Origin of the sequence: Pseudonocardia sp. N23 (assembly GCF_002583555.1) — a bacterium.
In the GTDB taxonomy this organism is placed as follows: Bacteria; Actinomycetota; Actinomycetes; order Mycobacteriales; family Pseudonocardiaceae; genus Pseudonocardia.
The window spans coordinates 111,949-167,915 of the sequence record NZ_BEGX01000128.1 but is presented as its reverse complement, the minus strand read 5'-3'; the positions used below and the strand labels follow the sequence as shown (position 1 = coordinate 167,915).

Genomic DNA, 55,967 nt, shown 5'->3' with positions numbered 1-55,967 from the left:
GAACGGCCCGGACAGCCCGAACGCGATCGCCGAGGCGACGGCGAACCCGAGTCCGGAGGAGGTGCGCGTGGTCACGGGGTCGGCCCGGCCGGTGCAGCAAGAAATTTCATGACCCGACGAGCTTGCCATCCGGGACCGACGATGTCCCTCGGACTCGTCGGACGTCTCAGCGTTCTCCGGTCAGCACGGGCTTGACGTCGAGGACCGGGGTGCCGTCGACGGCTTCGAGGTCGCCGACCCGGATGCGGCCCGGCTCGACGGCGGTGACCGTGACGCGGTGCAGGCCGATGGGGTTGGGGCGGTCCGCGGACCGGGTGGCGAAGACACCGCGCAGGGGCGCGGCGGGGTCGTCGCGCGGGTGGACGACGAGGGTGTCGCGGTCGGCGCGGTGCAGCCAGGTGAGCAGCAGGACCTCGGTGTCGGTGGACAGGTCGCGGGTGGCCTCGCGGTACTCGTCGCCGAACACGATCCACGCCTCGGCGCCGCCCTCGTCGCCCTGCTTGGGGGCTGTGGCCGGGTCGATGATCGTCGACGACACGTACCCGACGACGACGAGGTGCGGGTCCGCGGTCATGTGGCGACCGTAGGGCAGCGGTGCGGCGGGAGGGGACCGGCTCGATCGGGTGGGTGTCGCGACACGCCACACGATCGAGGGGTGGGCGGTGACGCGCGAGCCGCTGACCTCGTTGAACCGTCATGGGTGAACCGGAGGACATGCGGGGGAGCGTCGCCGGTGGCGCGCACATCCCGATCAACTCGAGGCCCGGCACGGGGGCGGCGGTCGATCTCGGCTGTCGCTGCCCGGTGCTCGTCAACGGCCCGGCGACGCCGTCCGCGGAGCTGCTCGTCGCGCCCGACTGCGGGATCCACGCCGTCGGCTGACCCCGGCGCGGGAGGTGACCGGACCGGCGGGAGGTCGCCGGGGCCGGCCGCGCAGACCCCCCCGACCGCCCACCGGCCCCGGCGTGCGGTGATCCTCCCGGGGGTGCGGCGGGTCCGCGACCCGAGCCGGGAGGCGGCTGCCGGACCGGCCGGCGAACGGCAAGTGAACGCCCGGTCCAACGGGGGGTCTGCGGAGTCGGCGCCGACCGCGTTGTCCCACCCCGCGGCGGCGGCACGCAGCAGCCGGCGGTGGACGCGGCGCGCCAGCGGGTCGGGGTCGCGCCGGCGCAGGTCGGCGACGAGCACGTCGTGGACCAGGTCGTGCGGCACGAGCCCGCGAACGGCGGTTCGACGCCTGCGGGCAGCTCGACGGCCTGGCGGAACAGCTCCAGCTCGCGCCGTCTGCCGACGAACGCACCCCGGCCGCGCGGTGGCCACCCGTCCGGCGACCGTCGCGCGGCTCGGGGTCGCACGCCGTTCCGGCACCGGTCGGGCGCTGGCGACGGGCCGGTGGGTCGGAGAGAGCCGAATGGTCCGGGTGGGGGCTGCCCCCGTCGGAGACGGGGGACCGCTCCGCGGGGTGGGGGGCCGGCACGGTCGCTCCGACCTGCGCAAACGGGCAAAGTTCTGTTCACCGGAGCAACGGCCCGGACAGCGGGAACAACCCGAGACAACCGGAACGACCCGAGACAACCGGAACGACCCGAGACGGAAACGAGGCCCGAAATGTTCAAGAGCCAGTGTCACAGCAAGGACAGCAAGTGGGATCGCGACGACAGCGACTGGGGTGGCTATGGCCACAAGGAGGAGAAGAACTGCTGGGAGCCTCGTGAGAAGTACGAGGAGTGCTACGACAAGAAGAACGACTGCGACGACTACGACAAGTGGGACTGCGACGACAAGTACTCGAAGTGCGACGACGACAAGTACGGCTGCGACGACAGCTACGACTACTCCAGCTGACCGGTCCGCACGGCCCGAGAGCGCGCACAAGCGGTGATCCGCCGGTGCGCGCTCTCGTCCGTTCGGGGGCGACCTGCTGCACACGTGCCAGCCGATCGGGTTACAGTGCCCAACGATGGCCACGGGATCGCACAGTGGCGCGTCACTGCAGGTGGCGCCGCCTCTGCAGCCGACCCGGAGCTTCGACACGGCGTGTGCACGGGTGATCGACTATCTGTGTGCGGCGATCCCGATGGGTGCATGGGCCGTCACACGTGTGGTGGATGGCCGGCAGCTCGTCCTCACTGTGCGTGGCGACTCCTACGATGTGACTGACGGCACGTCGCTGCCGTTCAGCGAGTCGATGTGCCGCACGATGGTCGCGGGCCACGCCCCCCGGATCGCGCCGGACGTCGGTGACGTCCCCGCCTACGCGAGCATCGCGGCGGCGCTCCCGTTCGACATCAGCGCCTACGTCGGCACCCCCATCGTCTGGCCCGACGGGTCGCTGTTCGGCACGGTGTGCGGGTTCGACCCGGCCACGCAGCCCGACAGCCTGCGCGCCCACATACCGCTGCTCGACCTGCTGTCGAGCCTGCTGTCGTCGGTCCTCGAGGCCGACCTGGGGGCGACGTCGGCGGCGCGGGCCGCGGAGATCGCCCGACGGGAGGCCGACGTCGACCCGCTCACGGGCCTGCTCAACCGCCGCGGCTGGAACCGCTTCCTCACGCAGGAGGAGCACCGGTTCCGCCGGTTCGGCGACTCGGCGAGCGTCGTCTGCATCGACCTCGACAACCTCAAGGCCGTCAACGACACCTGGGGCCACGACGCCGGCGACGAGTACATCCTGCGGGCCGCGCGGGCGTTGGCGTCGACGGTGCGCTCCGGCGACGTCCTGGCCCGCCTCGGTGGCGACGAGTTCGGCGTGATCGCCGTGGGCTGCACCCCGGAGCAGGGGGCCGACCTGGTGGTGCGGGCCTCGCGGGCGCTCGCCGACGCGGGGGTGTCGGGCTCGTTCGGGCACGCCCCGTACGGCATCGTCGCCGGTTTCCCGGGTGCCTGGCGGGCCGCCGACGAGGCCATGTACGAGCAGAAACGTCGCCGCCGGGGTGGCCCGCCGCGGCCTCACCGGCCGATCTAGCGAACAGCGCTGCGCGCTGCCGCGCGCCAGACCGGGCTCAGCCGCAGCGCGCGCCGCACCCGGGCCGTCGTCCCCGTCGCTCCCGAGGCCGTCCCACGTCGGCCAGCGTGAGCCGGGCGCCCTCGGCCCGGGCCCGGTCGGCGTCCCCGCCGGACAGCGATGCCGCGGCCCGGTCGAGCAGCGGCCCGCTCCCGTCGACGGCGGGCCAGCGCAGCCCGTTGCGCAACGCGTGGGCGCGCGCCGCCGCGAACAGCCGGACGGCCTCGTGGTGGTCGCCGGCCATCGCGGCCAGCACCGCGCGGAGCTCCAGCGCGACGGGCCCGTCCGACGTGCCGAGGGCGAGCCTGTGCCCGATCATCCGGTCCGACCACTCCAGGCCGGTCGCGACGTCGCCCGCGCGGATCGCCGCGATCACCCCGATCCCCGAGACCAGCAGGGCGACGTGCAGGTTCCCGAGCATCACCGCCCGCTCGTGCAGCTCCCCGGGGTCCACCCCCGTGAGATCGCCCGCGCTGCCGGCGGCCATGGCGTCGCAGGTGTCGGCGAGCAGCCGCAGGTCGGGATCGTCGGCGGCAGCCGCCGCGGCGGCCACCCGGGCCCCGACCTCACGTCCCCGATCGGCGGCGTCGGCGACGAACAGCGAGTGCGCGAGCAACATGGCGGCCTCGGCGACGACACGGCTCGTCCCGGCTCCCGTGTCGTCGAGCAGCGCGAACGCGCGATCCAGGTGCGGCTCGGCGAGATCGACGCGGTCGGCCGCCGCGAGGTGGTGGGCGAGGGTGAGTCGCACCAGCGCCGCCGGGAGCGGATCGGCGACGTCCTCGAGGCCGAGCGCGCGCTCGGCCCAGGTCCGGCCCTCGATGCCCTTGCTCCGGAAGTACCAGTAGGGCCCGAGCCGGGCGACGAGCTCCACCCCGGCAGGGCCGGGAGAGTCGACGAGCAGGTGCTGCAGGGTCGCGCGCAACGTCGGCAGGTCGTCGTCGAGGGCGTCGAACCAGGCCGACTCGGCGGCGTGGCCCAGCCGCGGCTTCGTGCGGACCGCCTCGCAGACCCAGTCGTCGCGCCGTTCCCGCGCGGCGACGCCATCGCCGGCGGCGTGGGCGGCGTGCCCGCGGACGGTCGCGAGCTGGCTGAACCGTGACGGGCCCCCGGGCCGGTCCGGACCCAGCGGGACCAGCAGGGAGCGGTGCACGAGCCGGGCCATGACGTCGCGCACGTCGGCACGCGCACCACCGGTGACGGCGTGCGCCGCCGCCACGGTGAACGGCCCCGGCAGCACCGACACGGACCGGTGCACGGCGGCCTCGTCGGCCGGGAGCATCGCGTAGCTCTGCTCGATCGCGGCGCGGACCGTCCGGTGATGGTCGCTGCCGCGGCCGATGCGGGCCAGCGAGCTGGGGTCCGTTCTGACCTGGTGGGCGATCTCGTCGAGGCTGAACGCGCGCACCCGTGCGGCGGCCAGCTCGAGGGCGAGCGGCACCCCGTCGACGGCCCCCGCGATCGTGACGGCCTGGCCGATCACCCCGAGGTCGGCGACGTCCGCGCCCGCCGCCGCGAGCCGGTCCAGCAGCAACGACACCGCGGGAGAACCTGTGACGTCGTCGTCGCCGGTGGGCAGGGGCAGCGGCCCGACCGGGTGGACGTGCTCGCCCCAGATCTCCAGCGCCTCCCGGCTGGTGGCGAGGACCGCCGGGCCACCCGGGACGTCGAGCCAGTCCTCGACCAGCTCGGCGACCGGGTCGAGGACCTGCTCGCAGTTGTCGAGGACGAGCAGCAGCCGCCGCGCCCGCACGACCGCGGCCAGGGCGTCGCGCGGGTTGTCGGAGACCTCCGCGGCGAGGCCCAGCGTCGTCGAGACCGCGGAGAGGAGCTGGTCGGCGTCGGTCGCCGCGGTGAGGTCCACGAAGTAGACGCCGCCGTCGAAGGCCGGCGTGGCTGCCCGGGCCACCTCGATCGCCAGCCGTGTCTTGCCGCACCCCGCGGCGCCGACGAGCGTGACCAGCGGTGTCGTCGTGACCAGTGTGGACAGCGCCGCCAGCTCGTCGGTGCGGCCGACGATCGGCGACACCCGGTGCGGCAGCCGGACCTCGGCGGGTCCCGCCGCCGCCTCCGCCTCGGCCGCCCGCGGCGCCGGGAGCCGCGCCGGCCCGGCGCCGTCGCGCAGGATCCGGGTCTGCAGGTCGCGCAGCTGCGGCCCCGGCTCGATGCCGAGCTCCTCGGCGAGCAGGTCCCGGACCTGCCGGTACGTCGTGAGCGCCTCGTCGGCCCGGCCCAGCTGGTACTGCGCGAGCATCCGCAGCGCCCACAGCGGCTCCCGCAGCGGGTTGTCGGCGACGGCCGTCTCCAGCTCCAGCAGCGCCCGGTCGGGGGCCCCGGTCGTCAGCAGCGCCTCGACGTGCAGCTCCCGCACCTGGTCGCGCTGCTCCTGGAGGCGCGCGACGGCGGCGGCGGCCCACTCCTCGTCGGACAGCGGCGCGAACGGGCGGCCCCGCCACAGCGCGAGCGCCTCCTCGGCGCGGTCGCGGGCCTGCGCCGCCCGCCCGTCGGCGAGCAGGGCACGCGCGTCGTCGGCGAGCCGCGCGAACCGCAGTGAGTCGACCGACCCGGGATTGACGACGAGCCGGTACCCGCCGGTCTCGTGCAGCAGCACCTCCGACGGCGCCCCACGGCTGCGTCCCGGCTCGAGGGCCTTGCGCAGCCGCCAGACGTGCGAGTCCAGCGTCGACGGCGACCGCGGTACGTCGCCCCACATCGCCGCCATCAGCGCGGGGGATCCGACGTGCCGGCCGGCGTCGATGAGCAGCAACGACAGTGCAGCCATGAGCCGTCCACCGCCCAGCGGGACAGGCACACCCGCGTGCTCGACCTCCAGTGTGCCGAGGTCGCGGAACCGCAGATCTGCCGACGCCGACGCGTCGCTCGTCACCATCGCCCTCCCGAGCCGGACACCCGACACCAGCGAATCGGGCAGTCCTGCACTCGCACACCGCCGCCCGGGTGTTACGCACCGGCACCGCTGCAGCGCGAGCCGTCACCGGGGGCTTCCCAACCCGACGCGTTGGCGACATCGTTGAAGCGGGGGTGGAGTCGACGGTGCGAGCGTTCTCACAGCACCACTGCAGCGAGGAGGACCACCGATGTCCGCACCCGTCCCCGGCTCCGCCGCCCGACGCCATGGCTGGATCGCCGTGCTCGTCGTGGGCGCGGTCCTGTTCCTCGTGGTCGAACGGACCCTCGTCGCCACGCAGAACCCCAACTTCGTCCCGTCCGCGATCCTGCTGGGCGCGGCGATCGTTCCCGCGGCGTTCATCGCATTCGTCTACGGCCGCCGGCTGCCCTACGACGTCGGCGGTGCCGCCATCGGCCTGTCCGCGCTGTTCGGCGGCATCATCGGCACCGTCGTCGCCGGCACGCTGGAGTTCGACGTCCAAACCGATCTCGGGGTCCTGCCCATGGTCGGCGTCGGGCTCATCGAGGAGGCCAGCAAGCTGCTCGTCCCGCTGGCCGTGCTGCTGTTCGTCGCCCGCTTCCGCACCCGTGCCGACGGGCTGCTCCTCGGCGTGGCCGCAGGCGCCGGGTTCGCAGCCCTGGAGACGATGGGCTACGCGTTCACCACGCTGGTGCAGTCCAAGGGCAGCATCACCGACACCGTCGACGTCCTCATGCTGCGCGGGATCATGAGCCCCGCCGCCCACATGGCATGGACGGGTGTCACCGCCGCCGCGCTGTTCGCCGCCGCCGAGTCGGGCTGGGCGGCGCGCAAGGTCGGGATGTTCGGGGGCGCCTTCGTCGTCGCCGTCGGGCTGCACACCGCGTGGGACAGCTCGCCGAACCTGTTCTGGACCGCCGCGGTCGCCGTCGTCAGCCTCGGGCTGCTGGGTGCGACGGTGCACCGCACGGCCGCCGACACCAGGGCCAGGACCCGGCCCCACGGCGGGCGCGCCCGGATGGCCTGACAGGACCTCGTCGACACGCTGCAGCAGGCCGGTGACAGGGCGGTGCCGCGATGGTGCCGACACCTCCGCCCCCCGACCTCCTCGCCTCGATCCACCGCTACGCGCGGGCGCTCGACGGGATGGGCGTCGGCCGCGGTGACCTCGTCGCCCCGCTCGCGCCGAACCGTCGCGAGGTGCTCGCCGTGGGTAGCTCCCCGGTCCCGGTGGGTCAGCGGTCCTCGAGGTCGGCCACGCACAGCCCCGGTTCGACGAACGGGTGCAGCCCGGTGGCCCGCAGCGGCGCGCCGCAGTCGTCGAGCAGGCCGCGCAGGAGCCCGAGGTGCAGCCCGCACACCACGTCGGGATGCTCGACGGCCACCGCCCGGTAGGGGCAGTCGTGCAGCCGGATGTGGTGCCCGTCGGGGTCGATCTCGGGCTCGAAGCCGAGCTCGGTGAACAGGGCCCCGACGCGGTCGAGGGCCTCGGCGGCCGTCACCGGCCGGTCGCCGGGAGCGAGGGCGTGCGCCGCGGCCATCGCCCGGCCGGCGTCCTCGGCCCGCAGGCGGCCCTCCTCGCCGGTGGCCGCCCAGCTGCCGGCGAGCACCGAGGCGAGCGCCTCGTAGGGGCCGGGCACGGCGGCGACGTGCGCCGCGACGTAGACGGCCCGCGGCCTGCCCCGTCCCGCCGCGGGCGCCGTCTCCTTGCGGGCGAAGCCGGCGTCGCAGAGGACCCCGAGGTGGAAGCGGACGGTGCTCAGGTGCAGGCCGGCGACGTCGGCGAGCTCCCGGACGTCGAGCGGGCGGTCGGCGACGCGCAGCAGGTCGAGGACCCGTACGCGGCTGGGCACGGCCAGCGCCTCGTGCGTCCGGTGCCGCCCCGGGTTCGGGTTCGGCTGCGGGTTCGTCGGCGGGTTCGTCGGCGGGTTCGTCACTGTGGCCCTATCCCGATTTAGAGGACCGTCATAGTCTCAAACACGTGCACGGTCGGGCGGGCACCGGTCCCGTGGTACCGCTGCGGGGAGGTCGCCATGGCTCGCACCGCGCTCGACCACCCGGTCGACCGCTGGACGACGCGGGCGGCCTGGGAGCGGTTCGCCGCGGGCGAGGACGACGTCCGTGGAGTCGCCCCGGCGATCCTCGCGTCCTGGTACCGCTGCCGCGACGTGCACAACGTCGACCCGCGCCACCACCGGCCCACCGGCCCCGCCGACGGTGACACGCCCGGCGACGGCGGCGTCTTCGCCCGCCTCGGCGGGGTCGCAGCGGAGGTCGCCGAGTTCGACGACCGCTGGCTCGCGACCGTCACCGACGGCGCCGGGCGCATCGTCGCGTCCTGGGGTAGCAGTGCTGCCCGGCTGCGCGGTGAGCGTGCCCGGCTCACGCCCTCGTTCGGCTGGGACGAGTCCGCGTCGGGCACCAACGGGATGGGCACCGCCCTGGTGGAGCAGACGCCCGTCTCGGTGCAGGGACCCGAGCACTGGTGCGAGGCACTGCACAGCTGGAGCTGTGCGGGGGTGGCGGTCCGCGACCAGGTCAGCGGCGCTCCCGTCGCGTCGCTGAACGTGTCGGCGTGGTGCGGCGCGGTGCCGGTGCTGCCCGCCGCGGCGGTGGCGGAGCTCGCGGCCATCCGGGCGATCCTGCGTCGTCGTGCCGTGCGTGACGGCGCCGAGGTGGCGGACGCCTTCGCCGCTCGCCCCGGTGCGGACGGCCCGTTGCTCGCCGTCGACACGGCGGGCGGGGTCGTCGCGGCGGGCGAGGTGGCGCACCGCCGGTTCCCGGACGTCCCGGTCGGGGTGCACACCGACCCGTCCGAGCGGTGGCGGCCCGTCGGCGACGGTCTGCGCGCCGTCGTGACCAGGGCCGTCGCCGCGGCCGAGGCGCAGCCCGGGTGGACGGGGTCGGCCGATCTCGGCTCGGCGCTCGGCGGCGCCTCCGAGGTGCTCGGCCTCGTGCCGGTGAGGGTCGGGGGCCGGGTCGTCGGCCTGCTGCTCGGTGCCGGGCCCGGCGACGACACCGCGCCGCGCGTCGCCACCGGGAACGATGTCGCCAGGGTGCCCACACCCGACCGGGTCGCGGCGACCCGTGACGGCAGGATGCTGCTGCTCGCACCCGCCGAGATCCGGTTCGCCGAGGCCGACGGGCACACCGTCTGGCTGGCCACCGACGTCGGCCGGGTCCGGGCGGTCACCCGCGGGATCGACCGCGTCGCCGCCCAGCTCGCGCCCTTCGGGTTCGCCCGGATCCATCGCAGCTACCTCGTGAACGTCGCCCGGATCCGCGAGGTCAACGACAACGGACGCGGTGCATTGACCGTCAGCACGCAGCTGACCCGCAACGAGAGGATCCCGGTCTCCCGGCGCAACGCACTCGTGCTCCGGGAGACCTTCGGGTTCTGAGCGCCGGTCAGGCGACCGGGGCCGCGATCGTGTCGACCGTCTCCATGTCCTTGCCGAACGGCACGAACTCGTTGTCCATGAGCGCACGCGGGTCGAACGACGGGTGCGCCATGATCCCGTGCACGCGGCGGCGCTGCATGCCGAAGTTGCCGCCGTCGTAGATCGGCAGGATCGCCGCCTCACGCAGGTGCTTCTCGAACTCGTGCTTGCGGTCGGCGCTGTTGACCCCGACGACCTGCAGACACTTGTAGACGGCGTCGAAGAGCAGCTCGGTGCAGAACGTCTTGTTCATCGCGCCGATCAGCTCGCCGTGGTAGTCGTGCTGGTCGATGTAGTGCGCCGCCTTCCAGCAGAAGTACCGGCAGGCCTCGATCTTCGCCGCGACGTCGCCGAGCACGTAGCCGACGTACTGGTGGTGGATGATCGGGTGCGGGCCGCCCGCGGTGAAGGTCTTCGCCCACGACAGCGCCGCCTCGTAGGCTGCGCGCGCGACGCCGACGGCCGCGATCCCGGCGACCGGGCCGGACCAGGCGAAGTTGCGGTTGATCAGCAGGTCGCCGTTGCCCTTGGTGCCCTCGACGATGTTCTCGACCGGGACGCGGGCGTTGTCGAAGATGATCTCGGAGTTCGGGGTCAGCCGGTGGCCGAGGGTGTCGATCGTCGAGAACGAGACGCCAGGCGTCCCGCGGTCGACCATGATCGCCGACAGACCCTCGGTGCCGCCCTTCTCGGGGGCGGTGCGCACGACGTAGAGGCTGGTGTTCGCGCCCTGGCCGTCCCAGCCACCGACGTTGCACGGCCAGTACTTGCGGCCGTTGATGACGTAGGCATCGCCGTCGAGCCGGGCGGTGACGCCCATGCCGGCGGGGGCCGGGAGCGGGGTGTCGAAGTTGGCGGTCCCGCCGGGGGAACCGGGCGGCTCGCTCGCGCCGTAGCCGACGATGTACTCCCCGGTCGGGTCCGACGTCGCCGCGCCGAGGACCTCGGACTTCTGCTTCTCGGTGCCCCAGTACCAGATCGGCAGCAGCCCGAGGCCGTTGACGAGAACGGTGCAGGCGAAGCCGGGGTCGACCGCGCAGATCTCCTCCGCGGCGATGATCAGGTCGACGTTGGACAGTCCGCCGCCGCCGTACTCCTTGGGGATCATGCAGAACGCGATGCCCGCCTTGTACGCCTCGACGTAGGCGGGCTTCGTGTGCTGGAAGGCCTTCAGCGGGTCGGGCTCGCGGTCGGCCTCCCGCACGATCGGCGAGAGCACGCCCTCGGCGAAGTCACGCGCGCTGTGCTGGAGCTGCTTCTGGTCGCTGGTCAGGGTGAAGTCGATCGCCATGCCGGCCTCCTCGGGTGTCCGCCCCGGCAGTCTTCGACCGGGCGGACGTCCTCGGAAGCGGCCGCGCACGAGCGGCGCCCGGTCGCGCACGACTGGTCGCCGCCCGGGCACGAGCCGTCCCGCGTGACGGCGGGGTCAGCGGATGCCGACGATGACCCTGTCGTCGCCCTGCTGCCACACGGTGCCGGTCTCGGCGAACCCGGCGTCGCGCAGGAATGCCAGGTAGTCGTGGACGGTCGGCTTGTCGTCGACGACGTGGTCGAACCCGCCGGCGCGGGCCTCCACGAGCTCGGCGAGCTCGGGGGCCTCGTCGACGGCGCGCCACCACGCCTGCCAGTCCTCGGGCCGGTCGGCGCCGGTCCGGGCCGCCTGCCGTGCGGTGAGGACCTTGGCGAGCGCGTCGAGCCGCGGTCCCGCCTCCCCTTCGTAGAGGTGGTCGCCGTCGACGAACACCCCGCCGGGAGCGACCTCGGCACCGCAGCGGGAGATCAGGGCGCGCAACGGTTCCCGGTTCATCCAGTGCAGCGCCGTGGTGCTGACGAACGCGTCCGGCGCCCGGTCGAGGCCCAGCGTCTCGAACCAGCCGTCCTCGCGCAGGTCACCCGCGACGGTGCGCAGCCGGTCGGAGCCGTGGGCGAGGTCGGCGAGGCCACGGAGCAGGGGATCGGCGTCGACACCGACGACGCGCGCACCCGGGATGCGCTCGAGCAGCCGGACGGCGAGCGACCCGGGGCCGATGCCGAGGTCGACGACCAGCGGGTCGGGCCGTTCGACGATCTCCTCGACGACGTCGGCGATCACCGCGAACCGCTCCTCGCGGTCGGGCATGTAGTGCTCCTGCTGGCGGTCCCAGCGGTCGAGCCAGTACAGGGCCCGCTCACGGGTGAGCATCCGTGCGCCTCCTCGAATCTCCGGAGTGACCCGGACAACACTTGATCGGGTGTTCATGTGGGTGATCCTACGATTCGTCAGTTCTCGCCCCTGATGTCCGGAGGTTCCACCGATGTCCTTGTCCCGACGCTCCTTCCTCGCCGGCGTCGCCGGTGCGGGTGCCGTCGCCGCTCTCGCCGCCTGCTCGAGCGGCAGCGACGCAGGAGGTGGGGCCGGACAGCGCGGCGGCCGGCTGCGGGCCGCGTTCGTCGCGGGTGGGTCGACGGAGTCGCTCGACCCGGCCAAGCTGCCGCAGTTCGTCGACCAGTCCCGTGCCAAGGCCTGTTTCGACACGCTGGGCCGCTGGGAGCAGGACATGTCGTGCACGCCGCGGCTCGCGGAGTCGTGGGAGTCCGACGCGACCGGCACCCGGTGGAACATCAAGCTCAAGAAGGCCACCTTCCACGACGGCCGTCCGGTGCGCTCGGCCGACGTGCTCTACACCTACCGCCGCGTCGCCGACCCGGCCACGACCGCGAGCGCCGCGGCGCTGTTCAAGACCGTCGACTTCGCCGCGAGCCGCGCCGTGAGCGACACCGAGCTGGAGATCGTGCTCGGCGCGCCCAACTTCCTGTTCCCCGTCGCGCTCGGCGCCCTGGGCAGCGAGATCGTGCCCGAGGGCACGACAACCTTCACCGCGCCCATCGGGTCCGGGCCGTTCAAGTTCGTCTCGTTCACCCCCGGCGGCCCCGCGCTCTACGCGCGCAACGACGCCTACTGGGACGGCGCCCCCCTGCTCGACGAGCTCGAGTTCCTCCCGATCGCCGACGAGAGCGCCCGCGTGGGCGCCCTGCTGTCCGGGCAGATCGAGTACGCCCACGACATCCGCGCGACCAGCGCCCAGCAGCTGGAGTCCGACTCCCGCGCGAAGGTCCTCACCGCGCCGCTCGCGGCGTTCCAGTTCCTCTACGTCAAGCACGACCGGCCGCCGTTCAACGACCCGCGGCTGCGTCAGGCGCTCGTCCTCGGCATCGACCGTGAGGCGCTGGCCCGTGTCGCGCTGCTGGGCCGCGGCCGGCCGGGCAACGACATGTTCGGCAAGGGCCTGCAGTACTACCCGGACTCGGTGCCGCAGCGCACCCGCGACGTCGAGAAGGCGACGTCGCTCGTCCGGGAGTCCGGGGTCACCACCGTCGAGCTGTCCACCGGCGTCACCGACCCGTCGTGGGCCTCGGCGACCCAGCTGATCGTCGCCCAGCTCGCGGAGATCGGGCTGACCGTGCAGGTCAAGACCGTGCCGCCGGAGACCTACTTCGCCGACGTCCGCAAGAACGCGACCATGCACTTCGGCCGCACCGGAACGCTGCCGATCCAGAACTGGATCGCCACGACCCAGCTGTCGACGATGCTCGCCAACAGCTTCAGCAAGAACAACGACCCCGAGATCGACCGCCTCTACGACCAGGCCCTCGCGAGCCCCGACGAGGCCACCCGCACCACCGCGATCGGCGCCATCCTGACCCGCGTCCACGATTCCGTCGCCGCCCCGATCTGGGGCATCAGCGACTGGAACGTCGGCGTCAGCGCGAACGTGCAGGGCCTGCAGGGCTACCGGCCGAACACCTACGACTGGGCGAACTTCAGCAAGGCGTCGCTGGGGTGATCACACGGGCCGGGGTCCGGACCGGCTTCGCGGTGCTGCAGCTCGTCGCCGTGGCGGTGGGCGTCTTCGTGCTGACGACGTTCCTGCCCGGCGACACCGCCGACGTCGTTCTCGGACCCCTGGCCACCGTCGAGCAGATCGACACACTGCGCATCCAGCTCGGCCTCGACCGCCCTGTCGGGGAACGCTTCCTCGACTGGGCGGGCGGGCTGCTGCACGGCGACTTCGGCACCTCGCTCGCGACGGGGCAGCCCGTCGTGGACGACCTGGCGGCACGGCTCGGGGTGACCGTCGTGCCGGCCGTCCTCGCGGTCGTCGTGCTGGTCCCGCTCGCCGTCGCCCTGGGCAGCTACGGCGGCCGCCACCCCGGCTCGCCCGCCGACCGGATCATCACCGCGACGACGACCGTCGCCCAGGCCGTCCCCGACTTCGCGCTCGGCCTGCTGCTCGTCGCGCTGTTCGCGCTGCACCTCGGCTGGCTGCCGGCGACCGCGGCCGGCACCGTCGGACTCGCCGGGCTCACCGCCGCGATGCTGGTGCTGCCCGTCGCAATCCTGGTGTCCAACCAGCTCGGCCGCCTCGCCCGGCAGGTGCGGATCGGGGTCGTGGAGGCCGACGCCGCCGAGCACGTCGTGCACCTGCGCCGCCTCGGGCTCGACGAACGGACCGTCCTGCTGCGCCACGTCCTGCCCGGCGGTGTGGTGCCGTCGGTGCAGCAGTTCGCCCGGACCGTCGACGGCCTGCTCGGCGGGGTGATCGTCGTCGAGGCACTGTTCGCGCTGCCCGGCGTCGGGTCCGGGTTCGTGCAGGCGGTGCAGAACCGCGACCTGCCCGTCGTCCAGGGCTACGCGCTGCTGTTCGCGCTGACGACGGTCGTGGTCAACCTGGCCGCCGACCTCGTCTCGGCGCGGCTCGTCCCGCAGGCGGTGCGCCTGTGACCGCGCGGGGTCTCACCGTGGCTGCAACGGCGTCCCCGGCTGCAACGGCGTCCCTCGCTGTATCGGTGTCGCTGTGACGGTGCTGGGGATCGAGACGCCGCCCGTCGTCCGCCGGCGGGCCCGCCGCCGCGGCCGGGTCACCCGGCGCGTGCTGCGGGTGCTCGGGATCGTGCTCCTCGCGGTACCGCTGCTCGCGGCGGTCGCCGGCCCGCTGTTCGCCCCGTCCACCGCCGCGGGTGACGTCCCCCTGCAGGACCCCGGTCCCGGGCACCTGCTGGGCACCGACGTCCTCGGCCGCGACCTGCTCGGGCTGCTGCTGCAGGGCGGCACGACCGTCGTCACCCTCACCGTGGCCTCGCTGCTGCTCGCGTACCTGGTCGCGACGCCGATCGGGCTGGTCGTGGCCGCGCGCGGGCGGATCGTGGAGACGGTCACGATCGGCCTGCTCGACGTGCTCCTCGCGCTGCCGTCGCTGCTGGTCCTGATGGTCCTGGCGGCCACCGGGCGGCGCAGCGTCGTCTGGCTGGTGCTCGCGGTGGCGTTCGTGCAGCTGCCCTACGTCGTGCGGCTGGTCCGCGGCGCCGCAGCCGCACCCGCGTGTCTCGCGGCGCTGGAGACCATGACGATGACGGGCGAGCCGTGGTGGCGGGTGCGGATCGTCGAGACCGGCCGCCGGGTGCTGCCCCCGACGATCGTCGACGCCACGACCCGGGTGACCGGCGTCGTCGGGCTGCTGTCGTCGGCGAACTTCCTCGGCGTCGGGCTCGACCCGCTGGTCGTCGACTGGGCCGTGGTCGTCGACCAGAACATGACGGCGCTGTTCCTGCGCCCGTCGGTGGTGCTGCTGCCGGCCGCGCTGCTCGTCGCCCTGTGCGCGGGCACGAACCTGCTGGTCGACGACCTGTTGGAGCGCCGGTCGTGATGCTGCTGGAGGTCACCGGCCTGTGTGCCGACGCGGGCGGCAACCGCATTCTCGACGACGTCGACCTCGTCCTCGGACGCGGCGAGGTGCTGGCGGTCCTCGGCGACTCGGGCGCGGGCAAGAGCACCCTGGGCCTCGCGCTGCTGGGCGAGTCGGCCCCCGGCGTGGACCTGTCGGGCGAGGTCGGTCGCCCGGGTGCGGTCGCGCTCCTCCCACAGCACCCGGGCGCGGTGCTCGACCCCGTCCGTCGCGTCGGCCCGGTGCTGCGCGAGCTCGCCGCGCTGCGCCACCGCGACCGCGCCGCCCGCACCGCCGCCGTCGTCGAGGCGTGCGCGTCCGCCCGGTTCGACCCGGACCTGTTGCGCCGCTTCCCGCACCAGCTCTCCGGAGGGCAGGCCCAGCGCGCGGCGCTGGCACAGACCCTCGTCACCGGGCCCGCAGTCCTCGTCCTCGACGAACCCACCACCGGACTCGACCCGGCGACGTCCGCGGAGCTCGTCGAGCGCCTCCACGCGGTGCGCGCCGACGGGACCGCTCTGGTCCTGCTCACCCACGACGTCGACGTCGCACGGGCACTGGGCGGGCGCGCCATCCGCCTGGAACACGGCCGGGTCGTCGCCCGCGGGACCGTCGCCGAGCTTCTCGGGCCTCCTGTGCCGCACCAGGTTCCGGCAGGGCGGCCCGCCGGCGAGGTGCGGCTGGAGGTCCGCGGCCTCGCCATCGCCGACCGCACGGGACGCCCGATCCTGCACGGCGTCGACCTCGACGCGGGCGCCGGGGAGATGCTCGCCGTCGTCGGGCTCTCCGGCGCCGGCAAGACGACGCTCGGCCGCTGCGTCGCCGGGCTCGCCGGCGCCCGTGGCACCGTCCGCGTCGACGGCGAGCTGCTCCCCGCAAGGATCGGCCGCCGCACCCGCGCCCAGCGCCGGGCCGTCCAGTACGTCCACCAGGACCCGCGCGCCACGTTCCTCGCCCATCGGCCCGTCATCGACCAGGTCGCCCGGCCCGCGGTGCTGCTGCGCGGCGTGAACGCCGAGGCAGCGCGCGCCGAGGCCGGCTCCCTGCTCGCCCGCCTCGGCCTCGCCGCGGAGGTCGCCGCGCGGCTGCCGCGCACGCTCTCGGGTGGCCAGCTGCAGCGCGCCGCGGTCGCCCGCGCGCTGGTCGTGCACCCGAGCGTCCTGGTGTGCGACGAGGTCACCTCGGCCCTCGACGCGGCGCACCGCGACCATCTGCTGACCGCGATCGACGCGCTGCGCCACGACCACGACACGACGGTGCTGCTGATCAGCCACGACCTGCCGCTGGTCGAACGCGTCGCGGACCGGGTGGCCGTCGTCGAGGACGGGCGGGTGCGGAGCTAGACGGCGGTCCCGGGCGCCGCGACCAGCCCGCTCCCGCGCGACCGCCCGCCCCACCGACGCGATCAACGCCGGACAGCGCATCCGTGTCTTCGGCTCCAGCCGCGGCAGCGCCCGGTACAGCAGGACGTCACCCGACGATCGTGCGCCGTCCGCCATCGCAGCGCCTCGTGGGCTGCGGCACACACGCTCCGCGACCGGTTCGCGGTCGATCCTCGACCACCCGAGTTGTTCGCGTGGGGATCCCGTCCCGAGATCTTCCCGTCGCGGCGAACCGCACATACGCTCTGGCCGGGTCGGGGGGGCCCGCTCTGGAGGCATGGATGCCCGCTCGTCGCCGTCTGGCCCGTTCGCTCGCTGCGGTCCTCGTCGCTCCCGTCGTCCTCGCCGCGTGCTCCGGCGCGCCCACTGCCCCGCCCTCCGCGCCGCCGTCGGCCCCGCCCTCGGTCCCGGCGGGCGGGATCGACCCGTCGACGGCGTTCACCCCGGTCTCCGCGTCGACGCTCACCACCCCGGCGCCCGTCACCGGGACCGACGGCAGGACCCACCTCGCCTACGAGCTGTTGCTCACCAACGCCAGCCCGGCGCCGCTGAGGCTCGACAAGGTCGACGTCCTCGACGCGGGCAGCCAGGACGTCCTGCTGTCGCTCAGCGGCCCGACGCTCGTCGCGGCGAGCAACCTGCTCGGCGGCGACACCGGCGACGAGGGCACCGCCGAACCCACCGCCGTCGGCAGCCCGATCCCCGGCTCGGCCACGGCCGTCGTGTGGCTCGACGTCACCGTCGACGGCGCCCCGCCCGCCGCGCTCATCCACCGCGTCGCCGCCACCATGACGACCCCGGCCGGTGACCGGCCGCTGGAGTCCACTGTCGGCCGTGTCGACGTCAGCACCGCGACAGCGCCGGTCCTCGGCCCGGTCATGGCAGGCGGCCCCTGGTACGCCAGCGACGGCTGCTGCCTCGACGACACCCACCACCGTCGCGGCCTCGCCCCCCTCAACGGCAGGCTCCTCGTCCCGCAGCGCTACGCGATCGACTGGTACCTGCTCGACGACCAGCACCGCGCCTGGACCGGCGACCCCAGCAAGCTGACCAGCTTCTACGCCTACGACAAGCCCGCGCTCGCGGCGGCGGACGGCGTCGTCGTCGACGCGACCGACGGCTTCGCCGAGACGACGTCGCTGCCCGAGCCGCCGCCGCTGCCGCCGATCAAGGAGACTGTCGGCAACCACGTCACCGTCATGATCGCGCCCGGCGTCTACCTGCTCTACGCGCACTTCAAGACGAACACCGTCGCGGTGAAGACCGGTCAGGTTGTCGAGCGCGGTGACGTCCTCGGGCACATCGGCAGCTCCGGCAACTCCACGGCGCCGCACCTGCACTTCCAGGTCATGACGGAGCCGACGTTCTTCCCGACCGACAGCACCCCGTTCGCCTTCGACTGTTTCCGGGTCGACGGCCAGGTCACCGCACGCATCTGGGACGACGTGCTGGCCCTGCAACCGGACCCCGTGCTGCCGTACGCGGCGTCGAGCGACACCGGCCAGCGCCGGGCGCAGATGCCGCTGGACCGCAACGTCATCACGTTCTGCTGAGCCCGGCTGGGTAGTGTGGAGGTGTGGGGGAGGAGATCGCGCCGCGGGACCTGCGGGTCTCCCACGCCGAACGCGAACACGTCGCGGGCCTGCTGGCGGCGCACTTCGAGGCCGGCCGGCTGAGCCCCGACGAGTACGAGGCGCGCAGCTCGGCCGCCGCCGTCGCGGTCACGCGGGCCGACGTCAACCGGCTGCTGCTCGACCTCCCCGGCGCCGAGGCGGTGCGCTCGCGGGAGATCCTGGAATGGAGCAGCAACCACGGCGACCTCAAGCGCAGCGGCGACTGGCTCGTCCCCGCGCGGATCGTCGTGCGTTCCCATTTCGGCGACGTGAAGCTCGACTTCCGCACCGCCCGCTTCATGACCTCGGTCGTCACCGTCGAGGTGGACATGTGGGTCGGTGACGTCGACCTGCGGCTGCCCCCGGGCGGGACCGTCGACGTCGACGAGGTCCGTACCCACGTCGGGTCGGTCAAGGACAAGGTCGGCCCGACGGTGGTCCGCGGCGACCCGCACGTGGTCCTCCGCGGCCGGCTCTACGTCGGGGACGTCAAGACCCGCGCCTGATCAGCGGTCGACGGGCTCGGCGGTCGACCGGCTCAGCGGTCCATGGGCCAGCGGTCCATGGGCTCAGCGGTCGGTGGGGGCGGTGCCGGTGAACGACGGCGCCGGGACGAACCCGGCCTCGTCCAGCGGGCGCTTGCCCGTCCGGTGGTCGTGCATCCGGCTGTCCAGCATCCACAGGGCCCCGGCCAGCGTCAGCAGGCCCACCGCGAGGGCGACGTGCACCGTGGTGGCGCAGACGATCGCGATGCCGGCGCCGACGAGCAGGGCGGCCAACCGGACGGCGGGGTGCCGGCGAGCGGGCTGCGGGGCCTCGGGGGGTTCGGGCTGGGCGGTGGCGGTGACGGGCGGTGTGACGGTGGCGTTCATGATCCGGTCTCCGATCCGTGCTGGTGGGGGCTGTTCCCCGATGACCCGATGGTCGTCGCGATCGCGCCCCGGCACCGTCGGCCGGGCGCCTGGTGCGGGGGACGACTCCGGTGTCCGTCGATCGGAGGACAGGCGCGGAGCAGACCCGGGACATGCCTCGGGCCCGGCACGGAGGCCGGGCCCGGAGAGGCGTGCGGGGTCGTCGTGGGGTCAGCGCACGATCGGCAGGTTCCCCGCCATCGGGGCCGACGGGCGGAACTGCTCCAGCCGCAGCGGGCGACGCCCCGACCGGTGACCCTGCACGATCGCGCCGACGACGAAGAGCAGCGCGGCGAGCATCAGGAACAAGACGGCGGTCGCGGTGTGCGCGCTCGTGCCGAGAGCGATGGCGAGGCCGGCGCCGACCAGGAGCGCGACGCCGCGCGCGGCGTGCTGGCCGACCGTCCGAGTGGCGGACCCCGTGGCAGCCGCGGTGCGGTCGATGGGGGCGAAGGGGTTGGTGGGGGTGACGGGCGTGTCCATGATCCGGTCTCCGATGCTGTGACCCGGGGTGTTTCCCCGATGCCTCGAGGTTCGTCCGGAGTGGGCTCCGACGCCGTCGGGTCGTCGGCCGATGTTCCGGACGACGTCGGCATCCACCGATCGGTGGTCCCCTCCCGGGGAACGCCCCGGAGCCCTTCTCAGGGTCGGTCCCGGATGCCCGTGGTGTGCTGCGTCCCTAGCGTTTCTCCCATGACGGACGAGATCGCACCCCAGGACCTGCGTGTCTCCCACGAGGAGCGCGAGCACGTGACGAGGCTGCTCGCGGCCCACTTCTCGGAGGGCCGGCTCACCGTCGCGGAGTACGACGAGCGGACCGGCGCGGCGGCGTCCGCGGTGACGCGGGCCGACCTCAACCGGCTCCTGCTCGACCTCCCCGGCGCCGAGGGTGTCAGGGCCCGGGAGGTGCTGGAGCTGTCCACCACCGCGGGCGACCTGAAGCGTGACGGGGCGTGGACGGTGCCGCCGAAGGTGATGGTGCGCAGCAGGTTCGGCAACGCGAACCTCGACTTCCGCAACGCCCGGTTCACGACGCCGGTGGTCACGGTCGAGGCGGACCTCCTCGTCGGCGACCTCGAGATCCGGCTCCCGAAGGGCGCGACGGTCGACCTGGACGACGCGGGCACGACCGTCGGCAACGTCGTCGACAAGATCGGGCCGTCGGTGGAGCGCGGCATGCCGCACGTGGTGGTCCGCGGCGGGCCGTGGATGGGCAACGTCCGGGTCCGCTGACCCGGACCGGATCAGACGGCCGTCGCGGCGCCGAGCCTGCGGTCGAGCTCCGCGGCGAGGTGGTCGAGTGCGGCGGCGGCGCGACGGGAGAGGTGGCGGCCGACGGGGTGGATGGCGACGACGTCGGCGCGCGGAGTGGGGACCTCGCGCAGGACGCGGACGAGGACGCCGTCGCGCAGCAGGGGCCCGACGTGCCAGAGCGAGCGCATGAGCAGCCCGTGTCCGTCGACGCACCAGCGGGTGGCGACGTCGCCGTCGTTGCTGATCATGGTGCCGGGGACGCGGACGGTGGTCTCGTCGCCGTCGGTGCCGAAGCGCCACACGGTGTGGTCGGTGTCGATCTCGCGGATGACGATGCAGTGGTGGCCGGCGAGGTCGGTCAGGGTCTGCGGGGCGGCGTGCTCGGCGAGGTAGCGCGGCGAGGCGCAGACGACGCGCCGGTTGGGCAGCAACGTCCGGGTGCGGACGGCGGAGTCGTCGCGGCTGCCGACGCGGATCGCGAAGTCGAACGGGCTGCCGGCGACGTGCAGCGGCAGATGGGACAGCTCGAGCTCGAGGGAGACGCCCGGGTGCTCGGCGGCGAACGCGCCGAGCGCGGGTGCGACGTGGGAGCGGCCGAGGCCCATGGTGCAGTGCACGGCGACACGTCCGCGCAGGGCGCCGCGGCGATGGCCGACGTCCTCCTCCAGGTCGCTGATCAGGGGGAGCAGCCGCGCGGCGCCGGCGGCGTAGCGCTCGCCCTCGTCGGTGAGGCTGAGGCGCCGGGTGCTGCGCCGGACGAGCTGCGCGCCGAGGCGGCGTTCCAGGTGGGCGAGGCGTTTGCTGACCGCCGAGGTGGACACGCCCCAGCGCCGGGCGGCCTCGGTGAGCGTGCCTGCGGCGGCGATGCCGTCGAAGAACTGGAGGTCGTCGCGATCGGGGAGATCCACCTCGCCACCCCTTTCTTTCGAGCGACGCAAGGGTGTTGGGCCGGATCGCGCCTGGAACTGCTGTTTCGTGCCGCCTAGGCTACAGACGGCAGTGACGCCGACCCCTGAGAGGAACCGCTGTGACGACGCACCGCATCGCTGTGATCCCCGGTGACGGCATCGGCAAGGAGGTCGTGCCGGAGGGGGTGCGGGTGCTGCGCGCGGCGTCGGCGGCCTTCGGGTTCGACGTCGAGCTGGCCGACTTCGACTTCGCGTCCGCCGACCACTACCAGCAGCACGGCACGATGTTGCCCGACGACTGGTTCGACATCCTCCGTGGTTTCGACGCGATCTTCTTCGGGGCGGTGGGCTGGCCGGAGGTCGTCCCGGACCACGTGTCGCTGTGGGGGAGCCTGCTGCAGTTCCGCCGCCGGTTCGACCAGTACGTGAACCTGCGCCCGGTCAAGCTGCTCGACGGGGTGCGCAGCCCGCTGGCCGACCGCAGGCCCGGCGACGTCGACTTCCTCGTCGTCCGCGAGAACACCGAGGGCGAGTACTCCAGCGTCGGCGGCAAGATGTTCGAGGGCACCGACCGCGAGACCGTGCTGCAGGAGACGGTGATGACGCGCGTCGGCGTCGACCGGATCCTGAAGTACGCCTTCGAGCTCGCGCAGGCCCGCCCGGCGCGGCACCTCACGTCGGCGACCAAGAGCAACGGCATCTCGATCACCATGCCGTACTGGGACGAGCGGGTCGTCGAGGCGGCCGCCGGTTACCCGGACGTGCGCGTGGACAAGTACCACATCGACATCCTGACGGCGCAGTTCGTGATGAACCCCGACCGTTTCGACGTCGTCGTCGCCAGCAACCTGTTCGGCGACATCCTCTCCGACCTCGGCCCGGCCTGCACCGGCACGATCGGCATCGCGCCCAGCGGCAACATCAACCCCGAGCGCACCTACCCGAGCCTGTTCGAGCCCGTGCACGGGTCGGCCCCCGACATCGCGGGCAAGGGGATCGCCAACCCGGTCGGCCAGATCTGGTGCGTCTCGATGATGCTCGAGCACCTGGGCGAGACCGAGGCCGCTGTGGCGGTGATGGGCGCGATCGAGACGGTCCTGGCCCGCGGTGGCGACGCCCTCACCCCGGACATGGGTGGCAACGGGACGACGTCGGGGCTCGGTGCCGCGGTCGCGGCGGAGCTCGGCTGACCTCAGGCCGGGGATCACCCGGGCGATGATCGTGTGCACAGGCGACGGCCGGTCCGACACCCGGCGATGGGACCCCTTTCGCCCGGACGGACGCGGGTCAGCCGACGCGTGACCCGGCTGCGGCGAGGTGGGCGGCCGTCCAGGGGAAGGCGTCGGCCTTCGATCCGATGCCCTGCACCGTCCGGGACCGGTTGGGCTCGTCGAGCTCGGCGAGCAGGCCGGTCGACAGCGCGGCGACGCCGACCAGTGCGGCCGGATCCAGCCACGACGGGCGCAGCGCGAACAGCAGGTCCTCGGTGGCGGCGTTGCCGCTCGCGCCCGGGGCGAACGGGCAGCCGCCGAGGCCGCCGAGCGCACCGTCGACGACCTGCGCACCGGCCGCGACCGCGGCGAGTGTGTTGGCGACGCCCTGCCCCCACGTGTCGTGGCCGTGGAACACGATCCGCCGGTCGGGGCGCTCCCGGTGCACCCGGCCGACCAGCCCGGACACCTCGGCGGCCGCGGCCTGGCCGAGCGTGTCGCACAGGACGACGTCGGCGGCGCCCTCGGTGCGCTGGTCGTGCACGATCGCCAGCACCCGGTCGGGGTCGACGGGCCCGTCGAACGGGCAGGTGAACGCGGTCGCCAGGCACAGCTGGATGCGTCCACCCGCGGCGAGGGCCGTCTCGACGGCCTCCGGCATCGCGGCGAGGCTGGCGTCGGTGCCGCGGCCGATGTTGGCGCGGTTGTGGGCGTCGGACACCGACAGGCAGTACTGCACGTTGCGCGCGCCGGCGTCGACCGCGCGGGCGACGTGGCGCGGCGTGGCCACCCAGATCCAGCAGCGCTCCAGCTCCTCGGGCGTCAGCGCGGCGACGACCTCGAGCGTGTTGGCCAGCGGCGGCACGAGGTCGGGCCGGGCCAGCGAGCCGATCTCGAGGCTGGGCACACCGAGCGCGAGCAGCTCGCGGGCGATCTCGACCTTGCGCCCGGCCGGCAGCGTCTTGCCGGTGAGCTGCAGCCCGTCGCGCAGGGTCACGTCGCGCAGGATCACGTCGGTCATCGGGAACCTTCCGGCTGGTCGGCGGGGGTCATGCCGATCTCGGCGAGCACCTCTGCGGTGTGTGCCCCGAGGTCGGGGCCGAGATGATGCACCGGCAGCGACTCGTGACCGATGACCGGCACGATCCCCGGGAAGCCGACGCGGCGCGGGGCATCCTCGCCGGTGTCGACGTCGAAGTACTGGATCATGTTGCGCGCCTTGAACTGTGGGTCGTCGACGATGTCGGCGGCGGTGTAGATCGGGCCCGCAGGGACCCCGGCCTCGTCGAGTGCGGCGAGCGCGTCGGCGCGGGGGAGGGTCGACGTCCACGCCCCGATCGCGTCGTCCAGCTCGTCGCGGCGGGCCCAGCGCTCGGCATTCGTCTGCAGCGACGGGTCCTCCCCGAGGTCGGGACGTCCGGCCGCGGACATCAGCCGCCGGTAGATGCCGTCGCCGTTGCCCGCGACGACCACCGACGACCCGTCGGCGCACGGGTAGGCGTTGGACGGGGCGATGCCCTCCATCCGCCCGCCGACCCGCTGCCGGTCGACCCCGTACGCGAGGTGGTCGGGGACGAGGGACTCCATCACCGACAGGACGGCCTCGTTGAGTGCGACGTCGATGGTGCGCGAGACGAGAGCGGGCCGGGCGCCGCCGCGGCGGTTCTCCCGCTGGAACAGGGCCATCACGACACCGAACCCGGCATAGAGGCCGGCGATGGAGTCGCCGATCGACACGCCTGTGCGCGACGGCGGCCGGTCCGGCTCGCCGACGAGGTCGCGCAGCCCGCCCATCGCCTCGGCCACGGCCGCGAACCCGGGGCGCTCGGACATCGGCCCGGTCTGCCCGAACGCCGAGATGCGGGACACGATCACGTCGGGGTTGACGGCGTCGAGATCGGCCGGGCCGAGCCCCCACTTCTCCAGGGTGCCGGGCCGGAAGTTCTCCAGCACCACGTCGCAGCCGGCGACGAGCCGCAGCACCGCGTCCCGGCCCTCGGGGCTGCGCAGGTCCAGCACGATCGACTTCTTGCCGCGGTTGATCGTGCGGTACAGCATCGAGGTGTCGCCCGCGTAGAGCCGCCAGTTGCGCAGCTCGTCGCCGGTCCGTGGGCGCTCGACCTTGATCACCTCGGCGCCGAAGTCCGCGAGCAGCCGCCCAGCCGTGGGAGCCGCGATGTAGTTCCCCAGTTCGAGCACCCGGACCCCCTCGAGCGGGAGGGTGAGGCCTTCGGCGGCGGGCATCGGTCTCCTTCGGTGGTTCGGCGTCGCCCGGTCAGACGACGAGCGACAGCGTGGTGATCAGCGTGATACGGCCCGACCTGCGCCGTCGATCGCCATTCACATCGTGGAGCATAAACCCATGAAGTGGGTCGTGCGAAGCGTTGATGGGCAGGTCCGGTCGTCGTCGGCGCGGGCGGACCGTCGCGTCTGCTCCCGTCCTCCCACATCGAGGACGCCCGACCGAACCGCTCGTGGCCGCAGCAGCGAATGTCCCGCGTGGATCATCCGAGAACGGCGGCGCGCGCCCGACAGCTCGGCGTACCGGCGGGATCGGACGAGGCGTTGCTCGCCGACGTCGCCGCGGGTCTGCCGGACGCGCTCGGCGCGCTCTACGACCGGTACGGCAGGCGGGCATGGTCGTTGGCGCGCAGGATCTGCGGTGACGACGCGCTTGCCGAGGACGCCGTCCAGGAGGCGTTCCTCGGGGTGTGGCGGGGCGCGGCGCAGTTCGATCCCGCCCGCGGCCGGATGTCGACGTGGCTGCTCACCCTGGTGCACCACCGGGCGGTCGACCTGGTCCGCCGAGAGCAGTCGCAGCGCCGGCGCACACTCGACCTCGACGAGGCGGACCTGCCCGACGAGCCGGCAGCCGAGGAGACCGCGATCGACGCGGTCGTGGCCGGCTCCGTCCGGGACGCCCTGGGGGCGCTGCCCCGCGACCAGCGCGAGGTACTGGCCCTGGCCTACTTCGGCGGCTACACCCAGCGTGAGGTCGCGACCCTGACCCGGGTGCCGCTGGGCACCGTGAAGTCGCGGACGTTCGCGGCGCTGGCCCGGCTGCGCATCACGCTCGCGGGTACCCGGCTGTCGGGTGTCGACGGCGCCGGGGAGGACCGTTGAGCACGACGAGGCCACCCTGCGCGATGAGCCGGCACGTCGCGGGACATGCGTTGCACGCCCTGGAGCCCGTCGACGAGCTGGCGGTGCTCGCGCACCTGGAACGCTGCGCGGAGTGCGCCGGGGCGCTGCGCAGGCACCGCGAGGTGCTCGGGGTGCTGGGCGGTGCCGCGCCCGACATCGCGCCCCCCGCCGACCTGCGAGAACGCATCCTCCGGGCGGCGGGCGGGGAACCGGCCCCGCGGAGCATCCGGGAGGACCACGAGGTCGCGCGACCGACCCGCCCGCGGCCGAGCCGGGTCCGGTCCGCCGGATCGGGGCGTCGCCGGTTGGTCGCGGGGCTCGCCGCGGCGGCGGTGGCCATCACCGTCGCCGGCCTGGCGGGCCAGGCGACCGACCTCGCGGGGCAGCGCGACAGCGCGGCCGCGCAGGCCCGGGACCTTGGGCGCATCGTGACCGGGCTCGACAGCCCCGGGAGCGCCCGCGCCACCCTCACCGACGGCCACGGCACCCCCGTCGCGGCGGTCGTCGCCGGGCCCGGCTCCGTACAGGTCGTCTCCGTCGATCTGCCGACGAACGACGCCACCCACGACGTCTACGTGTTGTGGGGCCTCGACGCCGCCGGCGATCCGCGGGCGATCGGCACCTTCGACGTCGGGCCCACGGGCCCCGAGGTCGAGGGGTTCGCCGCGATGCCGTGGATGACGGGGTACGCGATCTCGGTGGAGCCGGGCCGCACCCCGCCGCGTACCCCCAGTCAGGTCGTGGCCAGCGGCCGGGTCGTCCTCTGACATTCGCAGAATCGAACCGGAAAGGCGTCGGGGACGAACCACTGAGGTGACCCTGACATCGTCCCCCGATACCGCCGCAGTGCCCGACCGTGCGCGAATTCCGTGGCTGTACGCGGTGGCACTCGGAATTCTCTCGGTGGGCGCCGCGCTGGGTTTCGGAAACCTCGTCGCGGGGGTCTTCCTCCCGTCGTCGTCACCATTCCTTGCGGTGGGTGACACGGTCATCCGGTTCTCGCCGGAGCCGCTGACCGAGTTCGCCAAGACCACCTTCGGCACCGCGGACAAGCCGATCCTGCTCAGCGGCATGGCGGTGGTGATCGCGGTCGTGGCGGCGGTGGCCGGGCTCGCCTCGCGGCGCCGCCCCGGACCGGGACTCACCGTGGTCGTGGTCCTGGGGCTCGCGGGGACCGCAGCGGTGGTGTTCGGGCCGGCGTTCCGCCCGGTCGCGCTGGTCGCTCCGGTCGTGGCGCTGCTCGTCGGGGTCGCGACGTTCCTGTTCCTGCACCGCGTGGCGCAGCGGCCCACGCCCCCTGCGGCCGCGCGGGCTCCGCGTAACGTCACTCCCGCCGTCGAGTCACCGCCGTCGCGGTCGATGAAGCGTGGGGTCGCCCTCGGCCGGCGCAGCGTGCTCTTCGGCGCCGTCGCGGTGGCCGCGCTCGCCGCGGGCGGCGCGAGCCTGCTGCTCGGTAGCGGTATCGCCGACGCCCGCCGGGTCGTGACGGAGCGGCTCGCCCGCGTCCGGCTCGTCGAGACGGCCCCGCCGATCCCGGCGAACGCGGACTTCGCCGCACTCGGCACGCCGACGTTCCTCACCCGCAACGCCGACTTCTACCGCATCGACACCGCGCTGCAGGTGCCGCAGCTGACCGCGGACGACTGGTCGCTGAACATCCACGGCATGGTCGGCCGCGAGACCGCGCTGACCTTCGACGATCTGATGAGCCGGCCGCTGGTCGAGCGGACGATCACGATGACCTGCGTGTCCAACCCGATCGGCGGCGAGCTGGTCTCGACGGCCAACTTCGTCGGGGTCGACCTGCGCGACCTGCTGCTCGACATCGGCGTCCGGCCCGGCGCCGACCAGATCTTCACCACCAGCAGCGACGGCTGGACCACCGGCACGCCGACCGACGTGGTGATGGAACCCGACCGTGGGGCGATGCTCGCGGTCGGCATGAACGGTGAGGCGCTGCCCCCGGAGCACGGCTTCCCCGTCCGGATGCTCGTGCCCGGCCTCTACGGCTACGTCTCGGCGTGCAAGTGGATCGTCGACATGGAGCTGACGACGTTCGGTGCCCGCCGCGGCTACTGGTACCAGCGTGGCTGGGCGCAGAAGGCGCCGATCAAGACCCAGTCCCGCGTCGACCGCCCCGCCGGCTTCGCCACGATGCCCGCCGGCACCGTGACGTGCGCCGGGATCGCCTGGTCGCAGTCCACCGGGGTGGGGCGCGTCGAGGTCCGCATGGACGGCGGCCCCTGGCGCGACGCCACCCTCACGACCGCGGTGAACGGGAGGACCTGGCGGATGTGGCGGATCGACTTCGAGCTCGCTGCCGGGAGCCACACCGTCCAGACCCGGGCCACCGACCTGGCCGGCCGCACCCAGGTCGAGACCCGTACCGATCCCATCCCGGACGGGGCATCGGGCTGGCCCGCAACAATTTTCAACGTCACCTGATCGGGGTCGAACCGACTCGGCCCGAATTTCGATGGCGAAATTTCTTCGAACCGTTGCGGCACCCGCCGCGAATGCTGTGTGAATGGCTCGGGAGAACCGGGCCGCGACTCCAGGAGAACCCCGTGAAGAAGCCTTTCAGGATTGCCGCGATCGGTGCTCTCGCCGCTCTGACGGTCACGCTCGCCGCTTGTGGCTCCAGCTCGACCGGCGCCGGCACGACGGCCTCCGCGCCGGCCTCCGCCTCGGCGCCCGCCTCCGCGTCGGCGTCTGCCGCCGCCTCCTCGGGCGTGACCACCAACGCCGACGTCTTCGGCCCGGCGTGCAACATGCTCCCGCAGGGTGACGCCCCCGGTTCGCTGAACAACATGGGCCCGCAGCCGGTCGCCACCGCCGCGAGCACCAACCCGCTGCTGACCACGCTCGTCACCGCCGTCGGCAAGGTCCCCGGCCTGGCCGACACCCTCAACAGCCAGAAGGCGATCACCGTCTTCGCGCCCTACAACGGCGCCTTCGACGCCGTGCAGACCGCGCTGGGAAGCCAGGCCTTCAACGACCTGCTCGCCAACCCGACCCAGCTCGGCGGCCTGCTCAGCTACCACGTCGTCCCGCAGCGTTACGACGCCAAGGGCCTCGTCGCCGCCGGTACGACCACCGAGCTCGCGGGTGGCACGCTGAAGATCGGCGGGACCCCCGAGGCCCCGACCGTGACCGATGGCAAGGGCAACACCGCGAACATCCTGTGCGGCAACATCCCGACCTCGAACGCCACCGTGTTCGTGATCGACAAGGTGCTCATGCCGGCCAGCTGATCGCCGACCGCTGAAGGGGCGGGCACCGGGGGAACCCGGCGCCCGCCCCTTCGTCGTCCGTCCGAACCGATGTCGTGGGTCCGCTCGAACACCGGGTGTACCGGCGGAGCCGGGCCGGGGGCCGCACGGACTCCGCCGGTACACCGACGGCCTCGTACGGGTCAGGGCCGGGGCCGGACGACGACGACCCCCGCGTCGTCACCGATTCCGCCACGGGCGTGGGCGTGGGCGGCGTCGAGCAGGCCGTGCACGGTGTCTTCGGCGCCGGACTCCGGGTCCGTCGCCCCGAGCACCCGTGCGATTCCGCCCTCGTCGAACTGGTCCGGGTCGCCGGCGCGGTGGGCCTCGGAGACGCCGTCGGTGTACAACACGAGGCGGTCCCCGACGTCGAGCTCCACCGACTCCGTCGCGACCTGCGCCTTGTCCAGGACACCGAGGACCTGACCGCCGCCCGCGAGCATCTCCACGGTGCCGTCGCCGCGGTGGACGAACGCCGGCGGATGCCCGGCACTCGCTACCGTCACGGCCCAGGGCCCGGACGACGCCGGGCGGGTGAACACGGCGTACACGACGGTGACGAACCCGATCCGGCCGCCGAACCAGACGTGCAGCACCTCGTCGAGCGTCCGCAGCACCGCCGCCGGCCCGGGCTCGGAGTGCGCGGCGGTGCGGACCGCGGACCGGGCCAGCGCCGTGGTCCGCGCGGCCTCCGCGCCCTTGCCCGACACGTCGCCGATGACGACGCCGAACCCGCCCGGCACCGGGAAGACGTCGTAGAAGTCGCCCATCACCCCGACGCCCGTGCCCCCGGGCCGGAACTGGGCGGCGATGTCGGCCCCCGCCTGCTGCGGCGGGAACTCCGGGCGCAGGCTCTGCTGCAGGATGTCCGCCAGCCGGTCCGCCTCGTGCAGCGCGAGCCGCAGGGTGATCTCGTTGCCGGCGGTCAGGGCGAGGTTGCGCAACGTCTCGCGGTGCAGGTCGCTCCATCTCCGCACGACGGAGTCCATCGCGCACAGGTTGGCCAGCACGTGGCCGCTGGGCCCCCGCACCGGCACCCCGATCCAGGACGCGGCGCTGAACTGGTTTATCTGGGGGAGGTCGCGCAGCCGGGCGTCGAGGCTGACGTCGTCGACGCAGACCACGTCGCCGCTGTCGACGACGAGGTGGCATGCTGCGTCCTCGACGGGACTCTCGTAGGTCCCGTCGGGGCCGACCAGCAGCTCCGGGGTCGGGGCGCCCTTGAGGAACGACCGGACGTCGTCGACGACGGTGAGGGCCACCATCGGGGTGTCGAGGACGATCGAGGCGAGCCTGGTGATCCGGTTGAACGCCTCCTCCGGGCCCGTCTCCAGCAGCCGGGTGAGGTGGACGGCTGCGACACGCTCGGGAGAGAGCACGCCGGTCTTCCCGCAGGTACGCGCACTGTCGGTCATCGGGGCCTTCGTTCCGCGGGGCCGTTCGTGTCGCCGGTCGCCGCGAACGTCGTCGACCGGCCGTCAGTGTGTCAGGGACGGCCGGGCACGGCGAGGCGACGCCGCAGGCAGCGCGGCGCAGGTCCCGGCTACCGCCGATGCGTCGCGTCGCTGCGGAAGTCGGTGTAGGTGTACGGGTTGTCGAGCACCTTCGTCTCCGGGACGTCGGGGTTCATGCCCTTCTCCCACGCCTCGTCGCCGAGCGTCGAACGCAGGTGATCGACGCTCTCCTCCGCGGTCCGCCGCAGCGCCGCCATGTCGACGTCGACGAGCCTGCCGTCGCGCTTCACGATCCGGCCGTCGACCAGCACGGTGTGGACATCGCCGCGCTGGGCCTGGAAGGCGACGTGGCCGTAGGGGTTGAGCAGTGGGAACGAGACCGGCGAGTGGTCGTTCCTGATCAGGACGAGGTCCGCCTTCTTCCCGACCTCGACGCTGCCGAGGTCCGCCTCGCGACCGAGGGCGCGGGCACCACCGAGGGTGGCCCACTCGACGACCTGCTCGGCACGCAGCGAGGAGTGCGTGACGGTGTCGCCGGTCGCGTGCGCCTCCAGGTGCTCGCGGGAGCGGTCGGCTCCGAGCGTGGAGCGCATGGCGGAGAACAGGTCGCCGCTCCACCAGACCGTGGTGTCCATCGACAGCGAGACCGGGATGCCGTGCGCCCGCAGCGCCCACGTGGGCGGGTAGCCCTGCCCGGCGCTCTGCTCGCTCTCGGTAGAGACCGAGACCGAACCGCCCGTGGCGGCGATGCGGTGGTAGCTGTCGGGGGACAGCGTGGCGCTGTGCACGTAGACGGTCTCCGGCGTCATGAACCCGTTGTCGTGCATGAGCTTGATGCCGTCGTCGCCGGTCGCGCCCCAGACGCCGGCGTGCGTGGTGACGGGGACGCCGAGGTCGCGTGCGACCTCGAAGGCGGGCTTCTCGGGGAACGCGGGGTCGCCGGTGACGTCGAAGGCCAGCTGGAAGCCGAGCGTGCCACCGGTGCCGCGGCGGGCGACGAAGTCGCGGAACTCGGGCGTGCCCGTCCAGTTCGCAGGCGCGTCCTGGATGTTGCCGTAGGCCAGGACGAACCGGCCGGGCAACGACTCCAGCGCGTCGGCGGCCGCGTCGGCGTGGGCGACGGTCTGCAGCCCGTGTGACCAGTCGACGGTCGTGGTCACGCCCGCCTCGAGCGCCTCGACGCCGCCCAGCAGGTTCCCGGCGTGGACGTCCTCCGGCCGGAAGACCTTGCCCCACTCCAGGTAGTACCAGACGAAGTACTGGGTGAGCGTCCAGTCGGCTCCGTAGCCGCGCATGACCGTCTGCCACATGTGCCGGTGGGTGTCGATCATGCCGGGCATGACGATGCCGCCCGCGGCGTCGATCTCCTCGGTCCCGGCGGGTACCTCGAGCCCGACGCCGATCGCCGCGATGCGGTCGTCCACGACCAGGACGTCGTGGCCGGTCAGGACGCGGTGGGCCGCGTCCATCGTCAGGACGGTGCCGTTGCGCAGCACCACCGGACGGGACCCGCCACCTTGTTCCTGCGTCATCGATTCCCCATCCCTTCATGGCGGACTAGTGTCCGCATCGCGGCGGCACTGCTCGTTCGCAGCTTCGACCCGAGCCGCCCGGGCGTCAAGGGTGTGTTCGGCAGTGACGGGGAGAATGTCCGCGTCGGTCCGTCCGTCAGGCGGGCCGGCGTACCGCACGTGCGAGAGGAGGGGGCCGACATGCCACGCGAGGGAACGGGACCGGACTTCATCGAGGCGTTGGCCCGGGGTCTGGAGGTCATCGCGGCCTTCCGTCCGGCACGGCCGGTGCTCTCGCTGGCCGAGGTGGCCACGGCGACCGACCTCGCGCGTCCGACGGCCCGCCGGATCCTGCTGACGCTCTCGGAGCTGGGGTACGTGCGAGCCCAGGAGGGCGGGTACGCCCTCACGCCGCGGGTTCTCGAGCTCGGCGTCGCCTACGTCCGGTCGATGGGGCTGTGGGACGTGGCGCGTCCCCACCTGGAGTGCCTGGTGGAGCGGACCGGTGAGTCCTGCTCGATCGCGCAGCTGGACGGCTCGGACATCGTCTACGTCGCGCGGGTGGCCGTCCCGAAGATCGTGTCGCTCGCGGTCCAGATCGGTACCCGGTTCCCGGCGCTGCCGACGTCGCTGGGCAAGGTGCAGCTCGCCGCGCTGCCCGTCGACGAGCTGGACCGGGTGCTCGCCGAGCCCACCCGCTCCGGGCTGACGCCCCGGTGGCAGCCGGACCGCGCGGAGCGCGAGGCGTCGCTGCGGGAGGTGCGCGCACGTGGCTGGGCACTCACCGACGAGCAGCTCGCCCTGGGCATCCGGTCCGTCGCCGCACCGCTGCGCGACGGGACGGGCCGGGTGATCGCCGGGATCAACGTCAACTGCCACGCGGCGGAGACGTCGGTCGAGTACCTCGTCGACCATCACCTGCCGCTGTTGCTGCAGGCCGCGGGCGACATCAGTGCCGACTTCGCCCGGCTCTCAGAGATCCCGCACGTCACGGTGCCTGCGGGTTGACGGCCTGGGGTGACCGCCCCAGACTGATTTGGCGGACATATGTCCGTTGAGCGGACAATGGAGGTTCGACATGACCGTCAGCACCGCGGAGACACCCCGCGGAGGCCCACTGCACGGGTTGCTGGTGGCCGACTTCTCGCGGATCCTCGCGGGCCCCTACGCCACGATGCTGCTGGCGGACATGGGCGCGGAGGTGGTCAAGGTCGAGGGCCCGCGCGGCGACGACACGCGGACCTGGATGCCGCCGGTCCGCGGTGAGGTCTCGACCTACTACCTCGGCATCAACCGCGGGAAGCGCTCGATCGCGCTGGACCTGCGCGAGGAGGCCGACGCCGAGGTCGCCCGTGAGCTCGCGCGCCGCGCCGACGTCGTGATCGAGAACTTCAAACCGGGCGGGATGGCCAAGTACGGCCTGGACTTCGAAGCGGTCCGCGCGTCCAACCCCAGTGTCGTCTACGCCTCGATCAGCGGCTTCGGGTCCGGCGCCGGCCGCAACGTCCCTGGCTACGACCTCATGGTGCAGGCCATGTCCGGGCTGATGAGCCTCACCGGCGACGCCGACGGTCCGCCCTACCGGGCCGGGATCTCGGTGTTCGACGTGATGGCCGGCAACCACGCGACCATCGGCATCCTGGCCGCGCTCCACCACCGCGACGTCACCGGGGAGGGGCAGCACGTCGAGGTCAACCTGCTGTCCTCGGCGCTGACCGGGCTGGTCAACCACAGCTCGGCGTGGGCCGCGGGCGGCGTCGTCCCGTTCCGCATGGGCAACGCGCACCCCAGCCTGTTCCCCTACGAGCCCTTGCCCACCGCCGACAACGACCTGATCGTCACCGCGGGCAACGACGGGCAGTTCCGCAAGCTCTGCGTCGTGCTGGGGATCCCCGAGGTCGCCGACGACCCCCGCTTCGCCGGCAACGCCGACCGCACCGAACGCCGCGAGGAGCTCCGCCCCCTGCTCACCGAGCAGCTCGCGAAGCGCGGCGCGCTCGAGTGGTTCGAGCTGCTCACCGAGGCCGGCGTGCCCAGCGGCCCGATCAACACCATCGACGGCGGGTTCGCCATGGCCGAGCACTTCGAGCTCGACCCGGTGGTCGAGGTCGGCGAGGGCGACCGGGCGGTGCCCACCACGCGGCACCCCATCCGCTTCTCCGAGACCCCCGCCGTCTACAAGCTGCCACCCCCGGAGCTCGACGAGCACGGCGCCGAGCTGCGCACCTGGCTGACCACACCGCAGGAGAACGCGTGACCGACCGGCCCGTCTACGAGACCGCACTGGGCGCCTCCAGCCTGGAGCGGATCACCCTGCTCGGCAGTGACCTGGCCGATGACGTCATGGGTACCGTCGGCTTCGGGGAGCTCGCCTTCTGGCTCGCCACCCAGCGCCGGCCCACCCCCGGCGAGACCAGGGTCTTCGAGGCCGTCCTCGCCGCACTGGCCGACCACGGGTTCACCCCGACTGCGATCGCCACCCGGCTCACCTACCTCTCCGCGCCCGACTCCGTCCAGGGCGCGCTCGCCGCCGGCCTGCTCGGTGGGGGCTCACGGTTCCTCGGGGTCACCGAGGACTGTGGCCGGTTCCTGCACGACGTCCTCGTCTCCGTCGACGGCCCCCTCCCGGCCGACGACGCCGGCTGGGACGACCTCGCGCTGGCGACCGTGACCGCGCAGCGGGAAGCGACGAGGTTCGTCCCCGGCCTCGGGCACCACGTCCACAAGCAGGGCGACCCGCGCACCCCGCGGCTCTTCGCGATCGCGACCGAGGAGAACCTCTACGGCCCGCACCTGTCACTGTTCGCCGCGATCGGTCGCGTCCATCCCCAGGTGCTCGGAAAGACGTTGCCGCTCAACGGGGCCGGCGTCTGCGGCGCGGCACTCGCCGACCTCGGGCTCCCGATGGAGCTGCTGCGCGGGTTCGCGCTGCTCGCCCGCACCGCAGGCCTGATCGGGCAGCTCGCCGAGGAGCTGCGCCACCCCGTCGCCAACGACATCTTCCTGTCCGTGGACCTCAACAACCGGTCCGTCCCGCCCGACCCCTACGGAGGCAACCGTGGCTGAGCTGGTCGCGGTCATCGCATCGACGCACCACCCCTTCTACCACCGGGCGAGCACGTCCGTGGGGGAGGACCGGCCACCGTTCGCCGACGAGTGGGTGCGCAAGATCGAGTCGTTCCGCGAGACCCTCACCCGGGCCCGTCCCGACGTGCTGGTGATGGTCGGGTCCGACCACTTCCACCAGCTGTGGCTGGACAACATGCCGCAGTTCCTCGTCGGCAAGGCCCCGGTCTACGACGCCAACTGGCACAACGAGGAGCGCGAGTTCGGGCTGCCCCGGATGCGGCTGAATGGCCAGGAGGACCTGTCCGCGTACGTGCTGCGCGAGGGCCTCGACGCCGGCTTCGACCTCGCGTTCTCCAACGAGCTGCGGATCGACCACTCGATCACCTGCCCGATCATCACGCTGCGCCCCGAGGCGGACCTGCCGATCGTCCCGATCTACACCAACATCTTCGCCCCGCCGCTGCCCCAGCCGAAACGGTTCGTCCAGCTCGGCCGCACCATCCGGCAGCTCGTCGAGTCGTGGCCGTCGGACAAGCGGGTCGCGGTGATCGGCACCGGACACCTGTCGCTGGAGCTCGGCGGGCCGCGCCAGTTCGGCCCGCACGGACCCGACCCGCAGTTCGACCAGAAGGCCGTCGGCTGGATCGCGGGCGGCGACGTCGAGGAGTGCCTCGCCGAGGTCAGCCTCGACAGCCTGCACCTGCCCGGTAACGCCACGCACGGGTTCATGGACTTCATGCTCATGATGGGCGTCGCGGGGGCGGGGCAGAAGGCCGACTACGTCGACACCTACGACCTCTTCCACACCATGGAGGCCTACTTCACCTGGTACCCGAACGGCAGCCCCTCATGAGCAAGTACCTGCTGAACAAGTTCCTCTTCACGGTCGACCGCGACCCCGCGCTCGTCGAGCGGTACCGGGAGCAGCCGCGGGAGACCGTCACCTGGTGGGAGGCGACCGAGGCGAACCGCCTGCTCAACTGCATCGACGACGAGCGCTCCACCTGGCTCGCCTTCGACGCCGCCGAGCGGGAGGCCCTGGCCACCCACGACTACCCGGCGCTGTTCGACATGGGCGCGCACCCGTTCCTGACCTTGACGCTGTTCATCGCCATGTTCGAACGTGATCACGAGCCGATGGGCTTCCAGACCGAGTACGCGCGGCGCCTCGCCGACCGCACCCTGCCCTACCCGGACATCGCGACCTGACCACCACCACGGAGGATCCTGTGCCCGACATCGCGGTCAGTGACGTCGACCTGTTCGGCGACGACGCGCGCATCGACCCGTACCCGATCTACGCGGAGCTCCGCGCCCTCGGCCCGGTCGTCCACATGACCCGCCACGGCCACTACGCGCTGCCGCGCTACGCCGACGTCCGGGCCGCCCTCATGGACTGGCGGACGTTCTCGTCGGCGAAGAGTGTGTTCGTCGACCCCCAGATGAACGCCGACCTCGAGGGCATCACGCTGTGCTCCGACCCGCCCGACCACACGATGATGCGCAACGTCCTCGGCCGGCCCCTGCGCCCCGACCGGATGCGGGAGATCACGCCGACCATCGAGGCCGAGGCCGACCTGGTCGTCGACCGCATCGTCGCCGCCGGCCGGTTCGACGCCGCCACCGAGCTCGCGCAGCACCTGCCGATGGCCGTCGTGTCCGAGCTCGTCGGGCTGAACGAGGCAGACCGCGGAAAGATGCTGGAGTGGGCCGAGGCGATCTGGGACGTCCAGGGGCCCGCGAACCAGCGCTTCCGCGACGCGATGCCGCAGGTCGAGGAGTTCCTCGCGTTCGCGCAGAACGACGCCGTCCCCGGCCGCATCGACCCCGACGGCTGGGCGGCGCACCTGTACCAGGCCGCCGACCGCGGTGAGCTGCCCCGCGAGAAGTGCCCGGTGATGATGCTCGACTACATCACCCCCAGCCTCGACACCACGATCCTCGGCATCACCTCGATGATCGCGCTCTTCGCCCGCCACCCCGACCAGTGGGACCTGCTCCGCGCCGACCGCTCGCTGATCCCGCACGCCATCAACGAGGCCCTGCGCATGGAGACCTCGGTGCCCCAGTTCACCCGCGTCCTCACCGACGACCATGTGATCGACGGTGTGGCACTGGAGAAGGGCAGCCGGGTGGCACTGTTGTACGGGTCGGCCAACCGCGACGAGCGCAAGTACCCCGACCCCGATCGCTTCGACATCACCCGCAAGCCCTCGGACCACCTGGCCTTCGGCCGCGGGGAGCACGTCTGCGTCGGGATGCACCTGGCGCGGCTGGAGATGTCGGCCTTGCTCGAGCGCCTCGCGGACAAGGTGAGCCGCTTCGAGATCCTCGCCGAGCGCCCGCTGATCAACAACGGCCTGCGCGGGCTCGCGCACCTCGAGGTGCGGGTGTCGTGACCGGGCCGCACCGGCGGTCCGTTCCCGTCTTCTGATCCGGGCGACGGGCCGAGACCCGCGATCGCGCTCGCCGACGCGGACGCCCACGCTCGCCCAACAGAGGTTAAGATCACGTTTCGCACCGGCGTCGCGGCCGCACAGCACCACCGCCGCGATCCGGCCGCGGTGCTGTGCGGTCGTCGCTCGACCCACCTCCGGACACGATTCGAACGGGTCCGCTGGGTCCGCCTCGACCACACCTGGAGCACCGTGAGCCACACTCTCCATCCGACGCGCGTCACCCGTCTCCATCGCAGCGAGCTGGCCGTCCCCGGCTCGAACATGGGGTTCATCGACAAGGCCGCCGTGAGCTCGGCGGACGTCGTGTTCCTCGACCTCGAGGACGCCGTCGCGCCGCCGGAGAAGGAGCAGGCGCGCAAGAACGTCGTCGCCGCGCTCAACGACATCGACTGGGCAGCCGCGGGCAAGACCGTCTCGGTGCGCATCAACGGTCTCGACACCGCGTACATGTACCGCGACGTCATCGACATCATGGAACAGGCGGGCGACCGGCTGCACACGATCCTCGTACCCAAGGTGGGCGTCCCGGCCGACCTCTACCTGGTGGAGGCACTCGTCTCCCAGGTGGAGCAGGCCCGCGGGTTCACCACGCGGGTCGGCCTCGAGGCGCTGATCGAGACCGCGCTGGGGATGGCCAACGTCGAGGCGATCGCGGCCCACGGCGGCCGGCTGGAGGCGCTGCACTTCGGCGTCGCGGACTACGCAGCCAGCAACCGGGCCCGGACCGTCAGCATCGGCGGCCTGAACCCCGACTACCCCGGCGACCAGTGGCACTTCGCCCTGTCGCGGATGATCGTGGCGTGCCGGGCCTATGGGCTGCGCGCCGTCGACGGGCCGTTCGGCGACTTCTCCGACCCCGACGGCTACCGCGACGCCGCGCGTCGCGCCGCGGCGCTGGGCGCCGAGGGCAAGTGGGCCATCCACCCCAGCCAGATCGCGCTCGCGAACGAGGTCTTCAGCCCGCCGGCCGCCGAGGTCGACCGGGCCCGGCGCATCATCGTGGCGCTGCGCGAGGCGCAGGAGCAGGGCAGGGGCGCAGCCGCGGTCGACGGGAAGATGATCGACGCGGCGTCCGAGCGGATGGCCGCGAACCTGATCGCGCTCGACGACGCGATCCGGGCGGCGGAGTCCGGCCCGGCCGATCGGGGCTGACCATGGACGTCCACGAGTACCAGGCGAAGGAGATCCTCGCCCGCTACGGGATCCCCGTGCCGCGAGGCGGGCTGGCCTACAGCCCGGAGCAGGCGTCGTACCGGTGTACCGAGCTGGGCGGCGACGCATGGGTCGTCAAGGCCCAGGTCCACTCGGGCGGGCGCGGCGAGGCCGGCGGCGTGAAGGTGTGCCGCAGCGACCGGGAGGTGCACGACGTCGCCAACGGGCTCTTCGGCACCCGGCTGGTGACCCGGCAGGCCCCTGGCGGCAAGCCGGTCTACCGCGTCTACGTCGAGGAGGCCAGCGACATCGCGCGCGAGCTGTACCTCGCGCTCGTGCTTGACCGCGCGTCGGAGAAGATCCTGGTCGTCGCGTCGTCGGAAGGCGGCATGGAGATCGAGGAGCTGGCGGAGCGGGACCCCGACGCGGTGATCCGGTCCGTCGTCGAGCCGGCCGTCGGGCTCACCTCGTTCCAGGCCCGCGAGATCGCGTTCGCGCTGGGCCTCGAGGCCGGCCAGATCGCGCAGGCCGCCAAGCTGTTCCAGAGCGCCTACCGGGCGTTCCGGGACCTCGACGCGACCATGCTGGAGATCAACCCGCTCGTCGTGACCGGCGAGGGGGAGCTGGTGGCCGTCGACGCGAAGATGTCGTTCGACGACAACGCGCTGTTCCGGCACCCGGAGATCACCGAGCTGCGCGACCGCAGCCAGGAGGACCCCCGCGAGAGGCACGCCTCCGACCGCGGGCTGGCCTATGTGGGCCTCGACGGCGACATCGGCTGCATGATCAACGGTGCCGGCCTGGCGATGGCCACCATGGACATGATCAAGCTCGCCGGTGGTGAGCCGGCGAACTTCCTCGACATCGGTGGTGGCGCGTCGCCGGAGCGGGTGCTCAAGGCGTTCCGCGCGGTGCTCAACGACAAGGCCGTGCGGGTCATGCTGATCAACATCTTCGCCGGCATCAACCGCTGCGACTGGGTGGCCGAGGGCGTCGTGGCCGCGTTCGGGCAGATCGACGTGACCATCCCGGTCGTCGTGCGGCTCGCCGGGACCAATGTGGAGGAGGGCAAGCGCATCCTGCGGGAGTCCGGCCTGCCGATCATCACCGCCGACAACCTCGCCGAGGCCGCCCAGGAGGCCGTCACCGCGGCTCGGGCCGCCGTCCCGGCCTGATCCCGAGGAGCACCAGCATGGCCATCCTGCTCACCGAGCACACCCCTGTCCTGGTACAGGGGATCACCGGCCGCATCGGCCGCTTCCACGCCCAGGAGATGATCGAGTACGGGACGAACGTCGTCGGCGGCGTGACCCCCGGCCGCGGCGGCAGCAGCGAGCTGGACCGGCCGGTGTTCAACACGGTCAAGGACGCGGTCCGGGCGACCGGTGCGGAGGCCTCGATCGTCTTCGTTCCCCCGCCCTTCGCGGCCGACGCGATCATGGAGGCGGCCGACGCCGGCATCCGGTACTGCGTCTGCATCACCGACGGCATCCCGACCCAGGACATGCTGCGCGTCAAGCGCTACATGTGGCGCTACCGCGCGGCCGACCGCATGGTGCTCACCGGACCCAACTGCGCGGGGACGATCTCGCCCGGGAAGGCGATGCTGGGGATCATGCCCGGGCACATCTACACGCCCGGCCGCGTCGGCATCATCGGCCGCTCCGGCACCCTCGGCTACGAGGCCGCCTCCCAGCTCAGTGCGCTGGGCATCGGGGTCTCCACGTCGGTCGGAATCGGCGGTGACCCCATCAACGGCTCATCGTTCCGCGACCACCTCGCGCGGTTCGAGGACGACGAGGACACCGACGCCGTCATCATGATCGGCGAGATCGGCGGCCCGCAGGAGGCCGACGGTGCGGCGTTCTTCCAGCAGCGGATGAGCAAGCCGGTCGTCGCCTACATCGCGGGCATCTCGGCGCCCAAGGGCCGCAAGATGGGCCACGCGGGCGCGATCGTGTCGGGCGTGGGCGAGTCGGCGCAGGAGAAGGTGGAGATCCTCCGGGCCGCGGGCGTGCGGGTGGCGCCGGACCCGTCGAGCATGGGCGCGACGATCGTGGCGGTGCTCGGTGAGCGCGGCCTGATCCCGGCCGCGGCCGACGCCTCGTGACCGGCCCGTCGACCGTCACCCGGCACCGGCCGCAGGAGCTCGAGGGGTGAGCTGGGTGCCGGGTCACCCCGGCCCGTCTCGACGAGTCCGGTCCTCCGCTCGGCGAGACGGGCTCGCTGCCGCCCTGGGCGAGGCGGACGCCGTCCTGCCCGACGGAGGTCCACCCGCCGCGTCACAGACGGTTGCGCGACACAGCTGGGAATGGTGCACTGATCTGGTGAGTGCTGCGGGCCAGTGGGGGCAGGAAGCGTTCTGCGTCTGCCTGCTGGCGACCGATCAGCTCTCCGTCGACGACCGGCTGTGTCGCCCGGGCTTCTAGCGCGCCCGGACGTCCCCCGTCGCCGCGAGGACGTCCCCATTCGGGTCAGCGCTGTGAGCGCCCGCTTGCCCGCACAGTTGTGAGGACATCCACGCATGAACACAACGTCGACCCCGACCGCCGCCGCGGCGGCGAGGTCCACCGTCACCGTTCCCGCCGCCGCACCTGTCGCCGCCGATCAGCCACCACGCGATGTCCCGTCATCGGGTAGATCTTCGCGGCTGCGGGAGCTGAAGTCCCGCATCGGAGCGGCTGCCCGCGCGGCCCACACGGCGACAGTGCCCTTCTGACGCCGCTCGGCCGACCCGTCCGAGATCGGTCAGCCGGTCGCCAGACCGGAGGCCACAGCGCTGGAGTAGTCGTCGTCGACCAGTACGACCGTACGACCCGCGCGTGCGAGGAGGCTGGCGCCGATGCCGGCGCGGAAGCCTGCTGCGCAGTGCACCCACAGTTCGCCGTCGGGCACCTCGGCCAGGCGCTCGAGCAGCTCGTTGATCGGGATGTGCGCGGAACCGGGGATGGACCCGTTCGCTCTTCGTCGTGGCGGCGCACGTCGAGGATCACCGGGTCGTCGCCGCGGTCGCGGGCCTCGGCGATCGCTGCGAACGTCGACTTCGGGTAGCTGCGCAGCTCGTCGGGCTCGGCGAGCTCGTCGGGTTTGCCCAGCGCGGACCCGGCGGGTCGGTCGATGCCGATCCGCACGAGTTGACGCTGGGCATCGGTGACCTGGCTGGCGGTCTCGCCGACCAGCGTCAACGGCGTGCCCCACGGGATCAGCCAGCCCAGATAGGTCGCGAACTGGGGCCCCAGGGCGATGCCGATGGTGCCGTGGACGTGTTCGGTGGCGTACGCGGTGCGATCACGCAGGTCGACCACCCATTCACCGGCTTTGATCCGCCGGCGGAGCTGCTCCGCGTCGACCCGCTCGGGTGCGGAGAGGTCTGCCGCGCCGGGCCCCTGCCGGTTGCGCGCCCCCATGTGGGCGTAATAGCTCGGGTAGGCTGTGAGGCCCGTGATGAGTCGCTCGACGAACGCGTCTTCGTCTGGTTCGAGCAGGGCATCGTTGCGAGACCGTTCAGTGCCGATGGTGCTGTGGTCCCCGGTGCTCGCGGGCCCGGTCGAGCAGAAGCTTCCGAACCCGTGCGTCGGGAACACGACTGTGTCGTCGTCGAGGATCTCGGCCAGCTTGCGTGCGGAGTGATACTGCGCGCGAGTGAGTTCATCGGTCCGTGCAGGGTCGACGAGATCAGTACGTCCGACACTCCCGAACAGCAACGACCCGCCGGTGAAGACTGCCGGGGGCCCTTCGCCGTCACCGACGACATAGGCGAGATGGGTGTCGGTGTGGCCCGGTGTCGCCACCACCCGCACGGTCAGTGAACCGACGGTGCGCTCGTCGCCGTCGGTCACGGCGTCGCGCGCGAACTCGACATGATCGGCGGCAGCGACCACGTAGCCCGCCCCGGTGCGGCGGGCCAGCTCGAATCCGCCGGTCACGTAGTCGTTGTGAATGTGGGTCTCGACGACGAGGCCGACCCGAACTCCGAGGTCGTCGAGGATCTTCTCGACCCGGTCCAGATCGCGCTGCGGATCAACGACCACCGCGACCTTGCCGTCGTGAGCGACGTAGCTGCGATCGCCCAACTCGCTGGTCTCGATCACTTCGACGGTCAGACCCACGGGACCCTCCCTTGCTGGTGACTGTCAATGACCGTACATTAATGCCAGTTGTCCCGAACAGTGGGAGTTGAGTGGTCGATGAGCGCCCAGCGCCTGGACCGTCGCAGCGACGGGTCCTGGGTCCAGGGCCCGGGCGATCTGCGGCGGTTGGCCGAGCGGGTACCCACTACCGGCGAGACCGAGCAGTCCTTCGGCGCCTTCTGCGTGCTCTCGACCGTCCTGCTCGCCGACGCAGGAATCGGCGTCCGCAACCTCGCCGGCGGCGTGAAGGCCTGGGCCGGAAGTGGTCGGACCGTCGCCCGTGATGGCGGCACCCCGGGTGCGGTCCCCTGATGCTCGCCCTCGCGGCTGCCCTCGGGCTGATCATGGGGGTCGTCATCGGCGGCCTCGGCGGCGGCGGTGGCGTCCTCACGGTGCCGGCCCTCGTCTATGTACTCGGCCAGGGCGCCCAGGCCGCCACGACGAGCAGTGTCATCATCGTCGGCATCACCGCCTCCGTCGGGGCAGTCGCGAGAATCCGAGGGGGCGGAGTCGACTGGCGCAACGGCGTCGCGCTCGGGGTCGTCGGGATTCCAGCCGCCTATCTCGGGACCGTGCTGAACCGAGACGTCAGTCAACCTGTGCTGCTCCTCGCCTTCGCCGGTCTCACCATCGTCGCTGCCGCCGCGATGCTCCTGAACTCACGCAACGACGGCGAGCGTTCCGACACCGAGGAACCCGACCGGCCCGAGCCCGACGCCCCATCCGGTAGCGGAAGTACAGCCGTCGACACCCGCACTGCGTCCGCCCGCTCCGAACTCGTCGTCACGGCGCTCAAGGTCGTTGCCTGTGGCGCCGTGGTCGGGTTCCTCACCGGGTTCCTCGGCGTCGGTGGCGGATTCCTCGTCGTTCCGGCGCTGGTCATCGTCCTGCGTATGTCGATGGCCCTCGCCGTCGGCACCTCGCTCCTGGTCATCGTGCTGAACTCGATCTCGTCGGTGGTCTCCCGATTCGGGGACATGCACCTCGACTGGCGCATCATCGCGCCCTTCGTCATCGCTGCAGTCATCGGCACCGTGGTCGGGAAGAGGGTCGCGGACAAGTTCTCCGGGCTCGCCCTCACCCGCGCTTTCGCCGTCCTCCTGGTCGCGGTCGGCGCCTTCGTCGCAGTCGAGAGCTTCGTCTCCCTCTGAGGATCGAGCACCGGCGCCTGATCCTGCAGCACAGGCGGCCGAGCCACCTTCACCAGGCCTCCGGCCTGCCGGATGCAACGTAGCTGAAAGGCCTCACGCGGCCGCGAACCTGCCTGCGCGAACCAATTGCTGCATGCAGTCATGTCCCTGTGCAACAAAATCCGGGAGTGGCTGCCGACGTGCTGGTGGACGCGGTGATGACGGCCAGCCGTGTGCTGGTGGCGGTCGCGGCGCGGTCGCTGGCAGCGGTGGACGAGGACGTGACGATCCCGCAGTACCGCGCACTGGTGGTGCTGGCGCAGCGTGGGCCGCAGCGGCCGGCCGACCTGGCTGACGCGCTGTCGGTCAACCGCTCGACCGCGACGCGGATGTGTGACCGGCTGGTGGTGCACGGTCTGGTGGAGCGCGCGCGGTCGTCGCCGGACCGTCGCGAGGTGAGCGTCATGCTCACCAGTCGGGGACGGGACCTCGTGGACGAGGTGACGCGTCGGCGGCGCGCAGAACTGGGCACCCTGGTCTCCTCGATGCCCGTCGAAGATCGTGACGGGCTGGTCCGCGCGTTGCGGGCCTTCACCGACGCCGCCGGGGAACCTGGTGAGCCCGACTGGACCACGAGCCTGTGAGCACTGCGGTGAGGGCTCGGAGTTGGCGGTTGAGGTCGGCGGGGCGGTGGGCGCACGGGTGGTTGACCGGGAGCCGGCCGGGTCTCGTCGGGCTCGCGCTGATCATCGGCGTCGGCGCCGGGCTCGGTGCGGTCGCGTTCCGGTTCCTGATCCTCGGCATCACCGAGCTGGTCACGGGCCGGCAGGACTTCAGCGATGCCGGCCGGGCCCCGAGCCTGCACCTCCCGGCGCTGGGGCCGTGGTTCCTGCTGATCACCCCGATCGTCGGCGGAGCGTTGTACGGCCCGCTGATGTACAGGTTCGCGCCGGAGGCGCGCGGGCACGGGGTGCCGGAGGTGATGCTTGCGGTCGCCCGCAACGGTGGACGCATCCCGGTCCGGGTGGCGGTGGTGAAGTCGCTGGCCTCGGCGTTGTGCATCGGCACCGGCGGGTCGGTGGGTCGTGAAGGTCCGATCGTGCAGATCGGGTCGGCGCTCGGGTCGTCGATCGGGCAGTGGTTGCGCGTCCCGGACCACCGGCTGCGGCTGATGGTCGCGTGTGGTGCGGCGGGTGGCATCTCGGCGACGTTCAACGCACCGATCGCCGGGGTGTTCTTCGCCCTCGAGATCATCCTGCGGCGGTTCACCGCCGAGTCGTTCGGGATCGTCGTGATCTCCTCGGTGACGGCCGACGCCGTCGCGCACGTCGTCGTGGGGGACGACCACATCCTGCGGCTGCCTGCGTACGCGCTCGGGTCGGCCGCCGAGTTCCCGCTGTACGCGGTGCTGGGGCTGGCCGCGGGAGTCACCGTGCTGCGGCGCGGGATCGACATCGACGCCGACGGCCGGGGCGACGACAGCGGGCTGTTGCGCCGGTTGACGGTGGCCGACGCGATGCGGCCCGCGCCGGATCCCGTGCTCGCCGACTCGGGGCTGGCCGAGCTCGCCGTGCGGTTGGGTTCGGGTCGCTACGGCGCCGTGCCGGTCGTCGACGCCGACGGAGCCCGGGTCGGGGCGGCTGTCGCCGAGGACCTGGTCGATGACGTGGGGGAGCGTCGCGACGAGCCGCGGGCCGGCGACATGGCCCGCAGGCTCCCGGAGCTGGACCCAGGAACGTCGCTGCACGACGCCCTACAGCTCCTGGCCGACCATGACGTGACCGGGTTGCCGGTGGTGTCGAGCCCCGGAGGAGCACCGGTCGGCTGGATCGACCACCGTGACGTGCTCACGACCTATCGCCTCGCGCCACCGGCGGGCGAACCCCCGCCGCGAGCTGACGATCTGCTGACGATGTCGCCGCAAGGACCGGGGTGGTGCTGCCCCGGTGGCGCGGGCAGGCTTCGATCGTGGCATGGCCCGAGAGGACCCAGACGTGACCGAGCCGGTGCAACGCATCGTCGACGGGGACCGGACGAGCGTGCTGCTCGTCGATGACGACACGCGTATCCGGCAGGCCCTCGGGCTCGCCCTCGACGACGAGGGCTTCGCCGTGGAAGCTGCTGCGTCCGGCGAGCAGGCCCTGGCGTACCTGCGTGAGGGCACCGCCGATGTGGTCCTCCTGGATCTGATGCTGCCCGGGATCGATGGCCTCGCCGTGTGCCGGACCCTGCGCGCGGGGGGCGACCTCCCGATCATCATCGTGTCCGCGCGCTCCGACTCGAGCGACGTCATCGAGGGTCTCGAGGCCGGCGCGGACGACTACGTCACCAAGCCGCTCGACGCCGGCGAGCTCGCCGCCCGGATCCGGGCACTGCTACGGCGCCGCCGGCCGGCCTCGGGCGAGGTGCACCGGCGATTCGTGCTGGGAGACGTCGAGGTCCTGCCGGAGGAAGGCGTGGTCCGCAAGTCCGGCGCGGAGGTGCACCTGACACGGACGGAGTTCCGGCTCTTCGTCGAGCTGATCTCCGCAGCCGGCCGGGTGGTGACGCGCGAAGCGCTGCTGCAGCGGGTCTGGGGGTACGACTACCTCGGTGACACGCGCCTGCTCGACGTGCATGTCCGGCGGCTGCGACGCAAGGTCGAGACCGATCCGGACGATCCCGTGCTCGTGCTGACCGTTCGGGGCGCCGGCTACAAGGTCACTCCCGGATGAGGACCTTCTCGGAACGGCTGCACGCCGTGTGGTCAAGACTGACGCTGCGCCGGCGGGTCGCGTTGGCGTTCGCGCTGGTCTCGGTGATCGTGACGGGGCTGCTGGCGACGGTGACCTGGAACCTTGCGTCGAACTATCTCGTCGCGCAGCGGGAGCAGAGCGCCACCCGGCAGGCCTCGGTCAACGCGCTGCTGGTGGGGGAGGCGCTCCGATCCGGCACCACGACCTCGCTCGACGATCTGCTCACCGGCCTCGCGGGAGGCCCCGACACGACCATCGCGCTGCGACGGGCCGGAACGTGGACGACGAGCGGGCGCCAGGTGGACCTCGACGCGCTGCCGGCACAGCTACGCAACCTCGCCCGCGACGGCGTTCCTGCGCGTCAGCGGACGGTGACCGGTGGCATCCCGGTCGTCGTGGTAGCCCTTCCGTTGAGCGACGGTCGGGCCGTCTACGTCGAGCTCTTCCCGCTGCTGGAACTCGACCGCACACTGCGGTTCCTGAGCGCCGTCCTGCTCGCCGGTGTCGCGGTGAGTGCGGTGCTCGGGTTCGGTCTGGGTGGTTGGGCAGGACGGCGGGCGCTGAGGCCCTTGAGCGAGCTCACCGCGGCCGCCGCCCGGGTCGCCGCGGGTGATCTGCGTGCCCGTCTCCCGCTGGGAGGCGACGCCGAGCTCGCACCGCTGGCGGCGACGTTCAACGACACGGTCGATGCGCTCGAGCGTCGGGTACAGCGTGACGTGCGGTTCGCGGGCGATGTGAGTCACGAGCTCCGATCACCGCTCACGACGATGATCAATGCGGTCGCCGTGCTGCGACGCCGTAGTGCCGACATGCCGCCGACGGCTGCGCAGGCCGTCGCGTTGCTCGACGGGGACGTGCGCCGCTTCCGGCGGATGGTGACCGACCTGCTCGAGATCTCACGGGGCGACGCGGCCATCGACGGTCACGATCTCGAACCCTGCAACGTCCACGACGTCGTCGCGCACTCCGTCGCCGAGCGGGGAATCCACCCGAAGGCCGAGGTGCTCGGCTGTCCGCGGCTGGTGCTGGCAGATCGCCGCCGGCTGGATCGCGTCGTGGGCAACCTGCTCGACAACGCCCGCAACCACGGGGGAGGGGTGACCAGGGTCGCCGTGGTCGGCCGGGACCGCTGGGTCCGCGTCGAGGTCGAGGACGCCGGCCCAGGAGTGCCGCTCCTGCAGCGGGAGCGGATCTTCGAGCGCTTCACCAGGGGTGACATGGCCGGCCGCCGCGACGAGGAAAGCGGTACCGGCCTCGGCCTCGCCCTGGTCGCGCAGCACGTCGAGCTCCACCACGGCCGGGTGTGGGTCGAGGACCGGCCCGGGGGTGGGGCGAGGTTCGTCGTCGAGCTGCCGGGGATCGACCCATGAGCGCCGTTCGGCACGGCCGTGCCCGTCATGTCCTCGCCGTGCTGGCGCTCGGCGGTGTCCTCGTGGCGACGTCGGGCTGCGGTGTCACCGTGCAGCGAGAGCCCGAGCGGCTCGACATGTCGGTCCTGGCCCCGGCCCCGACCCCGACGGTCACCGTCGTCCCGGAGTCACCGGATGTGCCGACGGTCGACGAACCGGCGCCGACTCCGACACTCGCGACGGCGCCGCTCCCGTCGTCGACGACATCCGTGGCGGCGCCCGGAGGCTGAGTCAGCTTCGGTGCACCACGGTGCGGACGGACTCGGCGATCGTCGCGAGTCCTTCGTCGAGCTCGGCGTCGCTGACCGTCAGCGGCGGCAGCACCTTCATGACCTCGCTGTCCGGGCCGGCGGTCTCCATCAGCAGACCACGCTCGAACGCCGCGGCACAGACCTTGGCGGCCTGCTCGGGCTGCTCGAACTGCAGGCCCCGCGCGAGACCACGACCCTTGACCGTGATCCCGGCCTCGCAGTCGTCGGCCGCGATCCGGTGGAAAGCGGCGTCGACGGCGGTGTGAGTGCTCGGACTGCCTGACGACTGTCTGACGATGGCCGCCGGGTCCTGTACCCCGCCCGGTCGGTGGGGTAGACCGGACAGAGGTGGTCGGCGGGGCCGAGAGCGTGTCTCGGAGGGTGTCCCGGCGGTCGTCGGTCCGTCAGCCTGCGGCGACTGGGGAGCTCGCCCGGGGCAGCCCGAATGGCGTCGTCCCACAACGACGCCTCGCGCAGGGCCGGGCGACCGCCCCGCGGGCCTCGCCGACCACCACCTTCCCCGTCGACCCCGCGCTCCGAGACAGCAGCAAGTCGCCTATCGATCACCGATACCCGAGGAGCCGTATGCCGATCGACGCCGACTTCTCCGCGACTGTTCGTGGACATGTCACCGCCGATCTTGCCCGGGAGTTTGGGGACGTCCTCTCCGAACATCGCGTGCGCGCGGAAGTGCTCGCTGCGACGCAGGACCTTGATGGTCAGATCGTCCCGGAAGCGCTCGGCGAGATGGCACATCGGCTGGCCCACTATCGACTGGCTGTACTCGCCGGCGTCGAGGTGTGAGCCGGTGGCCGGGTCGAGCACGAGTGCGGCGTCCGCGCCGGCATCCCGGGCGGCGGAGGTGATCTCCCGTGACACCCGGCGCAAGCAGGGCGCCACGCACAATTTCTTCGTCACCGCAATGGGGATCGTGCCGGTCCCGGCAGGCCGACAGCTGCGTGCGGCGACGGCTCCGGACGGCGGCGGAATCGCAGTCGCGCAGCACGAACGCCAGCTCCTCCGGGGTCAGCATCACGTTGACCGGGTCGATGACCGCGCCCGCCTTTAACGCCCCGTGGTAGGCGACGACCCACTCCCACCGGTTCTGCGCGTAGAGCGACACCGGCCGGCCCGGCCCGATGCCGCGGCCCGCGGGCCAGGCCGCGACGCGGTCGCTCAGTGCGTCCAGCTCACCGAACCCGAGGGTGCGGGTGGCCGTCACCAACGCCGTCTTGTCGCCGTACCGCGCCGCGCAGGCACGCAGGACCTCGCCCGGACCGTTCACTCGTCCTCTCCGTCGAAGTCGGGCAGAGCCGAGCTCGCGGCAAGCAGACCGCGCGGGGGCGGGCCGACGGCACACCCGACGGGCGGGGCCGGGGCGAACCCGTTCTGGGATGGGGTAGACCGCCGGCATCTCGAGATCGAGGCGCCTGTCCGTCGCGGGTAGCGCAAGCCGGTGTCGACGGAACCACATGTGGGGCCATGGGGCTGGGTGGGACCACGACGACGTAGAAGCTGGAGTCAGGTTCTGAGGACGAGTGGACGATCTTCCGTATGTAGCTGGTCGGAATCGGGGCGGTGTGTGCGGCGATGACCTGAGCCATGCGGGTTGCCCCGGCGCCGGCCACCTCGACACCGGGTGCGGCGGTGACGCGGCCTTGTGCGTCTTCCTCGAGGCCGATGACGAGTGCTCCGCGGCCGGTGTCGACCAGCGCGGCGACGTCCCCGGCCAGATCGCGCTTCGCACCGTCTCCCGTTCCGTAGGCCGCGACTTGTGAAGTCGGCCCAACAGGGTCGATCTAGTCGGCTCTACAGCAGGGGGCATCGCAGTCCGCGGCCCTTGACAACCCCATGTCAAGCCGAGGGTGGGTCGTCCCGGCGCGAGGCTGGGCACCCGTCCTCGGCGGTGTCCAGACCGAGCCCTGCGGGTGCCCTTCGGCCACCGCCTGCGGGCGGCGGTGGGGTAGCGGCTATCGGGGCGACGTCAGCCCTGGTCAGCAGAAGGGTGTCGCGCAGTGTTGCGGGTGGCGACATCTTCGAGGAGATCCGCGGCGCGAGTGGTGGCGTCGAGCTGCCGGATTTCCTCGCCTAGTGTCGCGGCCGCGTGCCGATGGGGACCGTCGGTGAGCATGCGTTCCACCACACGTCGCAGGTCCGCAGGGGCGACCTTCTTGGTGACCACCTGGGCGGCCCCGGCGTTGGCCACAGCCCGACCGACCATCGGCTGGTCGAGCAGTGGATGCATCGGCATGACAACGAGGGGTAGGTCGTGGGCCAGGGCGCGCATCGTCGTGGCGTGCCCGCCGTGCCCGACCACCAGCGAGACCTGTGGCATGAGGGTGTCGTGGGAGACGAATCGGTGCACCTCGTGGTTCGGCGCGGTGCGCAGTGACGCCGGGTCGATGACCGGTCCGGTCGTCACGATGACGCGGGCGTCCAGGTTGGCGGTCGCGTCGAGCATCCTTTGCAGTGCCGGCTGCATCCCCGGGTAGTGGAACGTGCTCAGGCTCACCAGGACCGCTGGGTCGTGGCTGTCGAGAGCGTGCCGAGGCGGCAAGTTGAGCAATGGGCCCACGAAGCGGACATTCGTCGGGGTCGGGCCGGCTGCAGCGGGATCGAGCGAGGCAGGGGCGCCGACGAGACAATGCGCGGCGCGGCTCCAGGTCGCGACGGGGCGCAGTCCCTTCAGGCGCGCGACGGTTCCGACGGGGCCCCGCAGCCAGCCTCGCCGCAGATAGGCGTCGAAGAGGTGTTCGAGCGAGACGTAGGGCTGCCCGGCGTCGGCGCACGCACGTTGGACGGGAACGAGCAGACAGTCCGCCAGCACCACGTCGACGGGTCGGGTCGCGAGCTCGGCCAGTACAGCCCGGCCCAACCTCGTGTCGGTCATCATCGACACCAGCCGCGGGACGCTGTTGGGTGTGGTGCCGTCGAAGGGCCGCACCCCCTGGTAGGGGGCGAAGGCGAAACCGGCGGCGGTGAAAGCCACTTGCTGGGATTCGTGGCCCAGGAATCGGACGGTGTGCCCACGGCGTCGCAGTTCAGCCGCGACCACCATCGCCGGCGCCACGTTGCCCCCACCGTGCCAGGTGGCGATCAGGAACTCAGACATCGGACTTCCCTTCCGATACCGTCCCGAGTCCGGCGAGGACGCTCCTCACCAGACGTTCCGTGCGGCGCGTGGTCTGCGCCCGGCTCAGGCCGCGGTCGAGGCGCAGCAGCTTCCAGGTGTAGACATCGCACGCCACCACCAGCAGATCCACGGCCTGCTCCCGCTCGCTGCGAGTTCGGGGCAGGAAGGGCGCGAAAACCTGCTCGACCCAAGAACGGTGCAACGCTCGACCCTGCGTGGTGATGCGGGCGGCGAACGGCTCGCGTTCTTCCTGGGCGAGGAACAACACGGCGGCGCGGCCGCGACGCTCGTAATGCTCGGCGAGCACCCGCACCGCGGCCGCCACGTCACCCACGGGGGCGCGACGTTCCTCGATGACCTGCTCACGGCCATGCTGGTGGGCCTGCTCGAACAGGCCGGCGCGTGAGCCGAACCGCCGCAGGACGGTCTGGACGCTCACGCCGGCCCGTTCGGCGACGTCGTCGAGCGCGATGTCGCTGAGCATCCGCTCACCGGCCAGCGTCACCACGGCGTCGAGGATCGCCAGCCGGGTCGCTTCGGCGGCCTCGGCCCGTGCGCCCATCGTGTAAGCACGTGCGATTTTCATGGTACTCATAGTTAACGCCAAAATGGAATTTCGTGTCAACAGTCGTTTACGCGAATGTCGACGACGTGGCCTCCGGCCGACCCTGGGGAAGCCTTTCAATGGGGGGTGGGTCGTTCCCGGCGCGGGCGTGTGCCGCCGTCCTCGGCGGGGTCAAGGCCGGGGCCCTGCGGGTGGCCTTCGGGCCAGCCTGGACACCGCCTGTGGGCGGCTGGTGCCGGCCGCTATCAGGAACGACGCGAGGGCTGGTCAGGACGCCATGTGGGTGGGTCCGGGGTTGTCGGTACGGGGGTGGCGGTTGGCGACCGCGGCGAGGTGGCGGGCCGGGTCGTAGGGGGCTGCGGTCTTGCCGGCATCGCCACATGATGCGGAGCCAGGCGGGGGCGAGGATCCGCACCGCGTGGGCGTGGTTGTGCCCGCGGGTTCAGGCTCGGGCGTAGACCTGCTGGGCCCAGAGGTCGGCCTGGCGGCTGGGGTCGGCGAAGCCGGTCAGGCCCTGGCGTAGGCGGTAGTTGCAGCCGCGGCGGAACACGACGTAGGCCCGCGCGGGTGCGTCCCGTGCACAGCTCGCGGCAGGCCTGGAGCCGGGCGTAGAAGCTCGAGCATCTCGGCGTCGAGCTGTGCGGCCTGCATCCTGCCGGGCACAGGGGACACGTAGAGGTGGACGAGGTCGTCGTACTGCTCTCGGGTCGTCGGCACCAGCTTGGCGACTTCGAGCCACTTCTCGATCGCCTGGTTCACGGTGATCGCAGACTTCGGGTGCCGGTTCTCGTCGACCTCGTGCTGAACCCACGTCAGAACGCGTTCCCCGTCGGAAGCGGTCGCAACGGTCTCGACGAGGTAGCGGCCCTTGCGGGTAAGCGGGTCTGTCCCTGCGTACACCTTGGCGCGAAAGCTGCCTGAGGCAGCTGCTCGATGCGCCCGCGAGGTCTGCTGCGTCGCGCCATGACGATGATCTTACGACGGGGGTGACTCCGCAAATGATTCCACGATCAGCGACAAGTCGCCTCTGTTCCAGAGAATCCGCTGGTCAAACCCAGTGCCCCCGGCAGGATTCGAACCTGCGACACCCGCTTTAGGAGAGCGGTGCTCTATCCCCTGAGCTACGAGGGCCTGCGAGGAGCCTACCTGGGGCTCCCCGTCCCGTCGTCGTCGCCGTCAGCGTCGTGGGGCACATCTGGGGCACATGCCGCGGAGTCCATGCGATCGGCCAGGTCGTCGAGCCGGTCAGGGAACAGGTGGCCGTAGAGGTCCAGCGTCATCGTGGCCGTCTTGTGCCCCAGCATCATCTGCACCACCTTCACGTCCGCCCCGGATGCGATCGCCAACGACGCCGCAGTGTGCCTCAGCTCGTGCGGGTGCAGCCCGGTGGGGCCCACACGCGAGACGGCTGCGTCGAAGACGCCACGCCGAAAGTTGCGGACCCGCAGCACGCCGCCGCGAGGTGCGGGGAACACGAGCGCGTCGGCGTCCTGGTCCTCGACGGCCGGCGCGATCGCCTGCGCGACGAACCGCGGGAGGAGCACCGTCCGCCGGGCGTGGGTCTTGGGCGAGCCCCATACGAGGTGCCCGTTCACCTCGGTCACGGAGGCGACCACCTGGACGCGACGTCGGTTGAGGTCGACCGAGCCGACGCGGAGCGCGGCAGCCTCACCCCAGCGCAGGCCTGTGTAGGAGAGGAAGCGGACGAGCGGGCTGTAGTCGCCGCACTCCTTCGCGAGCATCGCGACCTCGGAGTGATCGAGGTACCGGTGCGCATGCAGAGGGGGCCGGGGGAGCGGAACACCCACGGCGGGGTTCCGGGCGAGCCGACCGTCCTTGACGGCCCAGTCGAGCAGCTGCCGCAGGACGCCGTGAATCTTCGCGACCGACCGCGGCGACGAGCCCTCCCGACCTAGTTGTGTCACCCAGGTCTGCACGTCGGCATAGGTGACCGCCGCGAGCGGCGTGCGACCCCACCGCGGGATGACGTGGTTCTCGACGACGCCCCGCGTCCGCTCCCGGGTGGACTCCTTGAGGTGTCCCTGGGCGTCGAGCCAGCGGCGGGCCCATTCCTCGCCGAGCACCTTCCCGGCGTCCGGCGCGATGTAGGAGCCCGTGCGCAGGTCCTGGCGCACCGAACCGGCGAAGTCCTCGGCGTCGGCCTTGAGCCGGAACGACTTCTTGCGCTGGGCGCCGCCCGGGTCACGCCATCGGACGACCCACCGCGAGCCTTTGCCGTAGCGGTCGGTCCGGACCTGCTTGCCGTTCGCGCCCTTCCGGTACCAACGGTCGTCGATGTCGGCCATCAGGCTGCCCCGCTCCGGTCCGCAGTGCCGTCGAGCCAGGCGTGGAAGCGCTTGCGCGGCACGAGCCAGCGCCGACCGATGCGCGTCGCCGGAATCTCGCCGCTGCGGACGGACTCGTAGGCCACCCCACGCGCGATGCCGAGCAGCGCGGCAACCTCGTCGACTGTGTAGGTGAGCAGGGGCGTGGTCTCGTTGCGCTTCACGTCGTCCTCCTGGTGGTGCGCTGCTCTCGGATGCGTTCGGCGTGGGCTATCGCGAGTTCGCGGTCGGTCTCGTCGCGGTGACCGATTCCGACGAGATGCCAGTTGTTGACGACGATCACCGGGTCGGCGGCGGGGTCGTGGCCGAGCTCGTCGAGCTGCTCGGCGAGGCGCCAGATGCGCTGGTCGTGGTGGATCGCGCGGAAGGTCGTGGAGTAGCGGCGGGACTTGGTGAGGAAGTGCCCGCGGAACCCGAGCATGTGCGCCCACTTCCGCAGGTTCAGCTCCGCGTAGTCGTCGAGGCCCCCGAGGTGCCAGGCGGTTTCGATGATGCGGCGGTGGTGGGGGTGCAGGCGGAGGTGGTCGAGGTGGGCCAGGGATCGGATGGGGCGGTCGGGGTGCTGATCGGTCTTGCCGGTGCCCTTGGTGGCGTACTTGGCGATGTAGCCGGCCAACCGCTGGTCGGTGATCTCACCGCGCTCGTCGGTGACCTCAGCGGCAGTGGTGGCGCTGATGCGGCGGACGTCGACCTGCGCCCCCCAGGTCAGGGCGAGCGGTTCGGCGTCGGGTCGGGCGACCTCGAGCAGGACCGACCGGGCAGCCTGACGCGCCGCGTCGATAAGCAGTTCGTGGGTGGCGCCCGAGGGTGGCGGGTCGGTGGGTCCGTTGGGGCCGTCGAGGCGGATCGCGGCGTGGAAATGGACGAGTCCGCGACGCTGGTACTCGGCGACCTTGGCGTAGGAGAGCCGGGCACGGCTGGCGAACTCCCGGGCGGAGAGCCCGAGCCCGGCGGCCAAGGTCCTGCGCAGGGTGATGGTGAAGCGGTGCCAGAGCTTGCCTGCGTGGGCCTGCCAGAGCACCGACCCGGTGTAGTCGTAGGTGTCAGGGTCGAGCGGTGTTCCGACGTGGGGGTCGCCGTCGCGGTGGTGGGTGCCGCAGGGGCAGGGGATGACCCGTCCTCGGGTCGAGAGCCGTCGGGAGTGGACCGGGCCGAACGAGGGCGCGGTGAGGGTGAGGAACAGGCGGGGCCGCTGTGTGACGGTGGTGGGGACGCCTTTGTCGCCGCCTGCGAGTCCGGCGCGGATGAGGTGGAAGGCGTTGGCGGCGTAGCGGTCCGAGCAGGCGGGGCAGACGGTTTCGCGGCGGTTCCCGCACGGTGCCCAGACCTCGCCGGTGCGCTCGGCGAGGACGCGGCCGGATGTGGTGGAGATGGTGGAGGAGCCGCGCAGGCGGACGGGTTGGGCGCATCCGCCGGTGGCTTCGACGTGGGCGCGCCAGGTCGGGTAGTCGAACGAGCGGAGTCGGGTGGTCAGATCGAGATCGGTCATGCGTAGACCTCGCGTTCGTGTTCGATCTCGACGGGGTCGGCGCGGAAGCCGTGGTGACGGGCGAGGCGTTCGGCGCCCGCGCGGTAGGAACGGGCGCGGCCGATGACCTCGCCGCTCTCGGTCTCGACGAGGTAGGCGCCGTCCTCGCGGACGATCGAGCCGGAGAAGTCGGCGGCGCCGCAGGTGACCAGGCCCATCCCGGGGCGCACGACGTCGACGTGGACGAGGACCCGGCCACCCGGCGTGGGACCGGCGGCGGCGGCGGTTGCGGTGGCAGGGACGTCGACGAGGGTGGCGGGTTCGGGTTCGGGGCGGCCGTCGAGCTGGACCGGGACGCGGGCGCCGGGGATGAGCCGACCGGCCGCGAGCAGGTGGTGGACGGTGGCGGCTTCGTCGGGTCGGGC

55 protein-coding genes, 1 tRNA gene and 3 pseudogenes (1 of these 59 running past the window's edge) are annotated in these 55,967 nt (G+C 72.4%); 34 read left to right on the top strand and 25 right to left on the bottom strand.

The window, feature by feature from the left end; all coding sequences use genetic code 11:
• A protein-coding gene (locus TOK_RS28880) for a DMT family transporter (protein ID WP_098961147.1) crosses the window boundary here: on the bottom strand, positions 1-75 show its 5' end (the start). The gene continues 900 nt to the left of window position 1, outside the view; only the first 75 of its 975 coding nucleotides appear in the window; the start codon lies at positions 73-75; its stop codon lies off the left edge, out of view.
• A 91-nt stretch (positions 76-166) separates the two neighbouring features.
• A complete protein-coding gene (gene tsaA / locus TOK_RS28875; protein ID WP_098961146.1) occupies positions 167-574 on the bottom strand; it encodes a tRNA (N6-threonylcarbamoyladenosine(37)-N6)-methyltransferase TrmO in 408 nt (135 codons plus the stop codon).
• Positions 575-696: 122 nt separating this feature from the next.
• Here tsaA and TOK_RS28870 point away from each other — a divergent pair, with 122 nt between their 5' ends.
• The 3 genes from TOK_RS28870 to TOK_RS28860 all read left to right on the top strand — a co-directional run bounded on the left by TOK_RS28870 (position 697) and on the right by TOK_RS28860 (position 2,965).
• On the top strand, positions 697-882 hold the full coding sequence (locus TOK_RS28870) for a hypothetical protein (protein ID WP_098961145.1): 186 nt from the start codon (positions 697-699) through the stop codon (positions 880-882).
• 726 nt (positions 883-1,608) lie between these two features.
• A complete protein-coding gene (locus TOK_RS28865) occupies positions 1,609-1,845 on the top strand; it encodes a hypothetical protein (protein ID WP_098961144.1) in 237 nt (78 codons plus the stop codon).
• Positions 1,846-2,152: 307 nt separating this feature from the next.
• Positions 2,153-2,965, top strand: coding sequence for a diguanylate cyclase (locus TOK_RS28860; protein ID WP_253258707.1), 813 nt, complete (start codon positions 2,153-2,155; stop codon positions 2,963-2,965).
• Between the two features lie 37 nt (positions 2,966-3,002).
• On the opposite strand, the gene TOK_RS28855 is transcribed toward TOK_RS28860, so the two are convergent.
• On the bottom strand, positions 3,003-5,894 hold the full coding sequence (locus TOK_RS28855; RefSeq protein ID WP_098961142.1) for a BTAD domain-containing putative transcriptional regulator: 2,892 nt from the start codon (positions 5,892-5,894) through the stop codon (positions 3,003-3,005).
• A 208-nt stretch (positions 5,895-6,102) separates the two neighbouring features.
• On the opposite strand from TOK_RS28855, the gene TOK_RS28850 reads away from it, so the two are divergent.
• Complete coding sequence (locus tag TOK_RS28850) at positions 6,103-6,921, top strand: PrsW family intramembrane metalloprotease (RefSeq protein ID WP_098961141.1); 819 nt, start codon at positions 6,103-6,105, stop codon at positions 6,919-6,921.
• A gap of 208 nt (positions 6,922-7,129) precedes the next feature.
• Here TOK_RS28850 and TOK_RS28845 read toward each other — a convergent pair whose 3' ends face one another.
• Entirely contained in the window at positions 7,130-7,831 is a 702-nt protein-coding gene (locus tag TOK_RS28845; protein ID WP_253258706.1) for a metalloregulator ArsR/SmtB family transcription factor, read from the bottom strand.
• A 96-nt stretch (positions 7,832-7,927) separates the two neighbouring features.
• On the opposite strand from TOK_RS28845, the gene TOK_RS28840 reads away from it, so the two are divergent.
• On the top strand, positions 7,928-9,295 hold the full coding sequence (locus TOK_RS28840) for a DNA-binding protein (protein WP_098961140.1): 1,368 nt from the start codon (positions 7,928-7,930) through the stop codon (positions 9,293-9,295).
• 7 nt (positions 9,296-9,302) lie between these two features.
• On the opposite strand, the gene TOK_RS28835 is transcribed toward TOK_RS28840, so the two are convergent.
• Both TOK_RS28835 and TOK_RS28830 read right to left on the bottom strand, forming a co-directional pair.
• On the bottom strand, positions 9,303-10,625 hold the full coding sequence (locus TOK_RS28835) for an acyl-CoA dehydrogenase family protein (protein WP_098961139.1): 1,323 nt from the start codon (positions 10,623-10,625) through the stop codon (positions 9,303-9,305).
• A 135-nt stretch (positions 10,626-10,760) separates the two neighbouring features.
• The gene (locus TOK_RS28830; protein ID WP_098961138.1) at positions 10,761-11,516 is read right to left on the bottom strand and encodes a trans-aconitate 2-methyltransferase; all 756 of its coding nucleotides are present in this window, start codon (positions 11,514-11,516) and stop codon (positions 10,761-10,763) included.
• Positions 11,517-11,628: 112 nt separating this feature from the next.
• Here TOK_RS28830 and TOK_RS28825 point away from each other — a divergent pair, with 112 nt between their 5' ends.
• The 6 genes from TOK_RS28825 (at position 11,629) to TOK_RS28800 (ending at position 18,537) form a co-directional block, all read left to right on the top strand.
• Complete coding sequence (locus TOK_RS28825; RefSeq protein WP_098961137.1) at positions 11,629-13,158, top strand: ABC transporter substrate-binding protein; 1,530 nt, start codon at positions 11,629-11,631, stop codon at positions 13,156-13,158.
• Entirely contained in the window at positions 13,155-14,096 is a 942-nt protein-coding gene (locus TOK_RS28820; RefSeq protein WP_098961136.1) for an ABC transporter permease, read from the top strand. The genes TOK_RS28825 and TOK_RS28820 overlap by 4 nt, the downstream gene beginning before the upstream one ends.
• A 73-nt stretch (positions 14,097-14,169) precedes the next feature.
• Positions 14,170-15,018, top strand: a complete 849-nt coding sequence (locus tag TOK_RS28815; protein ID WP_253258705.1) for an ABC transporter permease subunit — start codon at positions 14,170-14,172, stop codon at positions 15,016-15,018.
• Positions 15,018-16,379, top strand: coding sequence for an ABC transporter ATP-binding protein (locus TOK_RS28810; protein WP_253258724.1), 1,362 nt, complete (start codon positions 15,018-15,020; stop codon positions 16,377-16,379). Before TOK_RS28815 ends, TOK_RS28810 begins: the two co-directional genes overlap by 1 nt.
• A 320-nt stretch (positions 16,380-16,699) precedes the next feature.
• Positions 16,700-17,971, top strand: coding sequence for a M23 family metallopeptidase (locus TOK_RS28805; RefSeq protein WP_098961133.1), 1,272 nt, complete (start codon positions 16,700-16,702; stop codon positions 17,969-17,971).
• Positions 17,972-17,994: 23 nt separating this feature from the next.
• Complete coding sequence (locus TOK_RS28800) at positions 17,995-18,537, top strand: DUF1707 domain-containing protein (protein ID WP_098961132.1); 543 nt, start codon at positions 17,995-17,997, stop codon at positions 18,535-18,537.
• Between the two features lie 63 nt (positions 18,538-18,600).
• On the opposite strand, the gene TOK_RS28795 is transcribed toward TOK_RS28800, so the two are convergent.
• Together TOK_RS28795 and TOK_RS28790 are read right to left on the bottom strand one after the other, a co-directional pair.
• The gene (locus tag TOK_RS28795) at positions 18,601-18,903 is read right to left on the bottom strand and encodes a hypothetical protein (protein ID WP_098961131.1); all 303 of its coding nucleotides are present in this window, start codon (positions 18,901-18,903) and stop codon (positions 18,601-18,603) included.
• A 210-nt stretch (positions 18,904-19,113) separates the two neighbouring features.
• Positions 19,114-19,425 carry a hypothetical protein gene (locus TOK_RS28790; RefSeq protein ID WP_098961130.1) on the bottom strand — a complete coding sequence of 104 codons (312 nt, stop codon included), beginning with the start codon at positions 19,423-19,425 and terminating at the stop codon, positions 19,114-19,116.
• A 210-nt stretch (positions 19,426-19,635) separates the two neighbouring features.
• Between TOK_RS28790 and TOK_RS28785 the strand changes: the two genes are divergently transcribed.
• The gene (locus TOK_RS28785) at positions 19,636-20,175 is read left to right on the top strand and encodes a DUF1707 domain-containing protein (RefSeq protein WP_098961129.1); all 540 of its coding nucleotides are present in this window, start codon (positions 19,636-19,638) and stop codon (positions 20,173-20,175) included.
• Positions 20,176-20,186: 11 nt separating this feature from the next.
• Here TOK_RS28785 and TOK_RS28780 read toward each other — a convergent pair whose 3' ends face one another.
• Complete coding sequence (locus TOK_RS28780; protein WP_098961128.1) at positions 20,187-21,104, bottom strand: LysR family transcriptional regulator; 918 nt, start codon at positions 21,102-21,104, stop codon at positions 20,187-20,189.
• Between the two features lie 119 nt (positions 21,105-21,223).
• Here TOK_RS28780 and TOK_RS28775 point away from each other — a divergent pair, with 119 nt between their 5' ends.
• Positions 21,224-22,294, top strand: coding sequence for a tartrate dehydrogenase (locus TOK_RS28775; RefSeq protein WP_098961127.1), 1,071 nt, complete (start codon positions 21,224-21,226; stop codon positions 22,292-22,294).
• A 97-nt stretch (positions 22,295-22,391) separates the two neighbouring features.
• On the opposite strand, the gene TOK_RS28770 is transcribed toward TOK_RS28775, so the two are convergent.
• Positions 22,392-23,336 carry a hydroxymethylglutaryl-CoA lyase gene (locus TOK_RS28770; RefSeq protein WP_172457843.1) on the bottom strand — a complete coding sequence of 315 codons (945 nt, stop codon included), beginning with the start codon at positions 23,334-23,336 and terminating at the stop codon, positions 22,392-22,394.
• On the bottom strand, positions 23,333-24,559 hold the full coding sequence (locus TOK_RS28765) for a CaiB/BaiF CoA-transferase family protein (protein ID WP_098961126.1): 1,227 nt from the start codon (positions 24,557-24,559) through the stop codon (positions 23,333-23,335). Before TOK_RS28765 ends, TOK_RS28770 begins: the two co-directional genes overlap by 4 nt.
• 246 nt (positions 24,560-24,805) lie before the next feature.
• On the opposite strand from TOK_RS28765, the gene TOK_RS28760 reads away from it, so the two are divergent.
• From TOK_RS28760 to TOK_RS28745, 4 genes are all read left to right on the top strand, one after another.
• Positions 24,806-25,438, top strand: a complete 633-nt coding sequence (locus TOK_RS28760; RefSeq protein ID WP_098961125.1) for an RNA polymerase sigma factor — start codon at positions 24,806-24,808, stop codon at positions 25,436-25,438.
• Complete coding sequence (locus tag TOK_RS28755; RefSeq protein WP_141566600.1) at positions 25,435-26,226, top strand: anti-sigma factor domain-containing protein; 792 nt, start codon at positions 25,435-25,437, stop codon at positions 26,224-26,226. The genes TOK_RS28760 and TOK_RS28755 overlap by 4 nt, the downstream gene beginning before the upstream one ends.
• Before the next feature lie 208 nt (positions 26,227-26,434).
• On the top strand, positions 26,435-27,904 hold the full coding sequence (locus tag TOK_RS28750; RefSeq protein ID WP_306305174.1) for a molybdopterin-dependent oxidoreductase: 1,470 nt from the start codon (positions 26,435-26,437) through the stop codon (positions 27,902-27,904).
• Positions 27,905-28,026: 122 nt separating this feature from the next.
• A complete protein-coding gene (locus TOK_RS28745) occupies positions 28,027-28,713 on the top strand; it encodes a fasciclin domain-containing protein (protein WP_253258704.1) in 687 nt (228 codons plus the stop codon).
• Positions 28,714-28,874: 161 nt separating this feature from the next.
• Here the strand turns inward: TOK_RS28745 and TOK_RS28740 are convergent, their stop codons facing one another.
• Complete coding sequence (locus TOK_RS28740) at positions 28,875-30,146, bottom strand: PP2C family protein-serine/threonine phosphatase (protein WP_098961122.1); 1,272 nt, start codon at positions 30,144-30,146, stop codon at positions 28,875-28,877.
• Between the two features lie 128 nt (positions 30,147-30,274).
• A complete protein-coding gene (locus TOK_RS28735) occupies positions 30,275-31,717 on the bottom strand; it encodes an amidohydrolase family protein (protein WP_098961121.1) in 1,443 nt (480 codons plus the stop codon).
• Between the two features lie 180 nt (positions 31,718-31,897).
• Between TOK_RS28735 and TOK_RS28730 the strand changes: the two genes are divergently transcribed.
• From TOK_RS28730 to sucD, 9 genes are all read left to right on the top strand, one after another.
• Complete coding sequence (locus TOK_RS28730) at positions 31,898-32,704, top strand: IclR family transcriptional regulator C-terminal domain-containing protein (protein WP_098961120.1); 807 nt, start codon at positions 31,898-31,900, stop codon at positions 32,702-32,704.
• A gap of 70 nt (positions 32,705-32,774) precedes the next feature.
• Positions 32,775-33,953 carry a CaiB/BaiF CoA-transferase family protein gene (locus TOK_RS28725; protein ID WP_098961119.1) on the top strand — a complete coding sequence of 393 codons (1,179 nt, stop codon included), beginning with the start codon at positions 32,775-32,777 and terminating at the stop codon, positions 33,951-33,953.
• The gene (locus TOK_RS28720) at positions 33,950-34,762 is read left to right on the top strand and encodes a citryl-CoA lyase (protein WP_098961118.1); all 813 of its coding nucleotides are present in this window, start codon (positions 33,950-33,952) and stop codon (positions 34,760-34,762) included. The genes TOK_RS28725 and TOK_RS28720 overlap by 4 nt, the downstream gene beginning before the upstream one ends.
• Entirely contained in the window at positions 34,755-35,618 is an 864-nt protein-coding gene (locus tag TOK_RS28715; protein WP_098961117.1) for an extradiol ring-cleavage dioxygenase, read from the top strand. The genes TOK_RS28720 and TOK_RS28715 overlap by 8 nt, the downstream gene beginning before the upstream one ends.
• The gene (locus tag TOK_RS28710; protein ID WP_098961116.1) at positions 35,615-35,974 is read left to right on the top strand and encodes a hypothetical protein; all 360 of its coding nucleotides are present in this window, start codon (positions 35,615-35,617) and stop codon (positions 35,972-35,974) included. Before TOK_RS28715 ends, TOK_RS28710 begins: the two co-directional genes overlap by 4 nt.
• A 20-nt stretch (positions 35,975-35,994) precedes the next feature.
• A complete protein-coding gene (locus TOK_RS28705; protein ID WP_098961115.1) occupies positions 35,995-37,164 on the top strand; it encodes a cytochrome P450 in 1,170 nt (389 codons plus the stop codon).
• A 249-nt stretch (positions 37,165-37,413) separates the two neighbouring features.
• The gene (locus TOK_RS28700) at positions 37,414-38,376 is read left to right on the top strand and encodes a CoA ester lyase (protein ID WP_098961255.1); all 963 of its coding nucleotides are present in this window, start codon (positions 37,414-37,416) and stop codon (positions 38,374-38,376) included.
• Between the two features lie 2 nt (positions 38,377-38,378).
• Complete coding sequence (locus TOK_RS28695; RefSeq protein WP_098961114.1) at positions 38,379-39,551, top strand: malate--CoA ligase subunit beta; 1,173 nt, start codon at positions 38,379-38,381, stop codon at positions 39,549-39,551.
• Positions 39,552-39,568: 17 nt separating this feature from the next.
• On the top strand, positions 39,569-40,486 hold the full coding sequence (gene sucD, locus TOK_RS28690) for a succinate--CoA ligase subunit alpha (RefSeq protein ID WP_098961113.1): 918 nt from the start codon (positions 39,569-39,571) through the stop codon (positions 40,484-40,486).
• Positions 40,487-41,124: 638 nt separating this feature from the next.
• Here the strand turns inward: sucD and TOK_RS35565 are convergent.
• Together TOK_RS35565 and TOK_RS35560 are read right to left on the bottom strand one after the other, a co-directional pair.
• Positions 41,125-41,574 (bottom strand): rhodanese-like domain-containing protein, encoded by a 450-nt coding sequence (locus TOK_RS35565; protein WP_374754943.1) that lies wholly within the window; start codon positions 41,572-41,574, stop codon positions 41,125-41,127.
• 431 nt (positions 41,575-42,005) lie between these two features.
• A pseudogene (locus tag TOK_RS35560) lies at positions 42,006-42,407 on the bottom strand (MBL fold metallo-hydrolase); the annotation flags it as partial.
• A gap of 156 nt (positions 42,408-42,563) precedes the next feature.
• Between TOK_RS35560 and TOK_RS28680 the strand changes: the two are divergent.
• The 7 genes from TOK_RS28680 (at position 42,564) to TOK_RS28650 (ending at position 48,010) form a co-directional block, all read left to right on the top strand.
• Entirely contained in the window at positions 42,564-42,818 is a 255-nt protein-coding gene (locus TOK_RS28680) for a hypothetical protein (RefSeq protein ID WP_098961112.1), read from the top strand.
• The gene (locus tag TOK_RS28675) at positions 42,818-43,657 is read left to right on the top strand and encodes a sulfite exporter TauE/SafE family protein (protein ID WP_098961111.1); all 840 of its coding nucleotides are present in this window, start codon (positions 42,818-42,820) and stop codon (positions 43,655-43,657) included. Before TOK_RS28680 ends, TOK_RS28675 begins: the two co-directional genes overlap by 1 nt.
• Positions 43,658-43,824: 167 nt before the next feature.
• Positions 43,825-44,280, top strand: a complete 456-nt coding sequence (locus TOK_RS28670) for a MarR family winged helix-turn-helix transcriptional regulator (protein ID WP_253258703.1) — start codon at positions 43,825-43,827, stop codon at positions 44,278-44,280.
• Between the two features lie 62 nt (positions 44,281-44,342).
• A complete protein-coding gene (locus tag TOK_RS28665) occupies positions 44,343-45,692 on the top strand; it encodes a chloride channel protein (protein WP_253258702.1) in 1,350 nt (449 codons plus the stop codon).
• On the top strand, positions 45,631-46,350 hold the full coding sequence (locus TOK_RS28660; RefSeq protein WP_253258701.1) for a response regulator transcription factor: 720 nt from the start codon (positions 45,631-45,633) through the stop codon (positions 46,348-46,350). Before TOK_RS28665 ends, TOK_RS28660 begins: the two co-directional genes overlap by 62 nt.
• Positions 46,347-47,741 carry a sensor histidine kinase gene (locus TOK_RS28655; protein ID WP_098961108.1) on the top strand — a complete coding sequence of 465 codons (1,395 nt, stop codon included), beginning with the start codon at positions 46,347-46,349 and terminating at the stop codon, positions 47,739-47,741. Before TOK_RS28660 ends, TOK_RS28655 begins: the two co-directional genes overlap by 4 nt.
• Positions 47,738-48,010: a hypothetical protein gene (locus tag TOK_RS28650; RefSeq protein WP_098961107.1), complete on the top strand. Its 273-nt coding sequence runs from the start codon at positions 47,738-47,740 to the stop codon at positions 48,008-48,010. The genes TOK_RS28655 and TOK_RS28650 overlap by 4 nt, the downstream gene beginning before the upstream one ends.
• A gap of 1 nt (position 48,011) precedes the next feature.
• Here the strand turns inward: TOK_RS28650 and TOK_RS35555 are convergent, their stop codons facing one another.
• Positions 48,012-48,491, bottom strand: a complete 480-nt coding sequence (locus TOK_RS35555) for an aminotransferase class III-fold pyridoxal phosphate-dependent enzyme (protein ID WP_374754941.1) — start codon at positions 48,489-48,491, stop codon at positions 48,012-48,014.
• A 125-nt stretch (positions 48,492-48,616) separates the two neighbouring features.
• Between TOK_RS35555 and TOK_RS28640 the strand changes: the two genes are divergently transcribed.
• Complete coding sequence (locus TOK_RS28640) at positions 48,617-48,835, top strand: hypothetical protein (protein WP_098961106.1); 219 nt, start codon at positions 48,617-48,619, stop codon at positions 48,833-48,835.
• A 178-nt stretch (positions 48,836-49,013) separates the two neighbouring features.
• On the opposite strand, the pseudogene TOK_RS35550 reads toward TOK_RS28640, so the two are convergent.
• The 9 genes and pseudogenes from TOK_RS35550 to TOK_RS33620 form a co-directional block, all read right to left on the bottom strand.
• Positions 49,014-49,445: pseudogene (locus TOK_RS35550) on the bottom strand (AMP-binding protein); the annotation flags it as partial.
• Positions 49,446-50,015: 570 nt separating this feature from the next.
• Positions 50,016-51,143 carry a glycosyltransferase gene (locus TOK_RS28620; RefSeq protein ID WP_098961103.1) on the bottom strand — a complete coding sequence of 376 codons (1,128 nt, stop codon included), beginning with the start codon at positions 51,141-51,143 and terminating at the stop codon, positions 50,016-50,018.
• The gene (locus TOK_RS28615) at positions 51,136-51,726 is read right to left on the bottom strand and encodes a TetR/AcrR family transcriptional regulator (RefSeq protein WP_172457842.1); all 591 of its coding nucleotides are present in this window, start codon (positions 51,724-51,726) and stop codon (positions 51,136-51,138) included. Before TOK_RS28615 ends, TOK_RS28620 begins: the two co-directional genes overlap by 8 nt.
• Positions 51,727-52,236: 510 nt before the next feature.
• Complete coding sequence (locus TOK_RS28610) at positions 52,237-52,629, bottom strand: hypothetical protein (RefSeq protein ID WP_098961101.1); 393 nt, start codon at positions 52,627-52,629, stop codon at positions 52,237-52,239.
• 158 nt (positions 52,630-52,787) lie between these two features.
• Positions 52,788-52,860 (bottom strand) — tRNA-Arg (locus TOK_RS28605).
• A gap of 11 nt (positions 52,861-52,871) precedes the next feature.
• Entirely contained in the window at positions 52,872-54,035 is a 1,164-nt protein-coding gene (locus TOK_RS28600) for a site-specific integrase (RefSeq protein WP_098961100.1), read from the bottom strand.
• The gene (locus TOK_RS28595) at positions 54,035-54,238 is read right to left on the bottom strand and encodes a helix-turn-helix domain-containing protein (RefSeq protein ID WP_098961099.1); all 204 of its coding nucleotides are present in this window, start codon (positions 54,236-54,238) and stop codon (positions 54,035-54,037) included. Before TOK_RS28595 ends, TOK_RS28600 begins: the two co-directional genes overlap by 1 nt.
• Complete coding sequence (locus TOK_RS28590; RefSeq protein WP_098961098.1) at positions 54,235-55,563, bottom strand: replication initiator; 1,329 nt, start codon at positions 55,561-55,563, stop codon at positions 54,235-54,237. Before TOK_RS28590 ends, TOK_RS28595 begins: the two co-directional genes overlap by 4 nt.
• Positions 55,560-55,967, bottom strand: a pseudogene (locus tag TOK_RS33620) (hypothetical protein); the annotation flags it as partial. The gene TOK_RS28590 and the pseudogene TOK_RS33620, both read right to left, overlap by 4 nt.

Bases quoted from the DNA above. Each gene is read 5' to 3' on its own strand.
- TOK_RS28840 (WP_098961140.1), top strand. From the start codon at position 7,928: ATGGCTCGCACCGCGCTCGACCACCCGGTCGACCGCTGGACGACGCGG.
- TOK_RS28730 (WP_098961120.1), top strand. From the start codon at position 31,898: ATGCCACGCGAGGGAACGGGACCGGACTTCATCGAGGCGTTGGCCCGG.
- TOK_RS28695 (WP_098961114.1), top strand. From the start codon at position 38,379: ATGGACGTCCACGAGTACCAGGCGAAGGAGATCCTCGCCCGCTACGGG.
- tsaA (WP_098961146.1), bottom strand. From the start codon at position 574: ATGACCGCGGACCCGCACCTCGTCGTCGTCGGGTACGTGTCGTCGACG.
- TOK_RS28655 (WP_098961108.1), top strand. From the start codon at position 46,347: ATGAGGACCTTCTCGGAACGGCTGCACGCCGTGTGGTCAAGACTGACG.
- TOK_RS28740 (WP_098961122.1), bottom strand. From the start codon at position 30,146: ATGACCGACAGTGCGCGTACCTGCGGGAAGACCGGCGTGCTCTCTCCC.
- TOK_RS28855 (WP_098961142.1), bottom strand. From the start codon at position 5,894: ATGGTGACGAGCGACGCGTCGGCGTCGGCAGATCTGCGGTTCCGCGAC.
- TOK_RS28725 (WP_098961119.1), top strand. From the start codon at position 32,775: ATGACCGTCAGCACCGCGGAGACACCCCGCGGAGGCCCACTGCACGGG.
- TOK_RS28600 (WP_098961100.1), bottom strand. From the start codon at position 54,035: ATGGCCGACATCGACGACCGTTGGTACCGGAAGGGCGCGAACGGCAAG.
- TOK_RS28640 (WP_098961106.1), top strand. From the start codon at position 48,617: ATGCCGATCGACGCCGACTTCTCCGCGACTGTTCGTGGACATGTCACC.
- TOK_RS28735 (WP_098961121.1), bottom strand. From the start codon at position 31,717: ATGACGCAGGAACAAGGTGGCGGGTCCCGTCCGGTGGTGCTGCGCAAC.
- TOK_RS28835 (WP_098961139.1), bottom strand. From the start codon at position 10,625: ATGGCGATCGACTTCACCCTGACCAGCGACCAGAAGCAGCTCCAGCAC.
- TOK_RS28650 (WP_098961107.1), top strand. From the start codon at position 47,738: ATGAGCGCCGTTCGGCACGGCCGTGCCCGTCATGTCCTCGCCGTGCTG.
- TOK_RS28865 (WP_098961144.1), top strand. From the start codon at position 1,609: ATGTTCAAGAGCCAGTGTCACAGCAAGGACAGCAAGTGGGATCGCGAC.
- TOK_RS28795 (WP_098961131.1), bottom strand. From the start codon at position 18,903: ATGAACGCCACCGTCACACCGCCCGTCACCGCCACCGCCCAGCCCGAA.
- TOK_RS28615 (WP_172457842.1), bottom strand. From the start codon at position 51,726: ATGGGCGCACGGGCCGAGGCCGCCGAAGCGACCCGGCTGGCGATCCTC.
- TOK_RS28770 (WP_172457843.1), bottom strand. From the start codon at position 23,336: ATGACCGACGTGATCCTGCGCGACGTGACCCTGCGCGACGGGCTGCAG.
- TOK_RS28850 (WP_098961141.1), top strand. From the start codon at position 6,103: ATGTCCGCACCCGTCCCCGGCTCCGCCGCCCGACGCCATGGCTGGATC.
- TOK_RS28760 (WP_098961125.1), top strand. From the start codon at position 24,806: ATGTCCCGCGTGGATCATCCGAGAACGGCGGCGCGCGCCCGACAGCTC.
- TOK_RS28675 (WP_098961111.1), top strand. From the start codon at position 42,818: ATGCTCGCCCTCGCGGCTGCCCTCGGGCTGATCATGGGGGTCGTCATC.
- TOK_RS28590 (WP_098961098.1), bottom strand. From the start codon at position 55,563: ATGACCGATCTCGATCTGACCACCCGACTCCGCTCGTTCGACTACCCG.
- TOK_RS28810 (WP_253258724.1), top strand. From the start codon at position 15,018: ATGCTGCTGGAGGTCACCGGCCTGTGTGCCGACGCGGGCGGCAACCGC.
- TOK_RS28805 (WP_098961133.1), top strand. From the start codon at position 16,700: ATGCCCGCTCGTCGCCGTCTGGCCCGTTCGCTCGCTGCGGTCCTCGTC.
- TOK_RS28710 (WP_098961116.1), top strand. From the start codon at position 35,615: ATGAGCAAGTACCTGCTGAACAAGTTCCTCTTCACGGTCGACCGCGAC.
- TOK_RS28825 (WP_098961137.1), top strand. From the start codon at position 11,629: ATGTCCTTGTCCCGACGCTCCTTCCTCGCCGGCGTCGCCGGTGCGGGT.
- sucD (WP_098961113.1), top strand. From the start codon at position 39,569: ATGGCCATCCTGCTCACCGAGCACACCCCTGTCCTGGTACAGGGGATC.
- TOK_RS28620 (WP_098961103.1), bottom strand. From the start codon at position 51,143: ATGTCTGAGTTCCTGATCGCCACCTGGCACGGTGGGGGCAACGTGGCG.
- TOK_RS28870 (WP_098961145.1), top strand. From the start codon at position 697: ATGGGTGAACCGGAGGACATGCGGGGGAGCGTCGCCGGTGGCGCGCAC.
- TOK_RS28790 (WP_098961130.1), bottom strand. From the start codon at position 19,425: ATGGACACGCCCGTCACCCCCACCAACCCCTTCGCCCCCATCGACCGC.
- TOK_RS28765 (WP_098961126.1), bottom strand. From the start codon at position 24,559: ATGCCCGCCGCCGAAGGCCTCACCCTCCCGCTCGAGGGGGTCCGGGTG.
- TOK_RS28785 (WP_098961129.1), top strand. From the start codon at position 19,636: ATGACGGACGAGATCGCACCCCAGGACCTGCGTGTCTCCCACGAGGAG.
- TOK_RS28830 (WP_098961138.1), bottom strand. From the start codon at position 11,516: ATGCTCACCCGTGAGCGGGCCCTGTACTGGCTCGACCGCTGGGACCGC.
- TOK_RS28680 (WP_098961112.1), top strand. From the start codon at position 42,564: ATGAGCGCCCAGCGCCTGGACCGTCGCAGCGACGGGTCCTGGGTCCAG.